Consider the following 49,922-nt stretch of genomic DNA (forward strand, 5'->3'; position numbering starts at 1 on the left):
AAAGCATCTAAACTAAACATAGGGCAGGTTGCTGGATTTGTTGTTATTTTCAGCTTACTACCTGTCCTTTTCCTTATCCCGAACTCAGGTTAATTTTGTGTTTAAACGGCTGTTTGGGCTAAGAGAGAGTCGAGTTGACCTTGTGTATCCAATTGATAAAGATCATCACAGCCACCAACATGCTGATTATTGATGAAAATCTGGGGTACTGTGCGGCGTCCATTAGCTCGTTCTGCCATTTTAGCTCTGGCTGCTTCGTCGCCGTCGATTTTGTATTCTTGGAATTCAACGCCTTTCCACCACAGCAGCATCTTAGCGCGGATACAGTAAGGGCAAGTTTGCCAGGTGTAGATTTCGACGTTAGCTTTAACTCGCTCTGGATGGCGATTTAACAAGGGATTGAGAAAATCCAGCATATTTGCATCTTATCGATTTGTGTGAATTGTCTCTAGCCTAGATCATTGCTGGCATTGTTCATCGCATTGGGGCTGGAACCCATTTTTGGAAACTGTCTAAATGATTCCAGTAAGCCAAATAACTAGCTAATGCCCAAATCAGCGCCGCTACGATTAACACTGCTGCACCAATTAACCGCCAGGTTCGGTTTGGTTTCCAATAGAAAGTTTTTAATTTTACCCTTCCCCAGAAGCGATCACGCCATTGCATCCCTTCTTCCTCTGGTTCTGAGACTAGTTTTATCCTTGTTTGCGCTGCTGTTCTAGATGTTGGCGGTGAATTTCAGGGAAATTCTCTAAATCTTCTAATGACTTGGGTGCTGGGTAAACTTTGGCGTTGGGGTTTTGGAACCTGTCAATGTAGATTTGAAGCGCTTCTTCATCTTCCCTATGCTCAAGGATATATTGACGAAATTCGGGACGGGTCATTGTTGTGAAATCAGGCTTGCTCACAAATACCTCCAATATCCATTGGTGTTAATGATGATTTCTGTTTCGTCCCCAGCCAAGATAAATACGTCTTTTGTACGACTATCTACAGTTACTAAATATATTGGTACATACATTTTAGTTAATCTGTAGCTGAGAATGAAACAGGTTTCGATTTGTTCTTGCGTTGGCATATTCTGAAGCGCACCTTCCAATTGCAAACCAAACCATCTTTGAAAGTAAAACTCTATAGATAAATAAATTTGAGTTTTACCTGATAAAGCTTTTAACTAGCTAAGTTTGATAAGCTGTTGCTTAAGTAGAGTTATTAACAGTTTTTGAACTATACCAAATAAAGTACCAATAAGAGGAGTAGGCACAGTTAAGAGATATCGGCGGAAAGTTTTGACATCGAAGGTCCAAACGGGTAGCTCATCATTCATCGTGTATAAAGTGCGTAGCTGCTGAATTTTTTCAGATTTTTTCTTAAAAGTTTCTGTGTCTTCAGCCAGACTAGTATAAATTCCTGAATACTCTGCTCGGAATTGTCGAGCAATTTTATGTAAAGACTCTTCTTTAGCTTTTTTCATACCGCTATGTGCTGCCAGCAATGGCCCAAAAAAACATACCACTGATAGAAAAATATACAATGGAATTACGAGATGAACAAACGAGAATCCTTTTCCGACATCTTGTGTAATCACCTGATACTCAATCACGCCAATCCAGATACCCAAAACACTAACTAGATAGGCGGTTTTAAGCGAGTAATCACTCAGACATTGAAGACCGCCACAGCGATCAGGATGAAGAGGATTAATATCGAGATTCTTCTTCCCTAAAATTTTATAGAAAATCCAAATATTTGTAATTAGATTGAGGACAAGTATACTACCCATATATACGACTGCAAATGTGGCAATCGTAATGGTCAATCCTGGCAGAAGACTAGAGCTAGTCCAACTGTCTTCTAATCTAGGTCTGACTATAAAAACAATAATGCTGAAAAAGATAGCACTGGCAAGTGCAGAAAGTTTGCGCCATTTTTGAGAATAAAGGTTAATAACGAGTTGATCAATCTCTAATTTGTCAATTTCTAATACGTCAGATGTTTCAAGGTCTTGAATTACTTTATTGATTGCTTTAAAACTCCACAAGTAATATCCCAATGTAACTGGACTGATAAAGATTCCTACAAACCAGGGAATCCAGTCTTGAAGCAACCCCATCTGCCCTGGCTTAGACCATAGTGTATTACTTACCCATCCAATAAACAAATAAACTCCAATAGCAGTAACTGCTGCCAAAAGTGCAAAAGTTAGAGGGAAAAGACGAAGTTTTTCAATTACTAAATATGCAACAGGATCAAAACGGTATAGATTTCGTTGTTGAGAGAGCTTATGGTTCGTCATTTTTTATTTGATAATGAGTCAGGTAAATAACACCATACATATTTAGGAGTGACTGTGCCAATTTTGGCAAAATCCGGATTTCTCACAATTGACAAATCCAGAATTAGTCATCGCATTGGGGCTGGAACCCATTTTTGGAAACTGTCTAAATGATTCCAGTAAGCCAAATAACCAGTCAACGCCCAAATTAGCGCTGCTATGATCAACACAGCTGCACCAATTAACCGCCAAGTTCTGTTTGTTTTCCAGTAGAGAGTTGGTGCAGCACAAACGCCACTCAATCTGGTGAGAATAAAGCCTATTCCTGACATTAATGGTTGTTGTGTAATACCCAAGTTGATGATGCGGAAACCGATAACAATTGCAACCAAACCTGCGAAGAAAGCGTAAATTGCCAGCGTTAGTAAATCCCATCCCAAAGAAAGGGCGATCGCAGCTGCAATAAACAAGATGCCAAATAAAAGTGTCGTTTCACCGAAAGCGATGTTAAAACTACCCCTAATTGGCCAAGTAAAGCTCATGTGTAATCCAGTTGTGAATGCGATCGCACCTGTAACTCCAAAGCCAGGAATCCACCGTTTCTGATTATCGCTATCTATGCCGCGATATACGTAATCTGCCAGTAAAAATAACCCGGCGACCATATTGATCAACATGAGTGTGATGTAGTCAATAAACACGATTTACCTCTAGATGGCTTTCTGTTGTTACTATAATTTTCTAATTAATTGAGATTAATTACTATTTATTGGGACAGTTGAAAACACAGAAAGATGTCACAACTAGCACTTGACAAAATTTATAGCAGCAAAACTTAACATACAGGAGTAGCAAGACTATTTTCCACGTGTATCCGCCCTTTGGTAGACTTGAAGACTGGAATAGCTAGATAAAACGACGCTAAGTCAAGCAGTTGAGAGGGCGACTCTGTGGAAAATACACTTGGATTAGAGATTATTGAGGTAGTTGAGCAAGCCGCGATCGCATCCGCCAAGTGGATGGGTAAAGGCGAAAAAAACACTGCTGACCAAGTGGCAGTGGAAGCAATGCGGGAACGGATGAACAAAATTTATATGCGTGGTCGCATTGTGATTGGCGAAGGCGAACGCGATGATGCCCCCATGTTATATATAGGGGAAGAGGTAGGTATCTGCTCCCGTCCAGATGCTAAAGACTTCTGTAACCCAGATGAATTAATCGAAATTGACATTGCCGTTGACCCTTGTGAAGGTACGAACTTGGTAGCATACGGACAACCAGGCTCGATGGCTGTATTGGCAATTTCGGAAAAAGGTGGATTATTCGCGGCTCCTGACTTCTACATGAAGAAGTTAGCAGCACCCCCAGCAGCTAAGGGCAAGGTGGACATCAACAAGTCAGCAACAGAAAACCTCAAAATTCTCTCCGAGTGTCTAGATCGCTCTATTGAAGAACTTGTGGTAGTCGTGATGAAGCGCGAACGCCACAACGATTTGATTAAAGAAATCCGCGACGCTGGGGCGAGAGTGCAACTGATTTCCGATGGTGATGTGGGTGCAGCCATATCTTGTGGTTTTGCTGGTACTAATATCCATGCGCTGATGGGTATCGGTGCTGCCCCTGAAGGCGTTATTTCCGCAGCCGCTATGCGTGCTTTAGGTGGACATTTCCAAGGTCAGCTAATCTACGATCCAGCAGTCGTCAAAACAGGTTTAATTGGCGAAAGCAAAGAAGCCAACCTAGAGCGTCTGCGGTCTATGAATATCAATGACCCGGATAAGGTCTACGATGCTCATGAACTCGCATCTGGTGAAACTATCCTGTTTGCTGGTAGTGGTATCACCTCTGGAAATCTGATGGAAGGTGTACGCTTTTTCAAAGGCGGGGCTAGAACTCAAAGCCTAGTTATTTCCAACCAGTCAAAAACGGCTCGGTTTGTGGATACCATCCACCTGTTTGATGAGCCTAAGACCGTACAATTGCGTTAAAGAGTGAGGAGTTAGGAGTTATGAATTCGCTTCCTAACTCCTTTACTGACCATTCACCACTTACCATTTACCATTTAGCAATTACCAATTAGCAGATGAATATAGCAGTGGTGGGGTTAAGCCATAAAACAGCCCCAGTAGAAATCCGGGAAAAGCTGAGCATTCCAGAACCTCAAACAGAAAGCGCGATCGCTCAACTTACCAGCTATCCCCATATTGACGAAGTTGCCATACTCAGTACTTGTAACCGCCTGGAAATTTATATCGTGACGAGTGAAACAGAACACGGTATCCGGGAGGTAACTCAGTTTCTTGGCGAATACAGTAAATTGCCTGTAATATCTTTACGACAACATCTGTTTATGTTGCTGCATGATGACGCTGTGATGCATGTCATGCGCGTTGCAGCTGGTTTAGATAGTTTAGTCCTTGGCGAAGGACAAATTCTGGCTCAGGTTAAGAATACCCACAAACTGGGGCAGCAATATAACGGTATAAAAACAATTTTGAATCGGTTATTTAAACAAGCTTTAACAGCAGGTAAGCGAGTTCGTACAGAAACTAGCATTGGTACTGGGGCAGTCTCCATCAGTTCGGCAGCGGTGGAGTTAGCGCACATGAAGGTGGAAAATTTAGCTGCTTGCCGAGTGGCAATTCTCGGTGCTGGTAAAATGTCGCGCTTGTTGGTACAGCATTTAATTTCTAAAGGTGCTGGGCAAATTAGTATTTTAAATCGCTCTCGCGATCGCGCCTTAGAATTGGCTAAGCTGTTCCCCGATCAGCCTCTGGAAATTTATTCTCTATCAGAAATGATGACAGTAATTTCTCAGAGCCATTTGGTATTTACCAGTACTTCTTCAACAGACCCAATACTGGATCGGGCTAAATTAGAAATGGTTTTAGAGCCTAAGCAGCCTCTAATGCTATTTGATATTTCCGTACCACGCAACGTCCATGCAGACGTCAATGAGCTAGCCAATGTGCAAGCTTTTAATGTGGACGATTTGAAGGCTGTAGTCGCGCAAAACTACGAAAGCCGTCGGAAAATGGCTCAAGAGGCTGAGAAAATATTAGATGAAGAAGTAGAAGCTTTTGATGTTTGGTGGCGTAGTCTAGAAACTGTCTCCACCATTAGCTGTCTGCGCAATAAAGTCGAAACTATCCGCGAACAAGAATTAGAAAAAGCATTGTCGCGCTTGGGTTCGGAATTTGCAGAAAAACATCAAGAAGTAATCGAAGCTTTAACAAGAGGAATAGTTAACAAAATTTTACACGATCCGATGGTGCAATTGCGAGCGCAGCAGGATGTGGAAGCCAGACGCCGATGTATGCAGACTCTGCAAATGTTATTTAACTTAGATGCAGAGGAACAGTTTAGCTAAATTAGCTAAATCTGGACTTAGCATTATTGGTGCGTTGGGCTGAATTCTAACGCACTAATAATGCACCGTGTCATAGCTTTTTGCTCGTCGCCAAAGATTTCAAGTTGCCTAATTGTTGGCTTTGTTCTTGTAGTCTTACAGTTAAGCGATCGCATACTAATTCGCATAAGCGCAAACATATCGGATCGGCGATTTCATAAATTACGCTGACACCTATTGGTGTTCTTTTAACAATACCAGCCTGAGTCAAAACTTTGAGATGCTTAGATACATTTGCCTGTCCTAGTCCAGTTGCAGCGATAATTTCTGTGGCATTTTTTACACTAGGTTTTAAACAACACAAAACTTGTAACCAACTGACTTCAGATAGTACTTTGAAATAGTCGGCAACTGGGCTTAAGGCACCAGGAACTATCTCTGATATGAAAAATTAAAAATAAATTTATGGGCTTATATTTACTATCATATTATATAGTAATATAAGGTTTTCCTCGGCAATTCGTATTAATAGCCGTTTTCAGGTTGTTTGTACATGGCTAAAGCTAGAAAATTCAGAGTTGTTTGCGATCGCGAAAAATGCTCCAAGCTTCTGGACTCAGCAATATTTTGATTATTTATTAATAGACATTGTAAATAGGACAACAATTATTATTAATCAAAGACATAGCAAAACCTATGTTAGTATATTTAAGCTTTTTAGGTAATAGAACTTTGCTAAGTATATTTCTAGTTACTCGCAAACATTAAAATTAATGGTGTAAGCTAAAAGGAATTCTTATACAAACTTTTCCTCTTAGAGTATCACCATTAAAGAACAATTTAGAGATTGAGCAGATTAGATTTTTAACAGAATTGTTAACACTTGCATGAGCGAATTGCTTAGAGAACAGGCCGAGTTCTAACTTTATAGTCCATTAAAGCGCCTTGGCTGATGACATTTTTCCCATTTCTTCTGCTGGTGGGAATTTGTCCTTTTTGCAGAGCCATATACAGAGTACTTTGGTCTACGCCTAAGAATCTAGCTGCTTCTACCAAGGAAGTACCTTGCTTGGATATACTTGCTTTCCATCTATTCCGACTTGTGAATGGTCTCAACATAGCGAAATGTAAAGAACAACTTAAGAAATCTCAACTTTTGACAGAACAAATCGCAAAATTAACAATAGTTCACAATAAAGCAAAACACCCCCTCTGCCTGTTTAGAGGAGAACAACATAGCTAATTCGATTTCTTTCTAATTAGATCGAAGTCGAATTTGATTATAACAAACTATGAGGAAAGAACAGTTTCAGACTTTACTGCAATTTTTTAAAGCTTTAGCGGATGAAAGCCGATTAAAAATTGTAGGTATTCTAGCTAACCAAGAGTGTAGTGTTGAAGAATTAGCAGTGCTATTACAACTCAAGGAACCGACAGTATCCCATCATTTGTCAAAACTCAAGGAACTGAATTTGGTGACTATGCGCCCTGAGGGTAATAGCCGCTTCTACCAATTAGATAGCGAAGCTTTGCAAAATATTAGCAAGGAAATTTTTACCCCAGAGAAAATAGCATCCTTAATTGGAGATGTAGATACTGAAGCTTGGGAAAGCAAAGTCTTAAGCAACTACTTAGAGCACGATCACAACTATACAGAGGAAGTACAACGCCTCAAGGAAATTCCTGCTAGCCGCAAAAAGCGCTTAGTCATTCTCAAGTGGTTGGCGAGTAAATTTGAGCAAGGGGTTCAATATCCAGAACGAGCAGTGAATGAAACCCTAAAGCGCTATCATCCTGACTACGCTACCTTGCGGCGGGAGTTAATTGGTTACCAGTTAATGCAGCGAGAAAATGGGGTTTATTGGCGGTATAACACAGATGTCAAACCAGTCTCTAATACTGTCTTATAAGATGGTGCTGCCAGAGCAGATGTATACATTAATTTAAATATACTACTAATTAGATGTCTATCTAATTAGTGGTTATGCATAAAGAGCAGTTTCAATTCTTGCTGCATTTTTTCAAGGCTTTGGCAGACGAGAGTCGATTGAAAATTGTAGGTATTTTAGCTAATCAGGATTGCAGCGTTGAGGAATTGGCGGTGCTACTACAACTTAAAGAGCCGACTGTATCACATCATCTAATGAAACTCAAAGAATTAGAATTGGTGAGTATGCACCCTGAAGGTAACACCCACTTCTATCGATTAGAAAGTGAGATATTGCAAAACTTAAGTAAGAAAGTTTTCACAACCGAGAAAATAGCATCTTTAGTTGAGAGCTTTGATAGTGATGTGTGGGCTAACAGAGTATTGCAAAACTATACAGAAGGTGAGGAACCTGCCCAAAGCCTCAAGGAAATTCCTGCTAGCCGCAAAAAGCGCCTAGTGATTCTTCAGTGGCTGGTAAGCAAATTTGAGCAGGAGGTTCAGTACCCTGAAAGTATAGTGAATGAAGTTATCAAGCGTTATCATTCTGATTGCGCTACTCTGCGGCGCGAGTTGATTGCTTCTCAATTAATGCAGCGAGAAAATGGCGTTTATTGGAGGAAATGAGAGCGTGTTAGTAAGTGGGTGTCTTGCTTGTAATGTCCTAGCTGGAAAAGTTAAAGCTCCTGGGGGAACGATTTACGAAGACGATTATTGGATTGTCGAACATTCTTTAGTTCCTGTTCTGTTGTCGGGATATTTAATTATCAAACTTAAAAGACATTGCGAAAATTTAGCAGATTTGACACCACAAGAAGCTATTGCTTTAGGCCCCATTATCCGAAAAACCTGTTTGGCATTATCGCGGGTAATGAAACCAGCCAAGATTCATGTTTGTTCTTGGGGTGAACAAGTTCAGCACATCCACTTTCACGTTATTCCCCGCGCCTGGGATATGCCAGTAGGTAATCTTCAATTGTTAATTTACTTGCGTTTCAAAAAGTTAGCCAATCAACTAAGTTTTGGCAAGTGGATAAGCGCTGAAGCAGCCGCAGCAGTAGCAGCAAAAGTGCGCCATGAAATCGAACATTTATGATTGAGTGGGAATTATAGTTAACAACTGTAATATCCCATCTCCAATGCCGCCTTATCTGTTATTTTCCTAGATAGGCTTCCAAAACTTTTGGATTAGTTTGAATTTCTGCGGGTGTACCCTCAGCTAGATTTTTTCCTTCAGCCAGCACCCAAACACGATCGCACAAGGACATGATCACATCCATATTGTGTTCGATAATCAGAAACGTCATGCCATCTTGGCGGTTCCAGTTGAGAATGCGATCGCAAATATCATCAATCAATCTGGGATTCACCCCAGCGGCTGGTTCATCTAACAAAATTAACTTGGGATTAGTCATCAGCGCCCGTCCCATTTCTAGTAGCTTGCGTTGTCCTCCAGACAAACCACCAGCATAGTCATGGGCTTTTTTTGCCAATCCCACTGACTCTAACAAGAACATCGCTTGTTCTTTTAATTGCTTTTCTTCCTTCGCCACAACCTGCGGTTGTAACTGCACCTGCCAAAAATTCTCACCAGTTTGTTTTTGCGCCGCCAGTAGCATATTTTCTAACACCGACAACCGTGAGAGAGTCCGGGCTACCTGAAAGGTACGAATTATTCCTTGTTGGGCGATCTGGTATGGTTGCAGGTGATGAATTGGTTCGCCATCAAAAACTACTCGCCCTTTATCTGGACGGATGAAATTAGACAGTAAGTTAAAAAAGGTAGTTTTGCCAGCACCATTAGGACCAATTAATCCTGTGATGCTGCCTTTAGCTACTTCTATATTGGCGTCATTGACTGCTTTGATACCACCAAAGCTTTTAGAAAGTCCAGTGGCCGCCAGCAGGGGAAGTTGGGGTGACTGGTTATTTACCAAGGGTAAGTTCCTCCTTTTTCCCTAAGATACCTTGTGGACGCCAAATCATCAGTACCATCAAAATTAAACCGATAACCATGATGCGAAATGCACCCAGACGTGCTTCGTCAAGGGGAATGATTTTAGGTAAGACTTCGCGAGTAATAGCATCATAAGCAAAGTAAACCACCGCACCCAAAATTGTGCCGATATTATTACCAGAACCGCCTAAAATCACCATGATCCAAGCGTCAAAAGTTAGCTGTGGTTGGAAATTATCTGGGTAAACAGCACTGAGTTGCCAAGCGAAGAAACCACCAGCAATGCCGGCGATCGCACCGCCTAACATCAGCGATTGTAATTTATACCAAAAAACATTTTTCCCTAGGGCTTTGGGAATTTCCTCATCTTCGCGGATAGCTTTGAGGACTCGACCCCAAGGCGATCGCACCAACATTTCCAAGCGCCAGAATACAAATGCTAATACCAACAGCGATACCAGCATTAAACCCGCTTTAGGAATGTAGTTATACAGGGTGATGATCCCAGATATATAAATAATTACTGCCAACAACCCCAAGATTATCCCCACTCCCAAACGGGATGCAAATTCTTGTTTGCTAGTTTTTCTTGTCAATGTTTCGGTAACACCAGAGACTCTGGTAGTGCGAATCCACCGCCACAATGAAAAGACAGTTACAGCCAAAAGCAGCGTCAGCAGTGTTATCATCAGTAATCTAAAAAATAAATTGGGTGTTGTTGATAGAGGTATAGGGTAACTTTGGATACCAAACGCTCCAGATATCCAAGTGTCACCCACGGGTAAATCCTGGTTATTCACCACCAAACGAATTAGTTCTCCCACGCCGATGGTGACAATTCCCAGATAATCTTCTCGCAAGCGCAGAGTAGCGAAACCAATTACCAAGCCCAACAAGGCGGCGACAATTGCCCCGACAACTGCGGACAATAGTATAGGAACACCCTTTAAGCTCAACAATACCGTTGTATATGCTCCCAAGGTCATAAAAGCAATATGACCAAAATTAATTAACCCTGTAAAACCCCACTGCAAGTTCAGTCCCAAACCGAACAGCGCAAAAGTGGCTGTAGAAATTGCTAAAAAGATTAAATATTCAAACATACGAATTTATTTAATAGTCATTTGTCATTGGGCATTGGGCATTGGGCAAGAGTCAATAATCAATGGTCATTTGTCTCCCCTGCCCCTCTGCCCCCAGATTGTAGAGGATCGTGCCGACTTGCGGTTAACCATTGCCAATTTTGTGGGCATACTATGGTTGGGTTAGGGGTAATAACTAAATATATGAATTTGCTGCGAACGAGAATCCATCACTTAATCGAGCAGTTAGAGGATGAAGATCTGCAAAGCACTTGGGACGTTGTCCACAACCTGCATTGTGACTTTTATATGCTCAAAGCCATAGAACAAGTCAAGCGATCGCAGCAACCGTGGGACATCTTAACCCAAGAAGAAGCGATTCGACTGTTAATGTTTTTCTGAGTGACGCCTTGTGATTGTAGAAGTGCGCTATGCCAGATCTTTTTTATTAGATCTGAAGAATTTAGAACCATCTGCCTACGAGCAGGTGTATGAATTTGTCTTTGCCGAGTTCCCCCACCATTGGCAGATGCGTTCTGTCCCAGAACTACGGCAACTGGATAGTGAGGGTATATTTCATCGCTTTACGATAGATAATTATTTAATTGGAATCGAAGTCAGGGGAGAAATTGTTAAATTTTTGCGTGTCATACCTATGCCGGATGTCTAAAGACATAAGTTAAGTCAACACTTAAAACTGTATAAGGCAAAGCAGGGATCGCTATAACCTTACATTAAACTGGTTTTTGAAAAACACTTTACTTGAGATTTCCCTATGGATGCTAGGGCACTTTGGCAACGATACCAGAATTGGTTATATTTCCACGAGGGATTAGGACTGTACTTAGATGTGAGCCGGATGCGGTTTGATGATACCTTTGTGGAATCGTTGCGGCCGAAGTTTGATAAGGCGTTTACGGATATGGCAGCACTGGAGAAGGGTGCGATCGCCAATCCGGACGAAAATCGCATGGTTGGACATTACTGGCTGCGAAATCCTGATTTAGCACCTACTCCAGAACTTACGCAAGAAATTGTCCAAACCCTAGAACAAATTGAAGCCTTTGCAGAAAAAATTCAAACAGGTGCTATTCATCCTCCCAGAGCTCAACGCTTCACTGATATTATCTCCATTGGCATCGGTGGTTCTGCCCTCGGCCCTGAATTTGTCGCTGAAGCCCTCTCCCCTGATTTTCCACCTCTGAAAATTCACTTTATCGACAATAGCGATCCGGCGGGGATCGATCGCATTCTCACTCACTTGCGAAATAGCCTCGCCAGCACTTTAGTCTTGGTAATTTCTAAATCTGGAGGAACACCTGAACCACGCAACGGCATGATTGAAGTCAAAAAAGCCTATGCTGGGCAAAATTTGGAATTTGCTCAATATGCCGTAGCTATTACCAGCGTGGATAGCAACTTAGATAAAGTAGCTAAAGCTGAAGGCTGGCTGGCTAGGTTTCCCATGTATGACTGGGTAGGAGGACGCACCTCAGAAATGTCTACTGTTGGGCTAGTACCAGCTGCATTGCAAGGCATTGATATTCGCGCCATGCTAGAGGGTGCCAAAGAAATGGATGACGCTACCCGACAAGCTGACATCAAAAATAACCCAGCAGCCCTACTTGCCTTATCTTGGTACTTTTCTGGCAATGGCAAAGGTGAAAAAGACATGGTTGTGCTTCCTTACAAGGACAGCTTGCTTTTGTTCAGTCGCTATTTGCAACAGCTGGTAATGGAATCCTTGGGTAAGGAAAAAGACTTAGATGGTAACACCGTCTATCAAGGGATTGCCGTTTACGGCAACAAAGGCTCAACGGATCAACATGCTTATGTTCAGCAGTTGCGCGAAGGTGTACCAAATTTCTTTGTTACCTTCATCGAAGTTTTAGAAGATCGTAAAAGTCCATCTCCAGAAATCGATCCTGGTGTCACCTCAGGCGATTATCTTTCTGGTTTTCTGCAAGGAACTCGACAAGCGCTTTACGAAAATCAGCGCGATTCAATTACAGTCACTATTCCCCAAGTTAATGCTCGTACTGTCGGAGCGTTAATTGCTTTGTATGAGCGTGCTGTTGGTTTGTATGCTAGCTTGGTCAACATCAACGCTTACCATCAACCAGGGGTAGAAGCTGGTAAAAAAGCCGCCGCGACTATTCTTGACTTACAAAAACGCGTTTTAGAAGTGCTGCAAAACGAAAAATCTGCCTTTTCTTTAGAAGAAATTGCCGAGAAAGCAGGTGCAGCCGAACAAACTGAGGCAATTTACAAAATTCTGCGTCACTTGCACGCCAATCAACGAGGTGTGGTGTTGCATGGAAATCTTGGACAACCCAGTAGTTTAAAAGTTTCTGCCGACTGACGGACACATCTAGAACATCAATCTGACTCCCTGCCGCTATTGTTGCCAATGCAACAATTTTTTATGGTTAAGCATCCTAAGAGTTGAAGCTCAAACTTCTATTTTTCGGATGCTTAACTCTTGTACAGCAGTTTCCATATTTTTAGACACACTCTTGGATTCTCCTCTGCGACTCTGCGGCTCTGCGTGATAAAAAAGTTGAATCCCAGCAACGGAATTGACTATACATTGAAACTCTTAATTATTTGAGACAAATGCTCGATAAAATCTTCATCAGCCCAGTAACCATCATGGCTTTGGGGATTCCACGATTGCCAAAGATTACCTGAATCAATTTCTATATCCTTTTCTACTACTAAATCATAAGAAGGAGATAAAGGTTTCAATGGCCATCCTAAAACATCATCTTTGTCGTAATAGTTAAACCATTTAAAATTAGCACTGGGCTTAGAGATTGCTACAATCTCTGCAAATCCAGCTACAAATAAGGGAATATTGCAGCCAGTAGTAAATAGATATCGGAGAGATTTCAACTTCAAAAAATCTTCTTGTTCTGGTTGAAATTGTGGATAATCAGAGCTACCTAACTGCCAAATACCTTTATTTCTCTGAATATCCCAAAGATAGTTAGAGATAACTTGGCAACCTAAAGAATGAGCTAAAATGATGATAGGCACATCATTATTAGAAAATTGTTCTTTGGCAATTTTTAAAGAATAAATAATAGATTTTTGAATTTTTTTGTAAACACTGCCATCATCTGTTGCACGATGCTCTATTGCAGATGCATCGCTAAATCCAAACAGCATAAATTTTCGCAAATCTTGCCAAGATAGAGGTGCGCTTTGCCGCATTTTTTCCCAGACACTATATTGGTAATCTTGCAGATCGGACTGATAGTGAATTGGCTCAAAGTGAACTTTAGCCCAAATATCTTTACCTAAAGGTTTTTCTAGAGACTGTTTGAGAATTTGATAATAGTTTTTATCAGTTTCTCCCATACCATGTATAGTGAGAAATGCTAATTTTTTAGCCATAAATGAATTACTGAAGCGTGTGAGTCTGGTTAGTTTATCAGGAGTTTATGCGATAGAGGATGGGGGGTATTGGGTCCATCGCATTTATGTTTTTGTTAAATTAATTTAAGCTTGAGCGATGTCTACGATGGTCACTGAGCTTGCCGAAGTGCGGGCTACGCCTACGCACCCATTGGCATGAAAAATTGTGTTCATATCTATATGTCTGGAAATATCTTTAAGAATTTGATAGATGTAAAATGAATTCAAAGCAGTAACCAGAATTGAGGTTAAAAGTGTGATGCAATCAACACCAAAACAACCTGCACGTAGAGGACGAATTTTTCCAGAAAGAACTTTATCACCAGAGGAATTGGCTAGGTGTAAAGCTGAAGATGAAGCATTTGATCGGCGTTGTTGGGCAATTTTTGAGCGTGTACGTCCCGATTTAATTGAAGAACACTATGGCTGGTATGTTGGTGTGGAGCCTGATAGTGGTGATTACTTCATTGATGCAGATAGAATGCAAGCTCACAAAAAAGTTCTAGAAAAGTACCCAAATAAGAGACATTTTGTATATTGTCTGAATGAGACGGGAACTACTGGCAGAATATGATTCAGGGTATTTTTGGTAGTGAGGGGCAGCTATTTTTTGAAATAGATTTGATTACTAATGATGGGCTAAATCTGCCTGTAGATGCTATGTTAGATACTGGTTTTACAGGCTTTTTAGCTATTAATAGACAAGATGTAAATGATCTTGATTGGGTTTACAGCGGTGAGGAACTTTTGCGAACTGCGCAGGGAGAAACAAGATTTTTGATTTATTCGGGTACGCTACTCTTGGATGAACAAGAGTATGAAATTCCTGTTTATGCAGGGAATGAAATTACAGAGGTATTGTTAGGTTCAGAGTGGCTGAAGATTTTGCCGTTAGTGGTGAATTATCAGGTTGGGATATTGACGCTGGGATAAAACAGATCGCACTTTTGAAACGAACCACGAAGGGCACGAAGGGCGCGAAGGTAAGATAACTAAAGGGGTAAGTCGCGTAGATAGTAAAAGCGATCGCTTTTCCAATCACTTCCTTTTTCTCGCCCTAGATAGCCTGTTAATGGTGAGGAAAGTTCAATCAAAATTTCGTGCATTTCTTGTTTTTGTAGTTTCTGTGGTGTATTTGAGCCAAAATACGCACCATGTAAAGTATCCACACCAGCAGAGTCTACACCTGAGTTTTGCAGATAATTTTTGACAAGCTGGATGATGTGCGATCGCAGACTAATTTCTTTGTAAACTTGGCCAATATATTTATCAACTTCGTCATCAGATTGACCAGATTTAAGGTAGTTTTTTAGCTTAAATAAATCTATTGAATTTCGATAGATACTTTGTAACTTGACTAATTTCTCAAGTGTTTCTGGGTTAATAATAGCCATATCTTGTACTTTTGCTGCATCTTGAAGTTGAGTTGTCGGTTCACCAGGGCCAATAATTAATTTAGTTGCTTGCTTAAATAATTCTTGACTTTTCAGGCGTAGCGTTCCCAAATTTAGTAGTTGTACAGCAGTATCGTTAGGAATTTTTTTACCAGCTTTACATTCTCCAACTAGTGGATATGGTTGTGAACAGAATAAATCTACGCCACCAGCACCACCTCTATGGAAATAATCAACGGTAAAGCCTAAAAACTCAAGGCTCTTGCGAACTATAATTTCAAAATCTGTCCCAGCTTGATAATTACTTTTTCCCTCATCTTCTTGCTGACTGCGATTACCCAATGCTGCAATTTTATTGATCCAATCTAAATTTGGATCGGGTTGCTTAATAAGTTTGTTACTACTCCAACCTAAAAATACTTTTATTTCGTCATCTAATTCTTTAGCAGCTGGGTTAGTAATACTAAAGGAGGCTAATGAACTCTGTAATTCTTCCACTTCAGGGTGCAGTGGTGGTTCTAATTTTTCTAACTGGCGTTTGCGTTGGGCGAAGATGCGATCGCTTAATACTAATTTTGTATCAAGAATATTCAAAGAAGGACGTAAAGGCACAAATTGACGATTTTGAGGTTGCACCGAAATCTCAATCGGTTGTAGTAGAGAGACGTGCAGGTAAGCTAAAAAAATATGAGATCGTTGTCCAAGCTCATACTGTAATGTTTTTTTTGTCCAGACTGTTAACTTCGATAAAGCATCAAAGGAATCAGTGGTGAACATTTTGCATCCTTCACACTTAGCCCAAGCGCTAATCAAAATTTTTTTAGAGTCTACTTTTGCTAAAGCTGTTTGGGCAGTAGGCAAAAAACTTGGGTGGTAGTATTGCTCTAGGGATTCTAAATTAATCAATACATTAGTTGGACAGAGAGCAAATTGCCGCCCTGGATTAATAAATCTTCCAGTAATTGCGGCAATGATTCGTCCTTCAGTTAATGCTTCAATATCGCAAGCTGGTAGGCAAAATGCTGTGTCCAGCACAAGTTTTTCGCTCATGTTTAACTCAACAATTCACTCAGATCTTCTGAGTCATCTGTAGTTTCAACGCTAGAAGGATTGAGGAAGCAGTTTAATAGTTCTTCCCCCTCAATAATCTCTTCATTAATATGACTTGAAGGACTACTCAAAATTTCAAGGAGCAAAGGATTTTTACGAGTAAACATCCGGGAAAAATCTATAACTTGCTCTTTAGTTAGCTGGTAGTCTTCACATCTATGATAAACAGAATAAAAGTAAACTAGTTCTGTGACTTCCTCTGATTTTAAATCTACCCACTCACCACCCAAATTATATTTTAGATGTTCTAATAACTTGTATGCTTCTCCTCTTTTATCTATTTTTTTGTCGTAAGAGCGTACTATACAGCCACGAGTTATATCAAACTTATTGTAGTCAATTAATCGATTGAGTCCCGAAAGTATAGATTTCTTAGGAGGCTGGAGTACAGCCACTCCAATCTTGATCAAGTTGTCTTTTTCATATGCAATAATTTTAAAATTTATATAGCCATTATTAGGCGGCTTCTCCGAAAATTCTATAACATCTTCTATTTTTAATTGTTCTAATTTTTCTCCTGAGGAAGTTTCTCCCTCCAAAATTTCTCCTTTCAATGTTTGGAAACTAAACAATAAAGCACAAGTAATTAGGTGATTATCCTCTAGAGAATTTAGAGGGTTTGATTGGCTTTCTTTCTCTAAAGCCAAATAGAATCGCTGCAATGGATCTTCTGGTAGTGAATTTTTCCCAACAACTTTAAAGTTTTCAGTAAACCATTTCAAAGCTTCCCTTACAGTCAATCCATTTTTACCATATTTTCTTAATTCGCTCTCTTCAAATGGGTAAAGTAGATTATGAGGTTTTAAATTCCTGAATTCATAAAATTCTTTCAACCAAATAGTAGCTAATTCAACCATAGAATCAGCATTAAGAGTTTTTAAATCTATAGGTTTGCGTTGTGTATATTTAGAAACTCTATCTGGCGTACCGCCTGGCATTAAATTTACTTTATCTGTCCATGTATCAGGCAGCATGACTGTAAGAATAACAACACCTCGTCCGAGTTCAGACTGTTCCAGAGTATCATGTAGGCGTTTTACTAAATCCGCAATTACTTGTGGAGTTGTTAACCCCTCAGAACTACAGTTATTTTCTACATCTATTTCATCAAAACAAATTACTATAGGGTTGTAGTAACTCACCAAATTAACAATTTGCTGAACATTTTTAAGTGCTTCAGCTTCTCTATCCTGATTAGTTTTAGTAGGATTTGGTAATCCTAAAGCCTCAGCATTAGAATTTGCTAACTCATCGCCAGACAACCATTTAATTGCAAAAGATGCTTGAGTTTCTGAAAGCGTCCATAAAATAGCTCGGATAATGTAGGGATCTGCATTTGGTTTTGTTTTGAGAACTTCTTTGGTTAGCCTATTCATCAAATTCTTGTTTTTAGCCAACCAAGTTGTGTATACTTTGTCAAATCGTTCAACCAATATTTCAGGAGAAAGGCTAGGAAAGTTAGAATCAATGGCTTTAAATCCTTCGTTCGCCATTGCTGATGCCACTTCCTGCCATTGCATTACTCCTTGGCTACCAGTATTGCCGAGGCTATCAGTCAAAGTTTGTTGGAATTGGTATTTGACTAGATTTAAATCTGTATAATTATTAACGCCTGCATAAACAAACAGAGCACTTCCATTTGCTTTTAGCTGATGGCGAATACGACTGAGTATGTGAGTTTTACCTACTCCCTGTTGAGCGGTTATGGCAATTGATGTCACCTTCTCTTGAGTAGATTGGCTATTACGCACAAGCTCAATTGCCTGAAAAACCGCATCGGAAGCGTGGGAATTCAAAGTTGGCACATCTAGGAATCCTTTTGCCCAGACATCCTGTTCTTTGACTATCCCAGCGTTGATAAATGGATTGTAACTTCTGATGGCGGTGTCGAGGGACTCTATTGGAGAAACTGGTGAATTGTTCATAGTGATTTTTTCTAAAATAAAGAACTACACAAAGATTTAGAGAATTTTAGGAATCTAAACGCTTAACGTAGTAACGCAATCCACCGCCAGGAATAGTGATCGAGTCATCACGTTTATCTGGGGTAATATCTCGCATTTCTCCTGCCATCAACTGAAAAATTTCGCTAGCCTGCATTTCTAGAAGCCATTCGTCGAAATGCTCACGACTAATACAACCCTCTACTTCTCTTCTCATCCTATAAATTGGCACTAAATCGTTGAGGTTGTAGTTGTGATTCAGCTTGTCGTAGACTTCCAACACCACTGGCTTGAACTCTTCGTAAGATGCGATCGCATCTCTCTGGCTCTTCCCATTAACTAATGCAGATGTACTAGCTACCGCAACATCTATCTGCCTAATCCACCGCACCAAGGCATTAGCCGCCCAAGTACCAACAATCGTCCCTTCAAACTTAAAATCTCTATCTTTCAAACCCTCACCCAGTACCTCTAAACCCTTGGGAGATGCCAAAGAGTACCCCTTTTTGGAGATTGCGATCACTTCCTGTTTCTGCAATTCCTCAAATACGCTTTGATAATCTGCTACCTTCTTGCCCTTAGATACAATTCTCTTGGTGAGTAGTCCTTTTGTTACTTCTTGCTGCGTTCCTCCCAAATCCCACAAAGCCAGAAGCAGACGAGTTTTAGTTAAATTATTCTTTTTTACGTCCATTCTATGTAGCCTATTTAACTTACTTTTATCATGATAGTTTTATTTTTTTTACCTTGGCTACTTAGGAACCATCATAAATTTGCCTAAAAAATGATAATTATGTCTGCATCTCTAATTGCAAATAAGCACTAGAACACGATTACAGGAAAATGCTTAGTTATTTATGAAACATAAATTTATATTTGTAATCTTCTAATCCTTAATAGGCAGTAACTGCTAGAAACTCTGTGCGATGAAGAATAGCGATCGCTACCCCCTGCCAAAAATATGCACAAAATACTTGATTGATTCACAACATATTTCCTTCGGATGAATACAGTTCTTTCAAAGGCAGGATGGAATACTTGCAAAACTGCATCACTATTAAAGTGAAACGCTTTACTTGTGCTGTTGTGAATGAGCGCCCAAGATTTTTTCAATGTCAGGAAAAATACTCGCAATTCCAATTCTGTTTTTGCAACAGCACGGCTTTAGCAAATGCAGTTAACCACGAAAAACGATGAACACAACATACGGAGAGCGTAAAATAGTTTCGCGTCTGCTGGCAATTTGTCTGTCAGCATTGCTAATAGTACCCGTGCTGACTAGCTGCGGAGGTTCCCGCACTGCTAATGTACCACCACCAGTTGATGATAGTTCTGGTAGAACAGTGAGCGATCGCAACACCACAAACCAACCCCAAGCTAAGAAAGGATTGGGTACTGGGCAGAAAGTAGCAATTTTGGCAGGAGCCGCAGCACTTTACTATCTCTACAACCAGCATAAGAATGCTTCACAAGAAGGGGCCCAAGGCAAGTACTACCTTTCTAAAAACGGGCGTGTATACTACCGCGATGCTCAACACCGCGCTCATTGGGTAACTCCACCATCAGAAGGAATTCGAGTACCTGAATCCGAAGCGCAAAGATACCGCGACTACCAAGGCTTTAACGGGCGCGCTACAGGTCGAGATTTAAGTGGCATAACTGCAACTGAAGCTCCAGCACTTTAAATTGAGTGAAACGTGTGTGTAAATCAAAGCGACTTCCCGAAGATAACGCCTGTCGCGCACGTGGAACCACGATATTCACAAAGGACATAGATCATGGTAGATGATTTTTTCCGCAAGGCGAAGGATTTGTTCTTAGGAAGGAACGACAATCAAGCTGAAGAAGAGGATTACCGCGATCGCCAGGTACGTCCAGCCAGCGAAGATCCATACGGTGACCCAGCCGACCAGAACTTTTATGGTAACGTTACCCCCGCTAGCCAAGACCCTTATGGCGACCCAGCAGACTTTTACGGGAACGCCATCCCCGCCAGTCAAGACCCCTACGGTGACCCAGCCGACTTTTACGGTAACGCCATCCCCGCCAGCCAAGATCCCTACGGCGACCCAGCCGACCAAGGATATGGCGATGTTCGCCCAGCTAGCGAAGATCCCTACGGCGATCCAGCCGATGAGGAATACCGCCGCTAAAGCAAACTAAGATTTTGATACGTCCGTAATTTTTGATCAAAGAATAACTTGGCAGAATAGTAAACAAGGCAGTAGTTTTAAATGCTACTGCCTCTTACTTTTGTTAACGTTCGACGTATTTAAAGAGACCCCTCTCCAAACGTCTCCCCGCAACGGGGAGAGGCTGAAAAAGCTTAGCTTTTTATGGTAATGAATTTTATTTTCTGCCCAAAATTAGAATTTGTCTGCCCCTCTCTGATGCGGCTACGGTGTACACACAAGTAAGAAAAATCCTCAGTTTGTCTGTTAAACCCCCTCAGGCTGCAAGCCTGGGGCTATAGAAACGAAGCCCCTTCGGGTGACGCTCCTTCGTCGCTCTAAGCGAAGCTATGCCGAAGGCTTTACGCTACGATAACGCCAGTCGCCTGCGGAGGGAAACCCTAGAGCAGCGCTGGTCTCACCACCTGCGTGGGCTAAATGCGAAAAAGGACTGCTATAGCCTGCGGAGGCAGGCTTTGTATCTTTAGCCCCAAGCTTATAGCCTGCGGACGATAGGGCTTGTATGTACATCGTAGCTCCGCATCGGAGAGGGGTTGGGACGAGGTCAGTAAAACGTACTATAAATTACGGAAAACTAAGATAAAATACGCCTAATTATTTAGAAGCAAGATTTTCCAGCGTCAATCTATTAAACATTGACAGCAGATAACATTTCCTGTGCTCGGTCAATATTTTGACGTACCGATTTAGCAGAACTATGTAAAGCAGCTCTTTCTTCATCGGCGATATTTAATTCCAATACACTCTCAATTCCACCGCAACTCAACCGACACGGAACGCCGATTACGATATCCTTTAAACCGTATTCACCTTCAAGATAAGCTGCAACAGGCAACAAGCGCGATTGATTGAGCAAAATTGATTCTACCATCACACTCACAGCAGAAGCGGGAGCAAAAAAAGCACTACCTGTATGCATCAATTCCACAATTTCTGCGCCACCATTCCGGGTTCTCTCTACTAAACGCTCAATAGTGGCTGCATCTAACAATTCTGTAATCGGAATGCCGTTGACATGAGCATAACGAGGCAAGGGAACCATCAAATCGCCGTGACTACCCAGTACCATAGCTTTAACATCGGCGGGCAAAACCCCTAATTCTAAAGCAATGAAGGTTTCAAAGCGGGCTGAGTCTAAGACGCCAGCCATACCCATAACGCGATCGCGCGGTAACCCGGTTGCTTGCCAAGCTAAATAAGTCATCACATCCAAGGGATTGGTGACGACGATAAAAATAGCATTAGGAGAGTAGGCGATCGCATTTTTGGCTGCTTCCACCACAATCTTGGCATTGGTTTTGAGTAAATCGTCTCGAGTCATACCTGGTTTGCGGGGAATCCCTGCGGTAATCACCACGATTTCTGAACCAGATGTATCAACATAGTCGTTAGTGCCAATAATCTGACGATTATGTGCTTCAATTCCCCTAGCCTCCATCAAATCTAGTGCTAATCCTTGAGGCATTCCTTGAACGATATCTAATAACACTACATCTGCTAGGTTTTTCTCAGCAATTCGTTGAGCTAGGGTACTACCAACTCTACCTGCACCAATAACAGTGACACGGGGTAAATGACACAAAGCCGGAGATTGAGGATAAGAAGACATATATAGGGGTACGGCTAATAAGCCGGAGATAATATTTTATACCTACCTTACTCGGTAGGCTAAGTTGCTTGAACCCCAGACTACATTTGAGTCTGAGGGTGTTGAATTATTTAAATTCTTCTAGTTGATCTAGACGTAGCCAAAAGTTAGGTGTTGGTACTTTTCCAAACTTCACTAAGGCATAATCACCTTTGATATCAACAATTTCGCCTTTGCTGTCAAACAAGTAGCCAGGAAAGCGAGTATCACTAGCTTTTGCTTCTACACTGTTTTCCAACTTCTCGCGGACAGCGCGAACAATATCACCTCTTTTAATTGGCATGAGTTTCCCTCTCTAGTTTGCAGATCCTTTTATACAGGATCTTAGCTCGCGCCAATACATAAAGGGACTAAAGCTAACATTGGTATATTTTTGATTTAAAACTTAACTCAACTAATCTTGGCATTCAGGGCAAAAGTGACTGGAACGCCCAGCTAACCTAGTGCGTTGTATCAAATTACCACAAACTCGACAAGGTTCACCAGCACGATTGTATACTAGTGCTACACCGCCATAGTTACCATTGATGCCCTTGACATTGAGAAAATTACTAAAAGTTGTACCACCAACCTCAATACTGGCTTCTAATACTTGAATAATGGCAGACCGTAAAAGCTTGATTTGCTCTCGCTGCAAATTTGTACAAAGAGTTTCTGGTAAAACGCCACTCTTAAAAAGTGCTTCATCAGCATAGATGTTACCCAATCCTGCCACGACTGACTGATCTAGTAAGGCAGTCTTGATTGGACGGCGTCGATTTTGCAGCTTTTGCGCCAAATACTCAACTGTAAATTCTGGTGAAAACGGATCTACTGCGAGTTTTGCTAAACCAGTGATGACACTTTCGACAGCAACATTTGGGGGAACCCACCACATTTGACCGAAGGTACGCTGGTCAACAAAGCGCAATTCTTGTTGATCTCCAAAGAATAATCTGACTCGCGTGTGCTTATGTAATGGTTCATCTCGATGCAGCCACAGGAGTTGACCTGTCATGCGCAGATGCGCTCCCAGGTAGCCAGCGGTAGAGGAGGGAGATAATTCAGCGAGGAGATACTTACCACGACGATACCAAGTGGCGATCGCACTCCCTTTGATTCCATGAATAAACTCACCAACAGAAAACGGGTAGGCAATGGTGCGATCAAGCAACACATCTCCACCCGTTATTTCTTGATTGAGGGTCAACTGATTTAGACCCCTCCGGACTGTTTCGACTTCAGGCAGTTCAGGCATTGAAGCTGATTAAGCAAGCAATTTGCTGTTGAGGATAGAGGATTTAGAGAGCCGAAGGTAATTAATCACCTCCAAAGTTCCGATGGTTGGCTTGTGACCTTGGAACTCCTCTCTATCATCCCATTAAAAAATCCTCTTATAGCTCAATTGCTTACTTTTTCGCTTTCGCTGCTGGAGCTGCAACCTCTAATAATTCGTCTGGGGCATAGTTATTCGTGTTAATGCCTGAGTAATTTACCTTATCAAACCGGACAATTACAGAATACTTGATACCGCTTTGGTCAATAGACGCCACGGTTCCTACATCTTGATACCAGTAGGATTCCGGGCGGAGAATACGTACTTTAGAACCACGTTGAACCATGAGTTTTTTCCCTTTTAGTTATCAATTGCCAATATATACGGCTAATTGATTTCACTCTACAACCAGAAGGACGCAGCCAGAGGCTTTGTTAAGTTATTTTTCTAGTTGAGGAACTTGTCAGTTATAAGTTGTGAGTTATCGGCTCTGTACCTATATCTTTTCCATTTCTGTGATCCCCATCTACCGCACTTCCCGAGCTTCCAGCTTTTCACCTAAAAAAGGTGTGTAACCCTGCTTGACAAAAATCTGACGATGATTTAATTTCATGTCGTTCGCAGATAACACTTCAGGAAACCCTCATACTTTATTAAGTACAAACACACTACCCTCGTTACCTCTACCGATCCGTAGATCGGTATCTAAATAAGTGATATCCAACCATCCTTGTTGTCTATCACTGTTAATCGCAGTATCAATTGCCGTTAATTTGTCACCAGCTTCAATTTGTTGGATCAAATTTTCTGGAGAATTGTAACCTAATAACCGTTGCCAACCGATGATACTTCGATTAAATTTGACTTGGACACGACGACCTGAGACTGGCTCAAATTTGGCAGCAACACTGACCAATCCTTCTAAATAAGGTAAGCCATATATCTCGGCTATATTGTAAACGCTGGAATTTTCTACGCGAATATACTGATAAATTTGTCCGAGCTTGCAAAAAGGTAATCGATCCAGATTTAATAGTGCTTTGCTTGTTGTATATATTAATCGCCAATTACCATTAAGCAAATCAGGAGCCTCTACAGGGCGTGGTGTGGGATTGAGGTCCTCTAAAGTGGCGATCGCTGCTAATATAGCCTGTTTCTGTTGCTCACTAGCCAGTAAACCGCGATTAGTACCTGCGATCGCATCTAAGACAGCTGTTTTTCCAATCATCGCCTATCACCTCAAAAATCATCAGGATGAAATCAGCATCAAACATATATAAATATCAAATGTATAGAGTCTAACTAGATCGTTAATAATGTCCTGTCATCTGTCATAAGGTAATTAAATAAATGTCTTTTGTCAGATGGCGGATTGTGCAACTTTTGAGTTGAATTAATAACTAAATTAACTCATATCCAGTGATAGACTCTTATTGTCTAGTTACTTGGAAGTTCTCGTTTCTTGGCGATATGTTGATTTCACCATTACGTGAAGAACCCCGCAACCAGCGAGCTGCTGTTATTCCTTTAAAACAAGAGACTTCTCTTTTAGACTGGTTACAAACCAGCGGTAGGATTATAGCGCGTAACGTTCACGAACCTGATTTTCTGGAAGATGAAGAAGAAATATCAGAGTTTCTGGGTGGAGACGATGGTATCGGTGATTATGATCTTGATGACGACGACGATGTAGCTATTGCCGAAGATTAGCCTGTTATGGCTGGGAACTTTGTGGCATATATCGTCACTATTGTTCAGTTTTGTAAGTGTGGAGTGAAGGGAAATTTCCGTGGACGCTAAATTATCTCCTGACCAAGAGTTAAACTTTTCTGGAATCGGTATCGCTTCGTGTTTGGCTATAGGGCTAGGCGGGGCAGCATTGATTTTGGATTCGATGAGTAATAGGTTGCCTTGGCAGGGTATGTCTCTGACCCTGCCACTATTGTTATCTGCGCTGAGTTCAGCGGCCCTAGGCTTCTGGGTGATCCCGCTGCTACAGGCACTCAAAACTGGACAAATAATCCGTGAAGATGGCCCCCAAGCCCATCTGAAAAAAGCAGGTACACCGACAATGGGCGGGATATTTTTTGTTCCCGTAGCCGTGATACTTGCCTGCGTATTGTCTAATTTTGCAAAAGAAGTGGTTGCGGTTTCCGCATTGACACTCAGTTATGGGTTTATTGGCTGGTTAGACGATTGGCAAATTCTTCGTCGTAAGTCAAATAAGGGTATATCCCCCCGCACGAAACTAACTTTGCAGGTCGGTTTTGCAGCAGTATTTTGTCTGTGGCTGATGTTTAATCAACCTACAGGAATTACAAATATTGCTTTACCCTTAATAGGCGCTTCAATTCCCCTAGGGTTTGTTTTCTGGCCTTTGGCTGGCTTTGCCCTAGTTGCAGAGAGTAACGCAACCAATTTGACTGATGGCATTGACGGTTTGGCAGGTGGAACCGTAGCGATCGCTCTTTTGGCTCTTGGTGCTGTAGTTGCACCCACCTCACCTGGATTGATGATTTTCTGTGCTGCTTTGAGTGGCGGTTGTTTAGGTTTCTTAGCCCACAATCGGAACCCAGCTCGTGTTTTCATGGGAGACACTGGTTCCTTGGCTCTGGGTGGCGCTTTAGCTGCTGTAGCACTGCTAACCAACAGTTTAGTCATACTGTTCATTCTCAGCGGCATCTTCTTCGTAGAAACCCTTTCTGTGATGGCGCAAGTAAGTTATTACAAAGCCACTAAAGGTCCCGATGGTAAAGGTAAGCGCCTGTTGAAAATGGCACCCCTACACCATCATTTGGAACTTACTGGTTGGTCAGAATTACAAGTGGTCGCTGTATTTTATATAATCGCCGCAATTTTGGCCACAATCTGTATGGCAATCCGTTAATTTTCTCCGATTTGAAAAAAGCATTTTGAATAAATAGTAAATTTTTAATCACCAACCCTCACATTAGTGGGGGTTATTTTTTATGGTTATAAAACAATACGGTGATAAAGATAAAATTGTCAGATCATTTACGCATTTGGCTGACCAAATGAACCATCTCCGGCAAAATTAGTTTTTCTATTCCCAGTCGCACAGCATTACTAGAACCAGGAAGAGAGAAGATTAATTTATTTTGATAAACACCAGCAATGGCGCGGGAGGCGATCGCCCGCGAACCAATTTCTTGATAACTTAAAAAACGAAACAATTCTCCAAATCCTGGCAAGGTTTTCTCTAGCAATTTTTCAATTGCATCGTAGGTAGTATCTCTGGGTGCAATCCCTGTGCCACCATTGAAAATCACAACATCCACATTTGTAGTCTCACCCAGCAGTTTTATCTGTTCTTGAATCTGTGCTGGCTCGTCCTTAATAATTTTGTGGGCTAATACAGCATGATTGGCACTTAGAAGTAATTCCTTAATTAGCTGACCACTTTTGTCGGTTTCTAGAGAACGTGTATCGCTAACGGTGACAACAGCACAATTTACCGTTATTCCCGGCGAGTCTGGGTGAGGTTGTTGTGTCATACCAATTTCTGAAACTGTTACGCAAAGTTCAAAATTCAGAGTCCAAAGTCTAGGAACAACGAGGGGAACATACCCCACAGCACTGGCTCCTCTTGACTTTTGACTCTTGACTCTTGACTCCTTACGATTTGCTAAATTCCAACCCGTTTTCTTCAGCATACCGCTGCATAAAGCGAATAAAGCGCTCCCATTCTTGGGCAGATTTGATCAGGTAAATTGCTTCTAATGCTTCTGGCCTGCCATTGACAAATCTAGCCTTCACTTCGCGGGTAATGATTTCCCCTTCTTGGTCAATCATGTACATCCCGGTGATATCTTCGGTAGTAGTTTGAGCTAAAGCTTTAGGATTGACAAAAATAAATGTTGCAGTACCACTTTCACCAGTACGCGATCGCGTTAGGCGCACATCAGGTACTGCATCTTCGTCTATACCTCTAGAAAATTGGATTTTCGCCATGATGAGTGAACTTAAAGTTTTGTAATGATTAATTTATTATTCTCTCATCATTTTAGAACCAAGCAATCTTTGCTATTACTGATATTCCTGATTTACGGATAAATGCTTAAGTAGCTTCTCGTTCCAGAAACAAAGTCACAGGTCCGTCATTTTCAATTGCAACTTGCATCATTGCACCAAACTCACCAGTTTCCACTTTTAAACCACTGGTACGCAATTTGGTAACAAATCCGTCATACAAATCTTGGGCTAATGAGAGAGCAGCCGAACGGTCAAAGGAGGGGCGACGACCTTTGCGACAATCACCATAAAGGGTGAACTGACTGACTACCAGCAACTCACCACCAATTTCTTGCACAGATTTTTGCCAGCGATGTCTATCGACAAGCCGCTGCGCGTCTACGTCCTCTTGTTCATTAGGAAATAACCTCAATTCCAAACACTTTCGCGCCATCCAGTCGAGTTCAGCATCGGTATCAGTATTGGCAATTCCTACAAGTAAATTTAGCCCGCGACCAATTTTGCCGACAATTTCACCATTAACGCTAACTTGAGATGATTTAACTCGCTGAATGATAACGCGCATGAAAAAAAGTGTACTGCTATTAACAATTTACTCAAACTCAAATAAAGAAGATATTAGTGAGTATGAAATTCGCAGTATGATAGCTAATTTTATAGTCAAAGTTAGGAATTTACAGCTAATAACCAAGACTTCTGCTATTGGCTGAAACTTTTACAATAATTAGGTTTTTTAAATGGCTCAGGTCGGATTTGAACCAACGACCCCAGGCTTATGAGTCCCGTGCTCTAACCAACTGAGCTACTGAGCCATGTTTTTTCACATGATTTCTAAATATAGCAGAAAAATTTGCTCATTTCTAGTCTTTCTGGCAATTAATTTTTGGTTGGACCCTAGAAGGACTAATACCTTTTCTCGCGAAGGTAGCTACAGATGACAAACAGGGGGAGAAGGGAAAATCATTTGTAGCTCGAATTTAAAGAATCGCAATGCCAAGCAAAAGAGGGAGTTTAGCTCCCTCTATGAAAAAGGTAATGATTGAATTCTAGACAGCCAGAAACTAGATGCGGTTTGCCAAGTAGGTAATTGGGTTAACTGCTCCCTTACCTGATGGATGAATTTCAAAGTGGCTGTGTGGACCAGTACTAAAACCAGTGCTACCCATTGCAGCGATTGTTTCTCCTTGACGCACTTGCTGACCTACCTGCACAAAAATCTTGCTGTTATGACCATAACGAGTAATACTGCCATCAGGATGGCGAATATCTACAAGATTGCCGTAGCCACCGTTATTCCACCCTGCCTTTACTATCACACCATCAGCTGATGCGTAAATCGGCGTACCAGTGGAGTTGGCAACATCAATTCCCTTGTGCATTTTGCCCCAGCGCCAGCCATAACCAGAGGTAAGGACACCTTTTGCGGGCCAAATGTAAGCAACGGATGAGGAGGATGGGGGAGGAATGGCCTCATCAATAGGTTTGGGCAGATATTGATCTACTGCTGACAAAGGCGGTAAACCTGGAGAAACTGTAGTGCCCCGCATCTTTCCTAGTGAGTCAGAAGCATTGGTTCCCCGAGAAGGAGTTGCGATTCTAGCAGCAGGTGTCTTACGTCCAGGAGCTTGGTTAGATAAAAACTCTGGATTTACTGGCTCGTTAGTCGGTTGTGTTGCACGGTATAGGGGCTTAATTGGTTGGACACTATAGTTAGTCGTCCCAATCGGGGAAGGCACAGGAATCTGTACCGAATTCCGCGGCAAAGTGGGGCTGGATACCGCGAAATTATTCGGATTACCAACCGGAACCGAGACCGCAGCGTTGTTATTTTCGCTAACTGCTGGGGTGACTACACCAGCTTGCTGGGCGCGATATTTCTCACGCAATCTTTGAATTTCTGCTTGTAAGCTCTGGAGACGCTCATTACTTTTGGTGCTTGCTAACTTCTGCGGTTTTTGATTCAACTGCATTTCGGCAAAAACTTTTGGCACCGGAGCATCACCACCCATACCGTAAGCGTTAGCAGGGCTAGGGACTGTTTGCGAAGCGATCGCAGTATTACTATTTGCTGGAATCTGGTTGCTCGCAGTTATCGGTGTCGGTACGGTAACACTGCTGTTGTTAGCAACGATCGGTAACTGTGGTGTAACAGCTAAAGTTGGGTTAGCAATAGCTGTATTTACAGGGGATGGAGCTACTTTGAGCGTAGCATCAGACTGCTCTACAGTGGGGTTAATTGCTAACTTGGATGGGTTAACAGTGTTGCGCTCAACCCCAGCAGCAGGAATAACCAGTTTTTGACTGATTTGCAGTTGATTTGGATCGCTCAGATGATTTGCTTTGGCTAACTCTGAGATGGAAGTACCGTAATTGCTAGCGATCGCCGCTAGGGTATCTCCGGGCTTAACTTCGTAGGCAACAGCAGCCGATGGTGTAGCAGCTTTAAGTGTAGCTGGTACAGGGGTTGCTAATGGCGCAGAGCCAGCTTTAGACTGTTTTAGTCTAGATATTAGGCTTGCTTTATTGGCATCAGTGCTAATTGGCAACTGCTCAGTTGTAATGTTGCTTGCGTTGAGTTGTGGCGCTTTCTCAACTACAGCTGTTGGCTGAGACAACCCCACATTAGCTTGTGATAAATTCTTACTCTCCCCAGACCGAAACTCCGCCAGACTTTGTTTTAAACGGTTCGATTTTTCTTGTAACCGATTCAGCGCAAACTCCTGCTGCGCCTTCAGTTGAGCAGTAACTTCATTGTTAGCAGTTTGATTTTCTGTAGCTACCGCGCTCAGGGATGTAGTTGGCGAGCTAACTACACTATTAGCAATAGAAAGTTTTTGTACTTCTTTTAGCTTGTTAGCTACTTGCAAACCCTGTACTACTTGGGGTTGCTGATAAAAAGAACTCTTATAGGTTGCTGTAACTTTGCCAGTTGCTGCTGAAACCGGAACTGGCACAGACATTCCACTTGCCGCAACTTGCAATTTAGCTTCAAGCCCAGGCACCTGTGAAATTGCTGTTGGTTCCACTATGACAGGATTTTCCGGCACGCTCACTAATGAGACGGTTTGGTTTTCCAGCTTTGTGGGAGCAAATTTCATCTCGGTGTCAGGAGCAGCAGGAATCGTTGAGGCTGCCTTTTGGCTGCCCACAGGAGCCGCTGCTTGAGCTTGATCGCTTTGTCGAGTTACCAAGAGGCTGGTTGCTCCCATTGAGATCGCCAAGCCAATCATGGCGGCTTTTGTCCGCGCTCGGTGGTTGCTCACAGAATTGTTCATATTTGACTGTTCCACCGGGACACCATCACTGCTGGGGGTATTTTTCAGCACAGCCTTTACTCTCTTTTTCAATGCTCGTTTCAAAGACGACCTCCTATGATCACTAGCGCTTAACTGACCTTGATTTTTTTCAGTCTGATACTAGTCAATGATTTAGATCACATCAAATGATTGATCAAGATCACACCCACCAGAGATACTTACGCAAGATTAACCTGCTTCTCTGATTTAGACAAGTTCACACCTTTTAGCAAAACTTAAAATTGCTGTGCTGACTTGTCCGTTCTGTTCCTCACACCTTAGGATGTTTTGCTTTTTGGAGTTGTCTGCGCCTATTTTGCTGAAGTCGCTGGGAATGGACAAAAATATACACTTTGCCAAATCCACTGTTGCTCTTTGCAATTGATTAGCTAAGACTTCTCGAAAAGCAAATCTCCCTGCTGTAGATATCTTCAAGAGATTTCTATCCAATCCGTCTACTCAACACGAGACTTTACGTTGATTATTCCCTAAAAAACAACCGTATTATCTCGCAGCTACTTTTGCGCTTCTTCCAAATACCGCTTGAGCCAAAAATGACTAAATGCCCTATAAGACTAGGTTTTACCCGTTTTGTTCCCAAGTTTTAAGATAATTGAAATTCATCAAAATCTATCATTCAAATTCCGAATCGACGCAAATTTTAGATACAAATTTCTTATATAAGCTCACCTAAGTTTGGAAGTAATTTTTACTCAACTTTAGAAGAGCTTACAGAATCAAGTATAACCATTCACATCGTTTTGGCTGTAACAATGGATATATTTGCTGAAATCAACTACTTGGGTAAATGATATCCTCAGATATCATAGAATTATTTAAGTAATATTACTTATAAATATTTAGAAAGTTTCTATTGTAAATAACCCAGTTGACGACGTGCTTCAAACAAACCCACTGCGACACTCACAGAAAGATTCAAGCTGCGAACCTGAGGTTGAGCCATAGGTATGTATAGGGTTGCATCGCAAGCTGATAGAACTGTGGGCGCTAAGCCAGTGGTTTCGCTGCCAAACAGTAGCCAGTCATCTGCTTGAAAATTAAATTGGGCATAATTAAAACTGCCTCTAACGCTGAAACCTAACCATCTCCCTCCACGTTCCTGACGGATATTTTTAAAGGCGTCTAGGGATTCATGATAGTTGAGCTTGACATAAGGCCAGTAATCTAAACCAGCTCTTTTAAGGTAGCGATCGCTAATTTCAAACCCTAAAGGCCCGACCAAATGTAATTCTGTGCTCGTAGCGGCACAAGTACGAGCAATATTGCCTGTATTCGGGGGAATTTGCGGGTTAACTAAAACTACCTGAGGCATTGTTCAGTGGCAAGAATGTAGTGTAAAAAACAATATATTAACTCGGCATATTCTACCAAGGGTTAGGCACTATCTATAGGTTTTGTTAATAATTAATCAAGCTCTTCCTATCGATTAGATTTTTAAAACATAGCAAATCAACTCTCAGAAGAGTATCTGAGAGTATTTCTGGCTAAGTGCGCGAATTCTTAGATTTTTGTAGTTGAACAGCAAAAGCAAAAAGGCAGGTAGCAGCGTGCGGAAGTAAAGAAAGATTTTACAGTCAGATCTTTTTGAAACTGAACAGTTATTTCCACTACGCTGCGCTAATTAGTAGTTGCACCTGAAGTTTCGTCTGCCTCCCAAAAAATCTACCATTTGTCAGAAGACAAGGGGGTGTAGTGTTATGCCAATGAGGGGGAACACAATTTATCCTCTAATTCGATTTCCCGTTCTTGGGTAGCGACAATTGCTTGGGAGATAACTCGCCCAGAATCAAACCCAACCGCGTGCAGTTGCAACCACTGTTTGGCTTCATTACCTTCGCGAAGAATTTTGTGCAAGGGAGAAAGGAAACAACCAAACCCTTGTTGTTTAGCGATCGCCCAAACTTCCTGGTACATTTGATCTATCCAATCTCTGGCTAAAATAGTTTTGCCATCTTGCCAATGCTGAAGCGGAGCATCCAGACTTGCAGTCGCAGCAGCAGCTTCGTTGCTAGCAGTTAAGCTGATGAGTTCTTCAGCAGAGAAGCTACTTTGAGTTAACGGATCGATATCAGGATTTTCTATAACCTGCAACAATCGGGCTTCTAGTAAAGCAGTAATTGCTAGTAAGGCGATTGGATCTGTAACTAAATCGCAAATTCGCAGTTCTAAGCGATTTAAGTCATAGGGACGCCGATCGCCATTTGGACGGACTGATGCCCACAAATGCCGGACATTTTGCATTGTGCCAGCAGCTAACTGTTGTTCTACCCATTGAATGTGGTGAGCGTGGCTTTCAAATAAAGGTACACGGGCAGGCGTATGGGGAAATAGTCCCCATCGGGTAGAGTGATAACCAGTTGTTTTGCCATCTAAAAAAGGAGATGAAGCGCTGAGGGCGAGGAATAAAGGTGCTTCTACTCGAATTACGCGACACGCCCGCATCAATAGTTCTGGATCGCTAATACCTATATTGATATGTACGCTAGCTGTGACTACTTTTGTGCCATAGGTTTGCTCAATGTAGTCGTGATAAAGGTTAGTGGGATCGGAACGGAAAAAGCGATCGCTGCCACCCAAAGACAAGGTACTACCTGGAATTAAGGTATAGTCGCCCAATTGTTCAAGATATTTTCGCAATTCATGGCGAGGACGCAGCAGGGCGCACAATAACTGTTCATAACTATGTAATGGCTTAGTTATATATTCCACGTTGCGGCTATCTGGCTCCCGCACAAATCCATCTAAAGCCCCAACAATTTTGTCAGAGAGACCGACGATTTCACCTTGAGGTGTGCCCGTATACATCTCAATCTCAAAGCCTTTTGATAAGCTCACTTTGTTCTCCTCGGCTCTCTTAGCCTATAAATTGTATCGAACGAGACGATTTTTTGCATCGACGTTGAAGCCAAGTCCAATTTAGAATTTTTTAAACGTAAACTAATAAACACAAGCATTCTGCCTGTTTTTTGCATAACTCAGGAATACTAAAGACATAAACAATTTATGCCCTTAGTATTAGTGATTTATAATTACTGATTTTTACTTGATTCCTAAGGAAGATGAACCTTATTAGCAGCCTTGTGCAATCGGGATTGCTGCTATTTCCTGGCAGAAAATGCCAGGATTCGGTTAAGCCTATTATTCCCAGGCGATCGCCTACATAGGATCAGCACTAATTTTGTCTAGAGGCAAATATATAGTCCTCCTATTTTGTATATTCCCATAAACTTAGTACTACTTTGTTTAAGAACCTGGCGTTTTTAAATGCAGAGGAATCAGCGGAAAATCTGAGCCTTTTTGATATTAAAAGTGCAACTTTACAGTAATATAAATGTACTATATATAATCACTGAGAACAGGGAGAGTCATCTATATCAAAATTACAAACAGAGGCTAATAGCGGCCTGTTAGTGGGTGCTTTGTGATTTGTCATTTCTCCTTTGTTTACCTGTTACCCTTGTCCGTAAATGCCAAAATTCATCAAGCATCAGTATGTGAAAACTGCTAAGCTGTGACGTATTTAAACTGTATATTGACTCATCAAGGTATTCCCTAAAGTTTTGAGCGGAGCCTTCTTCCTCTCAGGCTTCTATCTGTGTTATTGGTCATGATCATTTGTGTTTACACAAACGCAAAGCGGTGAACCAGCGTGGTTTTGGAGAGCAACTGCGTTGGAAAGGCAGTGCGTTGCAGAGGGAACCTCCGTTGAAGCAACTGCTGTCGGTGCCAACAGTCACGAAAGTGGCATGGTTTACTGCATGAGCGACTAGTGTAAGCGTTAGTGACTCTTCTGCCCAGGAGAGACGCCTACCTAACGCGTTAGGGGTTCCCAAAGGGTGACAAATGACTAATGACACTCTTCTCCTGTTAAAGACGCTGCGCGAACCTGGAAAAATATTCAATTTAAAAGCGCATTAGCTTATCAAAGGTCACCCTACTTGACAGCAACAATTTGATTCAACATCAGCACTAATGTCACCATACCCAAAATAGCCATTAATCCTGAAGGCATAAACTTACGTGTTTTTGCTAACCGCAAGCAAAAGACAACCACTAAAACAGCAGTAACCAAAGCTGCTACCAACAAACCCCAGGATTGTCCTTGTAATTGCAATAAAACGCCAAAAATTAGTAATAAACCGCTAATAATACCACTTAGCAGCGAAACTTTACTATTAGCTTGAATGTAGCCCATAATGCCACCAATCATCGCCAAAATGCCGTAGACAAGCGCGGCAATTATACCTATGTTCATTGTTAAAACCTATCTAGATTTTGACTTTGCAGCAAGGGTCGGCAGACAATTTACCATAGCTTTTGAAGCTCATCACCCAATTGATTGATGGATAATCAAGCGATGTCTACGGTAAGCACTTCATCCTATGCAAAAATCCAGTTCCTCCAGCGCCAAGCAGCATCACTCTTACTTTACCAATCCGTTCTCCAGAATGAAGTGGGGATGGCATTTCTTGAACTGTTGCAAGCTATACGCTACAGTGATGCTGATGCACGAGGTTCCCTCCAAGCCTACGGCAGTTACTTTCATGCCTTAGCCGCTAAAAATCAAAATTGGGAAGACTACTTAATTAATCAAATTCTCGTTTCTGAGAATCCATTTACAAGGCTGGCTCAACAGGAAGAATTTGAGAATATACCCCTTGCTTTAGTAGCAGCAGCTCAGCATGATTTACAGGTGTTGCATAGTTTATGTGAATGTAGCAGCGCTTCTTTGAGTGAGTGGGTACAAACTGTAGCCCATCTACCTGTTTCACCTATTGTGTGGTACACAGAGCAAGATCAGGTAGAAGCAAAGACAATAGGGATGAAGCCGCGCCTTGAAGCTAAGGCGGTTGCCTCTCTACAACATTCGGATAATTGGGCTGATACTGTAGAAGATTTAGCCACTTATTATCGGCAATTTGGCACAGGGTTATTTGCAGAATATCGCGCTTTGCGCTGGCAAGCTGGGAAGTTTGTTGGCATTTGGCATCCCGATCCTGTCAAACTTGATGTACTAGCAGGTTATGAGTCTCAGCGGGACGCTTTGTTAAAAAATACAGAATTTTTATTGTCAGGCGAGCCTGCACTGCACGTATTACTTTATGGTAGTCGTGGTTCTGGAAAATCGTCCTTAGTGAAAGCTTTGTTGAATGAGTATAGTCAACGCAACCTCCGCTTAGTAGAAGTTACAAAATCCGAATTACAAGACTTGCCAATAATTGTCGAACAATTGCGAGGAGTGCCACAGAAATTTATTATCTTTGTTGATGACCTTTCCTTTGAAGAAGATGACGATGCCTTTAAAGCATTGAAAGTAGTTTTAGAAGGTAATTTAACTGCACGACCTGAAAACGTAGTTGTGTATGCAACTTCCAATCGCCGCCACTTGATTCGAGAGTTTTATACAGACAGGCCTGCTCCCAAAGATAAAGAAGAAATCCATGTATGGGATACGATGCAGGAGAAGCTTTCTTTTAGCGATCGCTTTGGTCTAACCTTGACCTTTGAGGGGGCAGATCAGAAAACTTATTTAAAAATTGTCCGGCATTTAGCAGCAAAAGCAGGAATTAATATTAGCCTAGAAGATTTGGAGTATCAAGCATTACAGTGGGCTACTCGCCATAATGGCCGTTCTGGACGCACAGCACGTCAGTTTGTTGATTTCTTGAAAGCTGATTTAGCACTTTCTACTGTAAAAAATAATACATTTACTCAGGAATAGTACAATTCATTGGTTGATAATTTCAATTTTTAGTAATTGATCGGAAAATTTTATGTACAAATATTTACAACCGCAGACTTCCATGAGAGAAAGTAAGGGGTAATGGCCTTAAGAACTACTGATTTTGATAACTTGACTAGGCTAAAAATAAGCAATATGCACTCAGCAACAGTAAATAATAGATTGTTTTTAGGAATAGTTGCCTTTAGTGTGAGTTTTGGTCTTAGTCTTGTCCCTAACTGGGATTATACTAAAGCCTTTGTCACAGGAATCATTACTTTGATTGCTACCTATGCAGCAGCATTTTGTGTAGATAAACGGCGTAAAAATTATGAAATGCTTATCTTAAATTCTTTGCACAAACGAATTAAAGAATTTGAGGAATTGAAGTCTCGCATTGCTAGAGAAATTAACCAAATCGAAGAACATCGTAGTTTGTTATATGCTGAGTCCAAACAACTACAAAATAAAGTAGCAGAATGCCGTAATCAAAGAGATAGCCTGCACAGAGAACTTAGCACTTTTACTGGGCAAAAAAAACAGTTAGAAAATGAAATTAGTCTTCTGAAGACAGAAATTCATAGTCTAGATAAAAATAAAGCTGAACTCAATACTTCCTTTTCTGTTCTCACAGCAGAAAAACGTCGCCTCGAATTAAAATTTAATGTCTCTCGTTCCGAAATTAATCAATTACAGAATCAAATCTGCGAACTCCAGCAAGAAAAACAAGACATTGAAAGTAATATAACCCTGCTAGGTAGGCTTAAACCCCAAATAGAAGAAAAACTCTATGAATTGCGAAATCAATTGCAAGAGCTAGAACTTGAAGTAAATCAGAAAAATCAATTATTAATAAATACGACAACTAATAGAGAAAATATAGAATCTAGCCTGAATGACTTACAAAGCAAAATAGTAGAACAGCAAGCCGAATTGCAGCACCTACAAGGGCAAGTTTTATTATTGCAAGAAGAACGAGACCTATTACAAAGCCAAGTCTGGGAATTACTTCAACAAATAGAAACACTCAATCCAGAAATTTTACCTGAGAAATTGCAGGAAGAAATTCAAGATCTTTTTCCTTTTGAAGAATTAATTGAACCAATAGTAACAATAAATATACAAGCTGATGCCTCTGAGACTTTTCCCGAAGAATGGAGCGATTTTCTCAAGCAGCTACCAGACTATGAAATTCAGGTCTTAAAAGCCATAGTAGAGCAAGAAAATACCCAAGCTGTGATTAAACAAATTGCAGAAGCAAATATTACTATGCCCAATCTATTAATTGATTCAATCAATGGTAAGGCTAATGATACTTTGGGAGAATTAATTATTAATACAGAAGTTTCCATTCCAGAAATCTATCAAGAGTATATAAGTAACGTCAACAAAATGATGGACAAGTATGAACGCTCTATATATTAGTGCTAAATAATTTAGATAATTTTCTCTCTTTTGTTGGTATTATTGGCGGTTTGTTAGAACGTTAATTTTCATAACTCAGTTCGGAGCACTATAATTAGCTCGGTTTCATCCAATTAATTAATTTATTCATGCCGTTGTAAAATTACTTTGCAGGCTGTAAGCCTCTGCGTTCAAAATCAGGTGAGATCAACTACATGGCAAAGCTCAAAATCTCGAAAAAAATATCCACTGCTTTAATTAATTCCCTTGGAGCAGGAGTAGTACCAAGGTTGGGAGTGGAACACATAGCAGTTGGTCGAGAACAAGAACTAAAAAGCCTGTTACAGAATCTCGATGACATTGCAGAAGGTGTATCGGCATTTCGTTTTATAATTGGCAACTACGGTTCGGGTAAAAGCTTCATGCTGCAACTGATTCGCAGCCGTGCTATGGAACAAGGTTTTGTAGTAGCTGATGCTGATTTATCCTCGGAACGCCGACTAGCAGGAAGCAATAATGAAGGTTTAGCAACTTATCGAGAATTGATGAGTCGCTTGGCTACAAAAACTCGTCCTGATGGTGGTGCTTTAGTTTCAATTTTAGAAGGATGGATTAATAAAATTCAACAAGAAGTAGCAAAAGAAGCTGGAATACGTCCTAATGACGAAGGTTTTGATGACCAAGTTGAAGCGAAAATAAGAGAAGTTGTTCAGTATATTGAAGATTTAGTTCATGGATTTGATTTTGGTAGTGTAATTATCGCTTATTGGCGTGGTTACCGATTAGATGATGATGGCTTAAAAAATGCTTCTATGCGTTGGTTGCGAGGAGAATTTACTACAAAAATTGAAGCAAAAGCTGCTTTAGGAGTGCGTGTAATTATTGATGATGATAGTTGGTATGACTATATCAAATTATTGGCGAAATTTGTAGCAGAAATTGGCTACAAAGGACTGTTAATTCTAGTTGATGAATCTGTGCATTTATACCAGATATCCACTACAGTTACACGAGAAAAAAATTATAATAGACTGCTAGCAATTTTTAACGATACCATGCAGTGTAAAGCTGAACATTTAGGTATTTTGATTGGTGGTACAACAAAGTTTTTAGAAGACCCAAATCGAGGATTATTTGCAGATCAAGCTTGGCGTAGACGTACTAAAGAAAGCCGCTTTGTTACCCAAGCTGGTGTTCAAGAATATTCAGGTCCAGTAATCAGACTCAACCCTTTAAGCCAAGAAGAGATTCTCACACTTTTACAACGCATAACTGAAATTCATGCCTTAAATTTTGGGTATGAAAAAGCTTTGACAAACCGAGATTTGAATGAGCTTGTGCAAGAAATTGTTAATCGCTTAGGTGCAGAGGCTTTACTAACACCAGGGGAGATTGTACGGGATTTTATCAGTGTCTTGAATATTCTCCACCAAAACCCAAAAATAGCATTTAGGGAATTAATTCATGGCTCTAAATTTAAACTCACTGCTGCGGGGAAAGATGCAAATTTAGTTGAAGATAATGCAGCAGAATTTAGTTTGTGATTAGCTCAAGGTTCTTCAATCAGTACCAGAACCAACCCAGCGAAATTTATCACTGTACAGCAGGGTGTCTGTAGAATTAGAGGTTTAGCCAGCTAAAGACTTGCTCGATGTTTAAGCTTAGGTCGATGTTGTTAAGAATGTGAAGTGAGCCTATATCTGTGAGGATTTTGACTCCTTGATTTGGGAAGATGATTAAAATGCTGGCTTCATCTAAAAAAATTAACCACTCTAGTTTTGTGCCATTTTGAGAGTGTTGCGATCGCCTGACCAAATCATGATAAAACACCCATTCATTAATAAAATACAAGACTTATAAACCTTGTTTTAATGTCTTTTATAACCAAACAATGCTTGTCGCAACCCAACGAAACTTAGTTTTTTCGTTATGATTCCGAATAGTGAATCAGTGTTTTAGTAATAGTGCGATCACATTCTTTAAGTACTCTTGTTCGCTACAGGTACTTTAAATGTAAAATTAGAACATACTTACTAGTGAACAAGTAACTTGAAAAATTAAAAACCCCTGTAATCTTAGCTTTGCAGAGGTTTTGACATCAAAGCGGGCGGCGGGAATCGAACCCGCATTAATAGCTTGGAAGGCTATAGTTTTACCACTAAACTACGCCCGCGAATTTCCAACTTCAAAAGTCTAACACAGTTGTAGCTGAAATTCAAGCACTTAGTGATTAAGGGAGAGGCTGTATCCGGATACGTACTAGTAAATTACTGGCCTTTGGATCGTTTGGATTTTTGTCATATGCAGGTTCAAACTCCCAGCCATTGAAAACTTGATTGGTTACAAAGTCTTCATAATAGCTTCTTTCTTTTTCTGAGATGGCTTCATCTGTAATAGCAATGTGCTCAAGTTTGCCTTTTTCAGAAATTGTTAAGATTACAGTGAATTCTACAGGCTGACCAGAATCCTTTTCTATGTACTTTACATACTCAAGACCCTTGCTAAAGGGCTGGTTGCTTGGTTTGATTGTAGCTGGATGAGTATGTCTATCTCTATCTCCCTGTTGAGGTTGTCCAACTAAACTTGCTATGAGGCTTCCACCTGCCGCATTAGAGGCTTGAGAGGTGGATTCTTGGTTATTAGTATTACTATTACCTGCGTTCTCGCGTTGCTGTTGTTCAGCTAGTTCGCGTTGCTGTTGTTCAGCTAGTTGACGTTGGCGTTGCTCAGCTAGTTCGCGTTGCTGCTGCTCAGCCAGTTGGCGTTGTTCGACTAGTTCACGTTGCTGCTGCTCAGCCAGTTGGCGTTGACGTTGTTCGACTAGTTCGCGTTGCTGCTGCTCAGCCAGTTGGCGTTGACGTTGTTCGACTAGTTCACGTTGCTGCTGCTCAGCTAGTTGACGTTGGCGTTGCTCAGCCAGTTGACGTTGCTCGGCAAAAGCTACAGCATTTTTATCTTGAGTAGTAGGGTTTGGTTTTGTTATTAATTTATCTGGTGGAACTACAGGTTTAGATAAAATTTTTGGTTGTAATTTTTGATTTGTAGATAAAGGCTTTGATAATACTGAATTTGGTTTAGAAGCCAGGGGTTTTACTTGTGCTCTGGGTTTGGCTTTTGATTTCGTTTGAGAAGAAATTTCTACAACCTCAATCGGAATAGTAGTTTTGCTTTGCTGCCGCCACAATAAACTTGACTGATATGAGCGTAACAGCCAAAACACTAATAAGTGCAGGGTCACTGAACCCATGACTACGGCAATCCATAAACTAGGTGGGTCCGTATGTCGTCTCCAGGCTGTGGCTGGAATTGAAGTTTTATCTGCAACCGATTGTGTCATATTAAATTTCTAACTGGATCTGATTTTGCGCTATTACTCTTTACTAAACTAACGCTTTAAAATCCAGTCTACTCTCAGCGATTAGCCATTAGCTCTGGTGTAACAGCGAAGGTCAGAACTGTTTCATCTACTCCTTTAAGTTCTAAGGGACTGACTTTAGTAATTTCTCCATCCTGTAAATAATCTGCCACGGCAGCAGAAACCAAGATAGTACCGGGAATAGCGGCAGCTTGCAACCTGGCTGCAATATTGACGCTTGGACCTATAGCCGTGTAGTCGGCGCGTTCGGCGCTACCAAACATTCCCACAACCGCTGTACCTTGGTGGATACCACAACGAAACTTGACGCCAGCATGTCCGTGAGAGTCAAATATACCTTGGTTTTGCCAGCGCTGATTTAATTGATCTAGTGAACGATGCATGGCCCTTGCCGTATTAATGGCACGACGCACTTGCTCGTTCGGTGTTAATTCTTCTGGCGCTCCGTATAAGGCTAAGATTGCATCTCCCATAAATTTATCTACAGTTCCGCCATTGTCAAACACAGTCTTTGTCATAGCTTCTAGATACTCATTAAGTAACTCTGCCACTCGTCGAGATCTAAGAGTATTTGCTAATTGGGTAAAACCTACTATGTCACTGAACAAAACTGTAATCAAGCGCGGTTCTGGTCGTAAATCTAAAGTCAAATCTCCGGCTGCGGCTATTCACCAATACAGGTGGCAAAAAGCGCTTTAGTACCGATTCTGTAAGGTAGGTATTTAACTCGACGACCCGTCGTTCATTTTCTTTCAAGGCTAAGAGATTCCTGACTTCTGCCAGAAGTTCCCGATCATTAAAAGGTTTGGCTAAATAGGCATCTGCACCATGTTCGGTGCTTTCAATACGGGTTTCCTCATCAACTTTTGCTGTAAGCAAAATGACTGGTGTTCCTTTCAATTTATCTTCGTTGCGGATCATCCGAATCATTTCCAGCCCCGTCACCAAGGGCATCATTAAGTCAGTGATAATCAAACTGGGTGACATTTTTTGAGCTATTTGCAATCCTTCTGCACCGTTACGAGCCGTATAGACTTGATAGCCATTGCCGCGAATTATCTCAGATACATAGGTTCGCAGATCTGGGTTATCATCTACAACTAAAATTGAATGTCTAGCCTTTAAGCTGCTGCCATTATTGTACTCTTGAGATTCCTGAGTATCAGAATTGGGTGATAGGTCTTTTGGAAGGTTATCGATATTTTCTATGGTCGGCTCTACTAGTTCTAAATCAGCCAATTCCACACTGGCCCGGCTAGTATTTAGTTCACAAGGAGTTTCCTGTACTTGATGTATAGGTAAGTGAGTATTGCCAGTCAAAAGGCATAGTGTAAAGCTAGTACCCTCACCGTAAACTGATTCTACAGTTATTTTACCGCCGTGCATTTCTACCAATTCTTTGACTAAAGCCAAACCCAAACCACTACCTTCATAAGAACGGTTTTCTGAACCTTCGGCTTGGCGGAATCGCTCAAATAGGTGAGGAATTTGTTCTTGAACAATGCCAATTCCTGTGTCTTGTACTTGTAATATGCAATTATTCCCTTCAGATATGAGCCTGACGCCGATTGTGCCACCTTCAGGGGTAAACTTCATTGCATTCGACAGGAGGTTATACAGTACCTTGTCAAATTTTTCCATATCCAAGTAAACTTGAGGGCATTCACCTAAATCGGTGACTAGATGTAACCCTTTTTTCTCACAGTAGGGGCGAAAAGATTCCACAATTTGACTGACAAATTCATCTAAATCGCAAGGACGGAAACTAGGCTGCATTCTCCCAGCATCCAAGCGTTGCAGATCTAATAGTTGATTTACCAGCCTGAGCAATCGGCGGGAGTTACGCAAAGCGATCGCACTTTGAGCATAGGATAATCCTTCACCAATACTTACGGCTGATTCTAAAGGTCCTTGAATTAAGGTAATAGGAGTGCGGAACTCATGGGAAATATTTTGGAAAAATTCGGTTTTTTGTTTATCTAATTGCAACAAGCGCTCAGCTTGGTCGCGAGTCTTTTGATATAGACGTGATTGTTGTACAGCGATCGCCGCTTGAACTGCCACAGCCTTAGCTAACTCTATCTCAGAAGCTAACCACCGACGTGATTTGTTACCTTCACGTAAAGTGATACTACCGATGCATTTACCATCAGCCAATAAGGGAACAACCATGAGCGATCGTGCTGGCATTTTCAAAGGCAAATCAAATCCCCTGATTTCTGCTGGACAATTGCTCATATCAGCAATTACTACTGGCTCCTGTGTCCGCAAAATTTCTTGCAGAATCAGATTCTCCTTAATTGGGGCCTGAGAGTGGGGTAAATCTTGTGTTAGGTAATGATGATTGCTACTTAATACTTTTTCCTGGGCTGACTTAATCCTATTTTCTAAATTTTGAGAACTATCATATAGTCCCACACACTCCACAAACTCATCTTCTTCTGTCCATAAAGACAGAACGCAGCCATTGACTTGTAAGGCTTGTCCGAGTTGTTCGGTAATAGCTGCAAAGATATCTTGAGGATCAAGGCTAGAGCGAATCGCTGTAGTAATTGTATTGATCAGAGCTTCTCTCTTGGCAAGAGCGCGCACTTGCTCGTAAGTATAGGCTTGGGACAAAGCAAGAGCTGCCTGATCCGCTACCATCAACACTAGCTGCACTTCCTCTTCCCTCCAAATGCGGGACTGGGAGCATTGGTGCAGTGCTAGGACTGCCATCAGTTCTTGTTGGCAAATTAGCGGTACAACTAGGCTAGAACAGATGTTAGCTGCAATAAAAGCTGCGCCACGTTGTCGCAGTTCTGGAGTCTCGCCCTGAACGCGTTCATCATCTGCGATATTATGAATCACTTGTACTTCGCGGGTTTCCCACACTGTCTCAGCCAATAGAGGTTGAGAGACAAAGGAACTGAAGGGAGAAGCAAAAGAATTATCTGCTTGCTCTCCTGCTCCCTCTTGAGAGGCCTTCTGGTAAATGAATCCTTCATCGACCAATTGCCCATCTTGGAAGGGACGTAAAAGACAGACGTCCACTTCCAACATATGACCCACTGTATCGACAATTGCTTGTAAAATTTGTCGATAGTCTAAAGCACTACGAATCGTATTAGTGACAGTATTCAGCAGTGATTCCTGACGTAGTGTGCGCGTTAATTCCCGAGTACGGGCTTTGAGGACATTGTGAGTATCAAGGGCCTGGCGTACTACTGCTTTGAGTTCCTCAGCTTCCCACGGTTTGGTGACATATTTGAAAACCTTCCCAGCATTGATGGCTTCCACTAAGTCTTCGACATCCGTGTAGCCAGTTAAGATAATCCGGATAATATCTGGATATTGAGTTGCTGTCAGGCTCAAAAATTCTGTACCGCTCATTATTGGCATCCGCTGATCGGAGATGATCACTGAAACCTCTCCCTCTTGTGCCAGTAGATCCAGTGCCGCCGGACCAGAAGTTGCCCTTAGCACCTTATAATCGCGATAAAAGGTGCGGTAAAGCAAGTCAAGGTTGTCTGGCTCATCATCGACAACCAAAATTTTAGGCTTACTGTTTGCTTGTTGGGATTTCATGCACCGCTTTCCTGCTGCAACGGCAGTTGGATAAAGAATAATCTGATCAGATAGGGATATTTCTGAGTCAGGTAAGAGCAGAGCATTTTGACGAATAAAGCTGTATGGCTACATAAGTGCTGAGTGTAAAAGCATTTACTCACAGTAATTCGCCTCAATGGCTTGTAATGATTGCCATTCGCTCTGAAGTAGGGCAGTTGCTTTGATATTCAGTTTTAGTCTTACAGAGTTGATGCTTGCCAAATCTTCCCTCACCTCCGGCGAGAACTGTCCAAATACTATACACGTACAGCACTCAAAGCTGGCTGAAAAATCCATCTGTAGCTGCATATTAAGTTTTCCCTGTGCAGGAGTTGCACTAACACTTATCGGTAAATTTTATTTATGATACTCATGTTAGAGTCAGCAATATTACAAGGATAAGATGTAATCTCATAGTATACAATTAGACAAATACCTGTTTCTAATAAGGAATAAAGCAAGACTGTTGGGGAATGAATCTGGAGTTGTACCCTTTAATGCCTCATTGCCAAAAGCAACTAATACAGCGATAGCCATAGGCGGCAAGCTCCAGCCTAGAAACTAGAAAATGGGAAATAATCAACAGTCTTATAAAATTCATGCCTGTATAAAGTAAGGCAGCACAGGTAGATTTGGTTTGGATCACCTTCACCTCTAATCTGAAAGTAAATTATGAATTTAGGATGCTGCCTAAATAAGTACAAAGGTAACAAAACACCTAAATATATTTTTGGTTGAGATCAAACGTTGATGTCCATGCAGATCTCAATAGTTGCCTAATCTATAACTTATCTAGGCAATTTTCCAAAAATATCAATAACAGGTTCAAATTCTCGTGCTGGTTCAGAAAATAGATTCAAAACAACTATTTGTAAACTTTTTTAGCTCAATACTAGGTATTTATAAGATCTCGTCATCTTACAAAGTCTAACGTCATGAATTATACATAGTTATTTTTAATACTATAGCAATCTTTTAAGTTCAAAGCCTATACCTTAGCTGTGATATTAAGCTGGGATATATTGTATTTAGGCAAGACTCATTTTTTTCCATATTGCTTAACCTCCTATAGTTAGTAACCTAACGCCGTGTGCGGCTTTTTCAAAACTCTATATTTCACAGGGATTCTAAAAAAGTGTGATTTGAATGAATAAAGACAAAACTCGTATCTACAGAATACCGATTATGGCTAGGTTTTGAGATTTTGCGAAATATTAAGTTCCACACCGCTTAATCTATAAATAGATTACCCAAAAGGGCACAGAGTATGTTATTACCTTGAAAAATAACCGAGATCATCGATATCATCTATATCAAGGTGTATAACAATATTATTAAAGCTGCGAAATGCACTGTCTGTTTTTTACAAAAAGGCTTCGCGCTTTGCTGACTCAGTGAGCAAAAGAGAATTTGCATTATTATTGCAAATTCAAAGCTCTCCTCCGCTAAGGGTTTTCATTAAGTTTGTATGGTGTTTGAGGATATTTGAGAAAATTTTCGTTAAATTTAATTAATACTAAACTAGCCTTGACATCCTGGTTTTTTCACCCATACCACCAAGAGCCAGTCACAGTTGCCGCCGATTTGTCTGAGCGCCAATTCCAAATCCGTGCTGCAACGCCTGCCGATCTGAGTGGGGTTGCCCAGATTATTACTGAAAGTTTTCACTCCCAACAAGGGATATGGGGATGGGCTTTTCCATTACTACGTTTGGGAATTTATGAAGACTTGAAGCACCGTCTGGCATTACCTGCACCCCATCACATTTGTTTAGTTGCTGCCGACACTACTAGAGGTGCGGCTGATAACTTAGTAGGAACTGTAGAATTAGGTGTACGTTTTAGTAATTCATGGACACAAGCCGGCAGAAGTTTTCCCTATCTGTCTAATTTAGCTGTTCGCCCAGAATACCGTAGGCATGGCGTGGCTTCAGGGTTATTGCAAAACTGTGAGAAAGTTTCTCAGGAATGGGGATTCCAGGACTTATACCTGCATGTTTTAGAAAATAACTACCAGGCACGGCAACTATATTTCAAGTTGGGATACCGAGTAGATAAAGTCGAATCTAATTGGAATATATTTTTCCCAAAACACTCAAGTCAGATATTACTACATAAACATCTAAACAATAATTCAATTATTTGAAATTTACTTTAGGCATTGTTCAGGCAGATCTGACAGCATGTAATTGATTGTCCAAGAAGAGTTTAATATTTGGGTTTTGTATTTAAAGATTTTACTAGATTAAGCCACTATTTGGGTTAAGTATTTTTTTGATGCTGTAGCATATAGTACAATATATTTATGTTTAGCAAAAAATGATATTATCTGCTATTTTTAGTAACTATTTTAATTACATAATATTTATTTTTGTTATTTGGCTGCAATCTATTATTGATACAATATTTATTGAGATGCTTTTGATTTATAGGATGTAGGCTCAATTTAAAATTAATATTTTTCAATTTATGAAATTTTTATTAATGATATGTTTCAAAACTAAGTAGATGCAATTAAAAAAATATTTCTTCATAGGTTAGGCTTATTTAGTAAGTTATGATAAATAGCTGTAACTAAAAATTTTAAACCCAACATTTTGAAATATATAAAAATCAATTACAGTGAATATATAAACATAAATTAACATCTAGTAGATAATCAAATCCTCATCATAACTTTGTATTTAAGATATTGATCTTTATAAAAACTTTAAAAAAACTTGACTTGAATAGAAGACAAACCCAATTATTTTTCATAAAATATGATTACTCAATTGTTCAGTCAAAGCTATTTATTCATATTTTAGTCAAATTGACCATAAAAGTTCCTAATAATAAGAAAAATCAAAAGTCTCATTTGATTTAACAGCAAATTACAGATTTTAGTGCATACTACTACTCAATTATTCGTAAATCTAAGAAAACATGGATAGCGAACAACGCCGACGCTATCAGATTGCTATGGTATCAACTTATTATCCTGAAACCAGTTTCTTTGACAATGTTGTCATGCCAGACGGAACTGAGCAATCGCAAGGCTCGGATATCCTCACACTACTACATACTGGAAAGGTGTTCATCGTCAATAGTCGTAAACGGAATGGTTTAATTCTCTATAAACGCTACCATGCGGAGTTTGCCGGACCTGGGGCGGCTGTAGGCGGAGACTATGATTGTGATTGCCAAAGAGCATTACCTATAGGTAATTTGTCTTTATTAACTCCCGAATCTTATGAAGAGCGTCAGAAAGCTTATTTAATTAGGCGACAATGGATTCGCTTGATCAAACAAATCACAGAAAACCCAGTGCCTCAGCAACGAGTCCAGAAGATTCTCGATCAATTTGAACAATACTTTCCATTGGAAACGGTAGCTAATTTACCAGATGTTGCTTTTGCCCTGTTAGTAGGTGTATTGCCACAAACGGTGAAAATGGTACGCCGTATGGGCAGTGGAGTAGAAGGTAGGTTTAATTACTAAGCAAGTTGATGGTTAAAATGGAAGATTTGCTACAGCAGCCTGTAACCGATTTAGGGTGCGGGTATTTTCTTCATGCGTCCCTATAGTAATTCGTAATGCTCCGCTCAGAAGACGTACAAGCGTACCAGATTTTCTAAGTTGTTGATGAAGACTGTTTAGAGCTGCGTCTTGAAGGATACAGCTATTTGGTGTGACACGTAAGTAAATAAAGTTAGCTGCGCTGGCTGTGACTTGCAAGGCTGGGTATGGTGACAACGCGTCGATTAGGTTGTCGCGTTCAGTCAGTGTTTGAGAAATCGATGCGAGTAAGAGCTTGCGGTTTTGCAACGCTACTAATGCTGCGGCTATTGAGAAACTGGGGAGATTGTAAGGTAAGCGAACTTTTTCTAAGATGGCGATCGCTTCTGGATGAGCGATGCAATAGCCTATGCGCATAGCTGCCAAACGGAAAGCTTTGGAAAAAGTACGTAATATTACCCAGTTCGTCCGCTGTAATAATTCTCCCACTAAGGTAGTTTGGCTAAATTCAAAGTAAGCTTCATCAATTACTACCAAAATTTCTTCGCTTAGACTTCTTAACCATGCTAACTCTGCCCCAGTTAAGCAATTGGCAGTAGGAGAATTCGGATGTACTACGAAAACCACCCGAATCGGGGGATTTTGCGTTTGTTCAATAGCAGATTGTGCAGCTTGTAAATCTATTTCAAAATTGGCTTCATTTCTACCCACTTCCACTACGGTAATACCCAAAGTTTTTGCCAAAATCCCATACATAGAGAAAGTGGGATTGGCAACTAAAATTGACCCCTCTCCTGCCAGACAGGTGGCGATTAATAAAGAACGGATCAGTTCATCTGAACCATTACCCACAGAAATGTTAGCAGTAGTAACGCTAGTAGATGATAGGGCTGCTGACTCATTAACGTACAGAGCGATCGCTTCTTTGAGCTGCTCATGCCCTCCATCAGGGTAACGATTTGTTTCAATTATTTGCTGATATGTCCAAGCCAGCTTTTCTTTTAATTCTGGTGGCAAATCATAAGGGCTTTCATTCGTATCCAGCCGATCAAACTGCGTCGCCACTGCTTCGGCTGTATCGCTGCTAGGATGGGGTTTGTAAGCCGTGAATTGAGCTAAATCCGACCGGATGAAAGGAAGCATAATTTTTAGTCAAGAGTCATTGGTCATTAGTCAATAGTCATTAGTAATGGACAAAAGACCAATGACTAAGGACATTTGTGCTGTGAGAAGTTCATATTTTACAGCTTCCGGGTAACTGGCAGAACAAGTGAATGGCTTCCCATATTTCTTCCATGACATTTCCCAAGCTGTGATCGCTGTCGAGTTCTACTAAATCCACCCAAGGACGCGATCGCGCAAATTCGCGACTCGCAGTAATAGGAATGACTTCATCCTTAGTTCCATGCAAAATTAACGTGAGTTCGACGGATAGGAAAGCGCAAAAAGCTGACTATAGATGAATTTGCTTAA

51 protein-coding genes, 2 tRNA genes and 1 pseudogene are annotated in these 49,922 nt (G+C 41.0%); 20 read left to right on the top strand and 34 right to left on the bottom strand.

The window, feature by feature from the left end; all coding sequences use genetic code 11:
• Positions 1-101: 101 nt before the first annotated feature.
• The 6 genes from grxC to BV372_RS19660 form a co-directional block, all read right to left on the bottom strand.
• Positions 102-416, bottom strand: a complete 315-nt coding sequence (grxC, locus tag BV372_RS19635; protein WP_086688180.1) for a glutaredoxin 3 — start codon at positions 414-416, stop codon at positions 102-104.
• A gap of 58 nt (positions 417-474) precedes the next feature.
• The gene (locus BV372_RS19640; protein WP_086688181.1) at positions 475-666 is read right to left on the bottom strand and encodes a DUF981 family protein; all 192 of its coding nucleotides are present in this window, start codon (positions 664-666) and stop codon (positions 475-477) included.
• A gap of 29 nt (positions 667-695) precedes the next feature.
• Positions 696-908 carry a hypothetical protein gene (locus BV372_RS19645; protein ID WP_086688182.1) on the bottom strand — a complete coding sequence of 71 codons (213 nt, stop codon included), beginning with the start codon at positions 906-908 and terminating at the stop codon, positions 696-698.
• Positions 905-1,078 (bottom strand): hypothetical protein, encoded by a 174-nt coding sequence (locus BV372_RS38410; protein WP_086688183.1) that lies wholly within the window; start codon positions 1,076-1,078, stop codon positions 905-907. Before BV372_RS38410 ends, BV372_RS19645 begins: the two co-directional genes overlap by 4 nt.
• Before the next feature lie 96 nt (positions 1,079-1,174).
• Positions 1,175-2,296 carry a hypothetical protein gene (locus BV372_RS19655; protein WP_179198157.1) on the bottom strand — a complete coding sequence of 374 codons (1,122 nt, stop codon included), beginning with the start codon at positions 2,294-2,296 and terminating at the stop codon, positions 1,175-1,177.
• A 107-nt stretch (positions 2,297-2,403) separates the two neighbouring features.
• Positions 2,404-2,976, bottom strand: a complete 573-nt coding sequence (locus BV372_RS19660; RefSeq protein WP_086688184.1) for a DUF981 family protein — start codon at positions 2,974-2,976, stop codon at positions 2,404-2,406.
• A 249-nt stretch (positions 2,977-3,225) separates the two neighbouring features.
• Between BV372_RS19660 and glpX the strand changes: the two genes are divergently transcribed.
• Both glpX and BV372_RS19670 read left to right on the top strand, forming a co-directional pair.
• Positions 3,226-4,263 carry a class II fructose-bisphosphatase gene (gene glpX, locus BV372_RS19665; RefSeq protein ID WP_086688185.1) on the top strand — a complete coding sequence of 346 codons (1,038 nt, stop codon included), beginning with the start codon at positions 3,226-3,228 and terminating at the stop codon, positions 4,261-4,263.
• 95 nt (positions 4,264-4,358) lie between these two features.
• Positions 4,359-5,645 (top strand): glutamyl-tRNA reductase, encoded by a 1,287-nt coding sequence (locus tag BV372_RS19670; RefSeq protein WP_086688186.1) that lies wholly within the window; start codon positions 4,359-4,361, stop codon positions 5,643-5,645.
• 70 nt (positions 5,646-5,715) lie between these two features.
• Here BV372_RS19670 and BV372_RS19675 read toward each other — a convergent pair whose 3' ends face one another.
• Both BV372_RS19675 and BV372_RS19680 read right to left on the bottom strand, forming a co-directional pair.
• Complete coding sequence (locus BV372_RS19675; protein WP_086688187.1) at positions 5,716-6,069, bottom strand: helix-turn-helix transcriptional regulator; 354 nt, start codon at positions 6,067-6,069, stop codon at positions 5,716-5,718.
• Between the two features lie 455 nt (positions 6,070-6,524).
• The gene (locus BV372_RS19680) at positions 6,525-6,743 is read right to left on the bottom strand and encodes a helix-turn-helix domain-containing protein (RefSeq protein WP_086688188.1); all 219 of its coding nucleotides are present in this window, start codon (positions 6,741-6,743) and stop codon (positions 6,525-6,527) included.
• Between the two features lie 173 nt (positions 6,744-6,916).
• Here BV372_RS19680 and BV372_RS19685 point away from each other — a divergent pair, with 173 nt between their 5' ends.
• From BV372_RS19685 to BV372_RS19695, 3 genes are all read left to right on the top strand, one after another.
• The gene (locus BV372_RS19685; protein WP_086688189.1) at positions 6,917-7,534 is read left to right on the top strand and encodes a metalloregulator ArsR/SmtB family transcription factor; all 618 of its coding nucleotides are present in this window, start codon (positions 6,917-6,919) and stop codon (positions 7,532-7,534) included.
• 74 nt (positions 7,535-7,608) lie between these two features.
• Positions 7,609-8,178, top strand: coding sequence for a metalloregulator ArsR/SmtB family transcription factor (locus BV372_RS19690; protein WP_086688190.1), 570 nt, complete (start codon positions 7,609-7,611; stop codon positions 8,176-8,178).
• A 4-nt stretch (positions 8,179-8,182) separates the two neighbouring features.
• Entirely contained in the window at positions 8,183-8,647 is a 465-nt protein-coding gene (locus BV372_RS19695) for an HIT family protein (RefSeq protein WP_179198158.1), read from the top strand.
• A 58-nt stretch (positions 8,648-8,705) separates the two neighbouring features.
• Here BV372_RS19695 and BV372_RS19700 read toward each other — a convergent pair whose 3' ends face one another.
• Together BV372_RS19700 and BV372_RS19705 are read right to left on the bottom strand one after the other, a co-directional pair.
• Positions 8,706-9,488: an ABC transporter ATP-binding protein gene (locus BV372_RS19700; RefSeq protein WP_086688192.1), complete on the bottom strand. Its 783-nt coding sequence runs from the start codon at positions 9,486-9,488 to the stop codon at positions 8,706-8,708.
• Positions 9,478-10,611, bottom strand: a complete 1,134-nt coding sequence (locus tag BV372_RS19705) for a branched-chain amino acid ABC transporter permease (RefSeq protein WP_086688193.1) — start codon at positions 10,609-10,611, stop codon at positions 9,478-9,480. The genes BV372_RS19700 and BV372_RS19705 overlap by 11 nt, the downstream gene beginning before the upstream one ends.
• Positions 10,612-10,794: 183 nt before the next feature.
• Here BV372_RS19705 and BV372_RS19710 point away from each other — a divergent pair, with 183 nt between their 5' ends.
• From BV372_RS19710 to BV372_RS19720, 3 genes are all read left to right on the top strand, one after another.
• Entirely contained in the window at positions 10,795-10,992 is a 198-nt protein-coding gene (locus BV372_RS19710; RefSeq protein ID WP_086688224.1) for a hypothetical protein, read from the top strand.
• Between the two features lie 10 nt (positions 10,993-11,002).
• Positions 11,003-11,260, top strand: a complete 258-nt coding sequence (locus BV372_RS19715; RefSeq protein ID WP_086688194.1) for a cytotoxic translational repressor of toxin-antitoxin stability system — start codon at positions 11,003-11,005, stop codon at positions 11,258-11,260.
• A gap of 105 nt (positions 11,261-11,365) precedes the next feature.
• Entirely contained in the window at positions 11,366-12,952 is a 1,587-nt protein-coding gene (locus BV372_RS19720) for a glucose-6-phosphate isomerase (protein ID WP_086688195.1), read from the top strand.
• 221 nt (positions 12,953-13,173) lie between these two features.
• Here the strand turns inward: BV372_RS19720 and BV372_RS19725 are convergent, their stop codons facing one another.
• Positions 13,174-13,989 carry a hypothetical protein gene (locus BV372_RS19725; protein WP_086688196.1) on the bottom strand — a complete coding sequence of 272 codons (816 nt, stop codon included), beginning with the start codon at positions 13,987-13,989 and terminating at the stop codon, positions 13,174-13,176.
• Between the two features lie 277 nt (positions 13,990-14,266).
• On the opposite strand from BV372_RS19725, the gene BV372_RS19730 reads away from it, so the two are divergent.
• On the top strand, positions 14,267-14,584 hold the full coding sequence (locus BV372_RS19730) for a hypothetical protein (RefSeq protein ID WP_086688197.1): 318 nt from the start codon (positions 14,267-14,269) through the stop codon (positions 14,582-14,584).
• Positions 14,581-14,943 carry an aspartyl protease gene (locus tag BV372_RS19735; RefSeq protein WP_086688198.1) on the top strand — a complete coding sequence of 121 codons (363 nt, stop codon included), beginning with the start codon at positions 14,581-14,583 and terminating at the stop codon, positions 14,941-14,943. Before BV372_RS19730 ends, BV372_RS19735 begins: the two co-directional genes overlap by 4 nt.
• Positions 14,944-15,002: 59 nt before the next feature.
• Here the strand turns inward: BV372_RS19735 and BV372_RS19740 are convergent, their stop codons facing one another.
• The 3 genes from BV372_RS19740 to BV372_RS19750 all read right to left on the bottom strand — a co-directional run bounded on the left by BV372_RS19740 (position 15,003) and on the right by BV372_RS19750 (position 19,151).
• Positions 15,003-16,454 (bottom strand): DUF1802 family protein, encoded by a 1,452-nt coding sequence (locus BV372_RS19740; RefSeq protein WP_086688199.1) that lies wholly within the window; start codon positions 16,452-16,454, stop codon positions 15,003-15,005.
• A 2-nt stretch (positions 16,455-16,456) separates the two neighbouring features.
• On the bottom strand, positions 16,457-18,265 hold the full coding sequence (locus tag BV372_RS19745; RefSeq protein ID WP_256973333.1) for a P-loop NTPase fold protein: 1,809 nt from the start codon (positions 18,263-18,265) through the stop codon (positions 16,457-16,459).
• Positions 18,266-18,485: 220 nt separating this feature from the next.
• The gene (locus BV372_RS19750) at positions 18,486-19,151 is read right to left on the bottom strand and encodes a hypothetical protein (RefSeq protein ID WP_086688201.1); all 666 of its coding nucleotides are present in this window, start codon (positions 19,149-19,151) and stop codon (positions 18,486-18,488) included.
• A gap of 499 nt (positions 19,152-19,650) precedes the next feature.
• Here BV372_RS19750 and BV372_RS19755 point away from each other — a divergent pair, with 499 nt between their 5' ends.
• Positions 19,651-20,142, top strand: a complete 492-nt coding sequence (locus tag BV372_RS19755) for a hypothetical protein (RefSeq protein ID WP_086688202.1) — start codon at positions 19,651-19,653, stop codon at positions 20,140-20,142.
• Between the two features lie 93 nt (positions 20,143-20,235).
• The gene (locus BV372_RS19760) at positions 20,236-20,610 is read left to right on the top strand and encodes a translation initiation factor (RefSeq protein ID WP_086688203.1); all 375 of its coding nucleotides are present in this window, start codon (positions 20,236-20,238) and stop codon (positions 20,608-20,610) included.
• 667 nt (positions 20,611-21,277) lie between these two features.
• Here BV372_RS19760 and mdh read toward each other — a convergent pair.
• From mdh to BV372_RS19785, 5 genes are all read right to left on the bottom strand, one after another.
• Entirely contained in the window at positions 21,278-22,258 is a 981-nt protein-coding gene (mdh, locus tag BV372_RS19765) for a malate dehydrogenase (protein ID WP_086688204.1), read from the bottom strand.
• Between the two features lie 106 nt (positions 22,259-22,364).
• The gene (locus tag BV372_RS19770) at positions 22,365-22,580 is read right to left on the bottom strand and encodes an NAD(P)H-quinone oxidoreductase subunit O (RefSeq protein ID WP_086688205.1); all 216 of its coding nucleotides are present in this window, start codon (positions 22,578-22,580) and stop codon (positions 22,365-22,367) included.
• Positions 22,581-22,691: 111 nt separating this feature from the next.
• Positions 22,692-23,534, bottom strand: coding sequence for a DNA-formamidopyrimidine glycosylase (locus BV372_RS19775; protein ID WP_086688206.1), 843 nt, complete (start codon positions 23,532-23,534; stop codon positions 22,692-22,694).
• A gap of 151 nt (positions 23,535-23,685) precedes the next feature.
• Positions 23,686-23,898 (bottom strand): photosystem I reaction center subunit IV, encoded by a 213-nt coding sequence (locus tag BV372_RS19780; RefSeq protein WP_086688207.1) that lies wholly within the window; start codon positions 23,896-23,898, stop codon positions 23,686-23,688.
• A gap of 297 nt (positions 23,899-24,195) precedes the next feature.
• Entirely contained in the window at positions 24,196-24,780 is a 585-nt protein-coding gene (locus tag BV372_RS19785) for a PAP/fibrillin family protein (protein ID WP_086688208.1), read from the bottom strand.
• A 242-nt stretch (positions 24,781-25,022) separates the two neighbouring features.
• On the opposite strand from BV372_RS19785, the gene BV372_RS19790 reads away from it, so the two are divergent.
• Positions 25,023-25,262, top strand: a complete 240-nt coding sequence (locus BV372_RS19790) for a DUF3134 domain-containing protein (RefSeq protein ID WP_086688209.1) — start codon at positions 25,023-25,025, stop codon at positions 25,260-25,262.
• Positions 25,263-25,341: 79 nt separating this feature from the next.
• A complete protein-coding gene (mraY, locus tag BV372_RS19795; protein ID WP_086688210.1) occupies positions 25,342-26,439 on the top strand; it encodes a phospho-N-acetylmuramoyl-pentapeptide-transferase in 1,098 nt (365 codons plus the stop codon).
• A gap of 124 nt (positions 26,440-26,563) precedes the next feature.
• Here the strand turns inward: mraY and BV372_RS19800 are convergent, their stop codons facing one another.
• The 7 genes from BV372_RS19800 to gshA form a co-directional block, all read right to left on the bottom strand.
• On the bottom strand, positions 26,564-27,067 hold the full coding sequence (locus tag BV372_RS19800; protein ID WP_086688211.1) for a molybdenum cofactor biosynthesis protein B: 504 nt from the start codon (positions 27,065-27,067) through the stop codon (positions 26,564-26,566).
• Between the two features lie 121 nt (positions 27,068-27,188).
• Entirely contained in the window at positions 27,189-27,524 is a 336-nt protein-coding gene (gene psb28, locus BV372_RS19805) for a photosystem II reaction center protein Psb28 (RefSeq protein WP_086688212.1), read from the bottom strand.
• Positions 27,525-27,630: 106 nt separating this feature from the next.
• On the bottom strand, positions 27,631-28,110 hold the full coding sequence (dtd, locus tag BV372_RS19810; protein WP_086688213.1) for a D-aminoacyl-tRNA deacylase: 480 nt from the start codon (positions 28,108-28,110) through the stop codon (positions 27,631-27,633).
• A 173-nt stretch (positions 28,111-28,283) separates the two neighbouring features.
• Positions 28,284-28,357: transfer RNA gene (locus tag BV372_RS19815), tRNA-Met, on the bottom strand.
• A gap of 249 nt (positions 28,358-28,606) precedes the next feature.
• The gene (locus BV372_RS19820; RefSeq protein ID WP_086688214.1) at positions 28,607-30,904 is read right to left on the bottom strand and encodes a peptidoglycan DD-metalloendopeptidase family protein; all 2,298 of its coding nucleotides are present in this window, start codon (positions 30,902-30,904) and stop codon (positions 28,607-28,609) included.
• 808 nt (positions 30,905-31,712) lie between these two features.
• Complete coding sequence (locus BV372_RS19825) at positions 31,713-32,174, bottom strand: tRNA (cytidine(34)-2'-O)-methyltransferase (RefSeq protein WP_086688215.1); 462 nt, start codon at positions 32,172-32,174, stop codon at positions 31,713-31,715.
• Between the two features lie 383 nt (positions 32,175-32,557).
• A complete protein-coding gene (gene gshA / locus BV372_RS19830; protein WP_086688216.1) occupies positions 32,558-33,697 on the bottom strand; it encodes a glutamate--cysteine ligase in 1,140 nt (379 codons plus the stop codon).
• A 782-nt stretch (positions 33,698-34,479) separates the two neighbouring features.
• Between gshA and BV372_RS36505 the strand changes: the two genes are divergently transcribed.
• A complete protein-coding gene (locus BV372_RS36505) occupies positions 34,480-34,632 on the top strand; it encodes a hypothetical protein (RefSeq protein ID WP_179198160.1) in 153 nt (50 codons plus the stop codon).
• A gap of 164 nt (positions 34,633-34,796) precedes the next feature.
• Here BV372_RS36505 and BV372_RS19835 read toward each other — a convergent pair whose 3' ends face one another.
• Positions 34,797-35,117, bottom strand: coding sequence for a TMEM14 family protein (locus BV372_RS19835; protein WP_086688217.1), 321 nt, complete (start codon positions 35,115-35,117; stop codon positions 34,797-34,799).
• A gap of 102 nt (positions 35,118-35,219) precedes the next feature.
• Between BV372_RS19835 and BV372_RS19840 the strand changes: the two genes are divergently transcribed.
• From BV372_RS19840 to BV372_RS19850, 3 genes are all read left to right on the top strand, one after another.
• Positions 35,220-36,584 carry an ATP-binding protein gene (locus BV372_RS19840; protein WP_373270788.1) on the top strand — a complete coding sequence of 455 codons (1,365 nt, stop codon included), beginning with the start codon at positions 35,220-35,222 and terminating at the stop codon, positions 36,582-36,584.
• Between the two features lie 156 nt (positions 36,585-36,740).
• Positions 36,741-38,009 carry a tellurite resistance TerB C-terminal domain-containing protein gene (locus BV372_RS19845; protein ID WP_086688225.1) on the top strand — a complete coding sequence of 423 codons (1,269 nt, stop codon included), beginning with the start codon at positions 36,741-36,743 and terminating at the stop codon, positions 38,007-38,009.
• Positions 38,010-38,203: 194 nt separating this feature from the next.
• Positions 38,204-39,532 (top strand): ATP-binding protein, encoded by a 1,329-nt coding sequence (locus tag BV372_RS19850; RefSeq protein WP_086688219.1) that lies wholly within the window; start codon positions 38,204-38,206, stop codon positions 39,530-39,532.
• A 76-nt stretch (positions 39,533-39,608) separates the two neighbouring features.
• Here the strand turns inward: BV372_RS19850 and BV372_RS35305 are convergent, their stop codons facing one another.
• The 5 genes from BV372_RS35305 to BV372_RS19865 form a co-directional block, all read right to left on the bottom strand.
• Positions 39,609-39,839, bottom strand: coding sequence for a hypothetical protein (locus BV372_RS35305; RefSeq protein ID WP_143845203.1), 231 nt, complete (start codon positions 39,837-39,839; stop codon positions 39,609-39,611).
• Between the two features lie 251 nt (positions 39,840-40,090).
• A tRNA-Gly gene (locus BV372_RS19855) sits at positions 40,091-40,161 on the bottom strand.
• A 57-nt stretch (positions 40,162-40,218) separates the two neighbouring features.
• Positions 40,219-41,325 (bottom strand): hypothetical protein, encoded by a 1,107-nt coding sequence (locus tag BV372_RS19860; protein ID WP_086688220.1) that lies wholly within the window; start codon positions 41,323-41,325, stop codon positions 40,219-40,221.
• 74 nt (positions 41,326-41,399) lie between these two features.
• Positions 41,400-42,014 carry an adenylate/guanylate cyclase domain-containing protein gene (locus tag BV372_RS38415; RefSeq protein WP_373270789.1) on the bottom strand — a complete coding sequence of 205 codons (615 nt, stop codon included), beginning with the start codon at positions 42,012-42,014 and terminating at the stop codon, positions 41,400-41,402.
• The gene (locus BV372_RS19865) at positions 41,962-44,931 is read right to left on the bottom strand and encodes a response regulator (protein ID WP_373270790.1); all 2,970 of its coding nucleotides are present in this window, start codon (positions 44,929-44,931) and stop codon (positions 41,962-41,964) included. Before BV372_RS19865 ends, BV372_RS38415 begins: the two co-directional genes overlap by 53 nt.
• 1,506 nt (positions 44,932-46,437) lie before the next feature.
• On the opposite strand from BV372_RS19865, the gene BV372_RS19875 reads away from it, so the two are divergent.
• Entirely contained in the window at positions 46,438-47,097 is a 660-nt protein-coding gene (locus BV372_RS19875) for a GNAT family N-acetyltransferase (protein WP_256973335.1), read from the top strand.
• A gap of 779 nt (positions 47,098-47,876) precedes the next feature.
• The gene (locus BV372_RS19880; protein WP_086688222.1) at positions 47,877-48,431 is read left to right on the top strand and encodes a hypothetical protein; all 555 of its coding nucleotides are present in this window, start codon (positions 47,877-47,879) and stop codon (positions 48,429-48,431) included.
• 12 nt (positions 48,432-48,443) lie between these two features.
• Here BV372_RS19880 and BV372_RS19885 read toward each other — a convergent pair whose 3' ends face one another.
• Positions 48,444-49,592: a histidinol-phosphate transaminase gene (locus BV372_RS19885; RefSeq protein ID WP_086688223.1), complete on the bottom strand. Its 1,149-nt coding sequence runs from the start codon at positions 49,590-49,592 to the stop codon at positions 48,444-48,446.
• Positions 49,593-49,683: 91 nt separating this feature from the next.
• A pseudogene (locus BV372_RS19890) lies at positions 49,684-49,869 on the bottom strand (YqiA/YcfP family alpha/beta fold hydrolase); the annotation flags it as partial.
• Between the last annotated feature and the right edge of the window lie 53 nt (positions 49,870-49,922).

It is taken from the genome of Nostoc sp. T09, from assembly GCF_002154695.1.
In the GTDB taxonomy this organism is placed as follows: domain Bacteria; phylum Cyanobacteriota; class Cyanobacteriia; order Cyanobacteriales; family Nostocaceae; genus Aulosira.

What these genes read in the sequence shown, in the direction of transcription:
- grxC (WP_086688180.1), bottom strand. Translation starts at nt 416, where the DNA reads ATGCTGGATTTTCTCAATCCCTTGTTAAATCGCCATCCAGAGCGAGTT.
- BV372_RS19640 (WP_086688181.1), bottom strand. Translation starts at nt 666, where the DNA reads ATGCAATGGCGTGATCGCTTCTGGGGAAGGGTAAAATTAAAAACTTTC.
- BV372_RS38410 (WP_086688183.1), bottom strand. Translation starts at nt 1,078, where the DNA reads ATGCCAACGCAAGAACAAATCGAAACCTGTTTCATTCTCAGCTACAGA.
- BV372_RS19655 (WP_179198157.1), bottom strand. Translation starts at nt 2,296, where the DNA reads ATGACGAACCATAAGCTCTCTCAACAACGAAATCTATACCGTTTTGAT.
- BV372_RS19670 (WP_086688186.1), top strand. Translation starts at nt 4,359, where the DNA reads ATGAATATAGCAGTGGTGGGGTTAAGCCATAAAACAGCCCCAGTAGAA.
- BV372_RS19680 (WP_086688188.1), bottom strand. Translation starts at nt 6,743, where the DNA reads ATGTTGAGACCATTCACAAGTCGGAATAGATGGAAAGCAAGTATATCC.
- BV372_RS19685 (WP_086688189.1), top strand. Translation starts at nt 6,917, where the DNA reads ATGAGGAAAGAACAGTTTCAGACTTTACTGCAATTTTTTAAAGCTTTA.
- BV372_RS19690 (WP_086688190.1), top strand. Translation starts at nt 7,609, where the DNA reads ATGCATAAAGAGCAGTTTCAATTCTTGCTGCATTTTTTCAAGGCTTTG.
- BV372_RS19705 (WP_086688193.1), bottom strand. Translation starts at nt 10,611, where the DNA reads ATGTTTGAATATTTAATCTTTTTAGCAATTTCTACAGCCACTTTTGCG.
- BV372_RS19710 (WP_086688224.1), top strand. Translation starts at nt 10,795, where the DNA reads ATGAATTTGCTGCGAACGAGAATCCATCACTTAATCGAGCAGTTAGAG.
- BV372_RS19720 (WP_086688195.1), top strand. Translation starts at nt 11,366, where the DNA reads ATGGATGCTAGGGCACTTTGGCAACGATACCAGAATTGGTTATATTTC.
- BV372_RS19725 (WP_086688196.1), bottom strand. Translation starts at nt 13,989, where the DNA reads ATGGCTAAAAAATTAGCATTTCTCACTATACATGGTATGGGAGAAACT.
- BV372_RS19735 (WP_086688198.1), top strand. Translation starts at nt 14,581, where the DNA reads ATGATTCAGGGTATTTTTGGTAGTGAGGGGCAGCTATTTTTTGAAATA.
- BV372_RS19740 (WP_086688199.1), bottom strand. Translation starts at nt 16,454, where the DNA reads ATGAGCGAAAAACTTGTGCTGGACACAGCATTTTGCCTACCAGCTTGC.
- BV372_RS19750 (WP_086688201.1), bottom strand. Translation starts at nt 19,151, where the DNA reads ATGGACGTAAAAAAGAATAATTTAACTAAAACTCGTCTGCTTCTGGCT.
- BV372_RS19755 (WP_086688202.1), top strand. Translation starts at nt 19,651, where the DNA reads ATGAACACAACATACGGAGAGCGTAAAATAGTTTCGCGTCTGCTGGCA.
- BV372_RS19760 (WP_086688203.1), top strand. Translation starts at nt 20,236, where the DNA reads ATGGTAGATGATTTTTTCCGCAAGGCGAAGGATTTGTTCTTAGGAAGG.
- mdh (WP_086688204.1), bottom strand. Translation starts at nt 22,258, where the DNA reads ATGTCTTCTTATCCTCAATCTCCGGCTTTGTGTCATTTACCCCGTGTC.
- BV372_RS19770 (WP_086688205.1), bottom strand. Translation starts at nt 22,580, where the DNA reads ATGCCAATTAAAAGAGGTGATATTGTTCGCGCTGTCCGCGAGAAGTTG.
- BV372_RS19775 (WP_086688206.1), bottom strand. Translation starts at nt 23,534, where the DNA reads ATGCCTGAACTGCCTGAAGTCGAAACAGTCCGGAGGGGTCTAAATCAG.
- BV372_RS19780 (WP_086688207.1), bottom strand. Translation starts at nt 23,898, where the DNA reads ATGGTTCAACGTGGTTCTAAAGTACGTATTCTCCGCCCGGAATCCTAC.
- BV372_RS19785 (WP_086688208.1), bottom strand. Translation starts at nt 24,780, where the DNA reads ATGATTGGAAAAACAGCTGTCTTAGATGCGATCGCAGGTACTAATCGC.
- BV372_RS19790 (WP_086688209.1), top strand. Translation starts at nt 25,023, where the DNA reads ATGTTGATTTCACCATTACGTGAAGAACCCCGCAACCAGCGAGCTGCT.
- BV372_RS19800 (WP_086688211.1), bottom strand. Translation starts at nt 27,067, where the DNA reads ATGACACAACAACCTCACCCAGACTCGCCGGGAATAACGGTAAATTGT.
- psb28 (WP_086688212.1), bottom strand. Translation starts at nt 27,524, where the DNA reads ATGGCGAAAATCCAATTTTCTAGAGGTATAGACGAAGATGCAGTACCT.
- dtd (WP_086688213.1), bottom strand. Translation starts at nt 28,110, where the DNA reads ATGCGCGTTATCATTCAGCGAGTTAAATCATCTCAAGTTAGCGTTAAT.
- BV372_RS19825 (WP_086688215.1), bottom strand. Translation starts at nt 32,174, where the DNA reads ATGCCTCAGGTAGTTTTAGTTAACCCGCAAATTCCCCCGAATACAGGC.
- BV372_RS19835 (WP_086688217.1), bottom strand. Translation starts at nt 35,117, where the DNA reads ATGAACATAGGTATAATTGCCGCGCTTGTCTACGGCATTTTGGCGATG.
- BV372_RS19840 (WP_373270788.1), top strand. Translation starts at nt 35,220, where the DNA reads ATGTCTACGGTAAGCACTTCATCCTATGCAAAAATCCAGTTCCTCCAG.
- BV372_RS19845 (WP_086688225.1), top strand. Translation starts at nt 36,741, where the DNA reads ATGCACTCAGCAACAGTAAATAATAGATTGTTTTTAGGAATAGTTGCC.
- BV372_RS19850 (WP_086688219.1), top strand. Translation starts at nt 38,204, where the DNA reads ATGGCAAAGCTCAAAATCTCGAAAAAAATATCCACTGCTTTAATTAAT.
- BV372_RS19860 (WP_086688220.1), bottom strand. Translation starts at nt 41,325, where the DNA reads ATGACACAATCGGTTGCAGATAAAACTTCAATTCCAGCCACAGCCTGG.
- BV372_RS19865 (WP_373270790.1), bottom strand. Translation starts at nt 44,931, where the DNA reads ATGAAATCCCAACAAGCAAACAGTAAGCCTAAAATTTTGGTTGTCGAT.
- BV372_RS19880 (WP_086688222.1), top strand. Translation starts at nt 47,877, where the DNA reads ATGGATAGCGAACAACGCCGACGCTATCAGATTGCTATGGTATCAACT.
- BV372_RS19885 (WP_086688223.1), bottom strand. Translation starts at nt 49,592, where the DNA reads ATGCTTCCTTTCATCCGGTCGGATTTAGCTCAATTCACGGCTTACAAA.